Genomic DNA, 56,963 nt, shown 5'->3' on the forward strand with positions numbered 1-56,963 from the left:
GACGCCCAGCTTCCGCTGCCCGTCCTGATCGCCGCGTGGTTGCGGGAGCAGGCCGCGCCCGACGTCTCCGTACGGGCGCGAGTGGTCGCCGCCGACACGGCGCCGGGGGAGTGCGCCCGTTTCGGTGCCGAGCTGCGCGCCGAACTCGACGCCGATCCGGCGCCGTGCGCGGTACTCATCGTCGCCGACGGAGCCGCGACCCTGACCCTCAGATCCCCGGGCTACCTCGACGAGCGCGCCGCCCCCTTCCAAGCGGATCTGGACGCGGCCCTGCGTGCTGGTTCCCGTGCGGGGCTCGCGGCAATCGACCCCGACATGTGCGGGCAGCTACGGGTCGAGGGCCGCGCCGCCTACCAGGTGCTCGGCGGCCTATTCGCCACCGATCCGGCCGACCCACCGGTTCGCACCCTCTACCAGGGCGCACCGTACGGCGTGGGCTACGACGTGAGCGTGTGGGAGGTCGGCCGATGACGAAGCGTCCCATCGCGGTCGTCGGACCCACCGCGACCGGGAAGTCCGATCTGGCCCTCGACCTGGCCGAACGGCTCGACGGCGAGATCGTCAACATCGACGCTATGCAGCTGTACCGCGGCATGGACGTCGGTACCGCGAAACTGCCGCCCGCGCAGCGGCGCGGCATCCCACACCACCTTCTCGACGTTCTCGACGTCACCGAGACCGCCACGGTCGCCGCCTACCAGAGCGCGGCCACCGAAATCGTCGAGGACATCATGGCGCGCGGGCGTATCCCGGTGGTCGTCGGCGGCTCGATGATGTACGTGCAGGCGCTGCTCGACCAGTGGGACTTTCCGGCCACCGACCCCGAGGTGCGGGCCCGGTGGGAAGCGGTGCTGGCCGACGGCGGTGTCGCGGCCGTGCACGCGGCGCTGCGGGCGGCCGACCCGGTCGCGGCCGACACCATCCTGCCCACCGACGGGCGACGGATGGTCCGCGCACTGGAAGTCGTCGAACTCACCGGCAAACCGTTCGCCGCCTCGGCTCCGACCGTCGGCACACCGCGCTGGGACACCGTCATCGTCGGCGTCGACCGGGAGACCGCCGCCCTCGACGCCCGCATCGAGGCCCGCACCGCGCACATGTTCGACGCGGGCCTGGTCGAGGAAGTCCGCACCCTGCTCGAAGCCGGACTGCGCGAAGGCCGGACCGCGCGCCGCGCGATCGGGTACGCCCAGGTACTGGCCTACCTCGACGGCGAATGCGATCTCGCGCACGCCCGCGAACGCACCCTCATCGGCACCCGCCGCTATGTGCGACGGCAGCGCTCGTGGTTCCGCCGCGACCCGAGGGTGACTTGGGTCGACGGCGCGGACCCCGACCTCGCCGCCACCACGCTCACCCTGCTCGACGAACAGACAGGACGGACCGCGCAGTGACCCGACGAGTGAGTACCCGCAACGCCTCGGTGCAGGTGTGGCAGGCCTACCTCAACAACCGGACCAAGCGTCATCGCGACGGCCGCTTCCTCGTGCAGGGCGTGCGCCCGATCACCCAGGCCCTGGCCAACGACTGGCCGCTGGAAACCCTGCTGTACCGGCTCGGCACACCCGACCTGTCCAGTTGGGCGCGCGAACTGCTCGACACCACCGACATACCGCAGGTGGGTCTGGTTCCCGAGCTGATGGCCGAGCTGGGGGAGAAGTCGGGCACGATTCCCGAGATCGTCGCGGTGGCCCATTCGCGGCAACCCGACCTGGACACGTACGCGCCCGGCGAACCGGGCGAGGACTTTCCGGTCGTCGTGGTCTTCGACCGGCCGAACTCGCCCGGCAACCTCGGCACCCTCATCCGCTCGGCCGACGCCTTCGGGGCATCGGGCGTGATCGTCACCGGTCACGGCGCCGACCAGTTCGACCCGCAGGCCGTGCGCGCCTCCACCGGTTCGCTGTTCGCCGTGCCCGTCCTGCGCGCGTCGGGCCCCGCCCAGGTCGTGGAGTTCCGCGACCGGCAGGTGGCGCGCGGTATCCCCACCCGCATCGTCGGCACCGACGAACACGCGCCGTCGACCATCTACGACTACGACTTCACCGAGGCCACGATCCTGGTGGTCGGCAACGAAACCACCGGCATGAGTTCGGCCTGGTCGCAGGCCTGCGACGACCTCGTGACCATCCCGATGGGCGGCACCGCCAGCTCGCTCGGCGCCCCGTCGGCAGGCGCGATCGGCCTGTACGAGATCGCCCGGCAGCGCCGCACCTTCGCCCGATGACGGGCTCGGCGCCCGCGCAGGGGACAATGGCGGATGTGTCCGACATCGAATTCAGCAAGGGCCACGGCACTCAGAACGACTTCGTGGTGCTGCCCGACCTCGAGGTGCGTCTCGACCTGAACGCCGACCGCGTCGCCGCCCTGTGCGACCGCCGTCGCGGCCTCGGCGCCGACGGTGTGCTGCGCGTGGCCAAGGCGGGCGCCCTGCGCGAAGCGGGCGTGCTCGACACCCTGCCCGACGGTGTCGCCGACGACGACTGGTTCATGGACTACCGCAACGCCGACGGGTCGATCGCCGAGATGTGCGGCAACGGCACCCGTGTGTTCGCCCACTACCTCAACGCCACCGGCCTGGAAACCCGCACCGAGTACGTGGTCGGCAGCCGCGCGGGCGGACGACCCGTCGAGGTGCACAGCGCGGGCCCGGTCGACGGCGAGATCACCGTCGACATGGGCGCCGTGCGTGAACTCGGCAGCTCCACCGCGACCCTGGCCGGCTGGGCACTGTCCGGAATCGGCATCGATGTGGGCAATCCGCACCTGGCCTGCGTCGACGAGAGCCTGACCGCCGACGCGCTGGCCAAGCTCGACCTCAGCGTGTCGCCCGGCTTCGATCCCGACCTGTTCCCGCACGGCGTCAATGTCGAGATCCTCACTGCGCTGGGTCCCGACAACGCCGTCGACATGCGCGTCTACGAGCGTGGTGTCGGCGAGACCCGTTCCTGCGGAACCGGAACCGTCGCCGCCGCGGCCGCCGCGCTGACCGCCGCCGGTGTGCCGGTCGGGTCGGGTCGGGGCGAGGTCACCGTGCGCGTACCGGGCGGGGAGGTGCGCGTCACCATCGACAACGGGCGCGCCTGGATGCGCGGTCCCTCGGTCCTGCTCGCCGCGGGCACGCTGTCGCGCGACTGGTGGAACGCGCAAGCCCAGGGATAACCGGATGCGCCGTGTCACTGTGACGTGGCAGCATGGAAGACGTATGACGAAACCAGAAGTACCCTCAGACACCACATCGGACCGCGACACCACCGCGGCCGATGCCGACGTGGCCGCCGACCGCGGCGACGTCGACGACGCGCTGGCCCGCCACGCGGCGCGGATGCAGCGCCCGGGCTGGTCACCCGAACCGACCGTCGGTGAGATGCAGCTCGACGAACGCACCTCGTTGCGTCGCGTCGCGGGGCTGTCCACCGAGCTCACCGACATCACCGAGGTCGAATACCGCCAGCTGCGCCTGGAACGGGTCGTGCTCGTCGGTGTGTGGACCACCGGCAGCGCCGCGCAGGCCGAGGCGAGCATGGTCGAGCTGGCCGCACTGGCCGAGACCGCGGGCTCGGAGGTCCTCGAGGGCCTCATCCAGCGCCGCGACAAGCCCGACCCGGCCACCTACATCGGCTCCGGCAAGGCCGAGGAACTGCGCACCGTCGTCCTCGACACCGGCGCCGACACCGTGATCTGCGACGGTGAACTCACCCCCGCCCAGCTCACCGCGCTGGAGAAGGTCGTGAAGGTGAAGGTCATCGACCGCACCGCGCTGATCCTCGACATCTTCGCCCAGCACGCCACCTCCCGCGAGGGCAAGGCCCAGGTCGCACTCGCCCAGATGGAATACATGCTGCCGCGGCTGCGTGGTTGGGGTGAGTCGATGTCGCGGCAGGCCGGTGGTCGGGCCGGCTCCAACGGCGGTGTCGGTCTGCGTGGCCCCGGTGAGACCAAGATCGAAACCGACCGCCGCCGCATCCGCGAGCGAATGGCCAAGTTGCGCCGCGAGATTCGCGAGATGAAGACCGCACGCGACACCATGCGTGCGCGCCGCAGCGCCAGCGGAGTGCCGTCGGTGGCCATCGTCGGCTACACCAACGCGGGCAAGTCCAGCCTGATGAACTCGCTGACCGGCGCGGGCCTGCTGGTGCAGGACGCGCTGTTCGCCACCCTCGATCCGACCACCCGCCGGGCCGCGCTCGACGACGGTCGCGAGATGGTGTTCACCGACACCGTCGGCTTCGTGCGCCACCTGCCCACCCAGTTGGTCGAGGCGTTCCGGTCCACCCTGGAAGAGGTCACCGGCGCCGATCTGCTGCTGCACGTGGTCGACGGGTCCGACCCGTTGCCGCTCGAGCAGATCCGCGCGGTGCGCGAGGTCATCACCGACGTGATCAAGGAGCAGGGTACGGCGGCTCCGCCGGAACTGCTGGTGGTCAACAAGATCGACGCCGCCGACCCCGACGAGCTCACCCGCCTGCGCGGGCTGCTGCCGGGCGCCGCGTTCGTGTCGGCCCGCACCGGCGCGGGCATCGAGGAGCTGCGCGAACGCCTCTCCGAGGTACTCGGCGGGCTCGATGTCGACATCAGTGTGCTGCTGCCCTACAGCCGGGGCGACCTGCTCGCCCGCATCCACGCCGACGGCCGGATCATCTCCTCCGATCACGAGGAGGGCGGCACCCGCGTGCGCGCTCGGGTGCCACACGCGCTGGCGGCGGCCCTGTCGGAATTCGCCCATTCCGGGCCTGCGGAGTCGGCTGGTCGATAGCCGGGTTGCCGCGCGTTTGCGGCCGACACCGATGCGATACAGCCATATTCGCCGCGCTATGGTCGATTGTCGACAGCAGGAGGGTGTTATGTCGAACGACCAGAAGAACGAAGTCGAGCAGGGCGACCACGTTCTCAGTGATGGTGCGCCGTTGAATCCGGCGCCGAGCGAGTGGGAGATCCGGGCCTTCGAGGCGGTGTTCGCACCGGTGCGAGCCTGGGCCAGCCCGCGGTTCTACGGTTTGGAGAACATTCCGGCCGAGGGCCCGGTGCTGATCGTGGCCAACCACAACTTGCTCGGCGGCATCGATGCGCCGCTGCTGATGCCCGCGATCCTGCGGGAACGGGGGCGGCTGGTGCGTGGTCTGGCCGAGCATGTGCTGATGGTGCCGGGTGTGCGGGAGATCCTGCACCGTTTCGGTGCCGTGCGCGGTACCCGGTCGAACTGCCTCGCGCTGCTCGAGCGCGGCGAGGCGGTGGTGGTGTTCCCCGGTGGCGGTCGTGAGGCGATCCGCCGCAAGGGGGAGAAGTATGTGCTCAAGTGGGAGGGCCGCACCGGGTTCGCGCGGATGGCGATCCAGGCCGGCGTTCCCATCGTGCCGTTGGCGATGATCGGTATCGACGATGCCTTCGACATCGTCTTCGACGGCCAGCATCCGGTGATGTCGCCGCTGCGGTGGACGTGCCAACTGCTCGGCATCAACCCCGAGCTGAACCCGCCGCTGGTGAAGGGCATCGGGCCGACCCCGATTCCGCGCCCGGAACGGTTCTACTACTCGGCGGGCGCACCGATCGATCCCACCCCGTGGATCGGCACCGACGACATCGACAGCGCCGCCGCCGACCTGCGTGACGTGGTGCAGAAAAGCCTGGAGGAGGAACTGCAGTTCCTGTTCTCCGAACGCGAGCGCGATACCGGCCGCGGCCTGATCGGCCGATTGCGGAGCGCGCTGCCCTTCTGACCCGGCCGAGGGGTGGGTGTTCGTGGAATACCCACCGCTCACCTCGCGTTACGCGCTATACGGACCAGGGTCCGGATAGTGAGAGGCGAGGTCGATGGCGGCACAGGTGCAGGTGATTCCGGGCGCGGACCGCAGGTACTGGCGCACCGAGTGGCTCGACTCGCGTCAGTCGTTCCCCGTGACCGGCAATTTCGTGCTCGAGGACTACGCGCACGGGCTGCTGCTGGTGCACAACGAGGACATCGTCGATCCCGGCGAGGGCTTCGACACGCATCAGCACCGTGACACCGAGATCTTGACCTGGGTGCTGGAAGGCACAGTGGTGCACCAGGATTCGGCGGGCAACTCGGGGCTGATCCGGCCCGGTCTCGCGCAACGGATGAGTGCGGGTACCGGCATCCTGCATTCCGAACGCAACGGCGCCGGCTGGACGGAACGCGAACGGCTGCACGTGGTGCAGATGTGGATCCCACCCGACACCCTCGGCGCGACGCCGAGCTATCAGGAACTCGACGTCGACGGTGCGTTGCGCCGCAACTCGCTGGTGCCGGTGGCCTCCGGCATGCCGAGGTACCGAGGCGACGCCGCGATCGGAATCGGCAACCGCCACGCCACTTTTCATGTGGCGCGGCTGGACCCGGGCCACAGCATCACCGTTCCCGACGCGCCGTACGGGCATGTGTTCATCGCCCGGGGCAGCGTCGACTACGAGAACCACGGCGCACTCGAGCAGGGCGACGCCGTGCGGCTCACCGCGACGGGCGGCCACCGCGTGACTGCGACGACCCCCGCCGAGGTGCTGGTCTGGGAGATGGACGCGGCGGCAAGCCGCTGACCTCACACCTTGCGGATGACGGTGACGACTTTCCCCAGAATTTGCGCGTCGTTTCCTGGGATCGGTTCGAAATGTGGGTTGTGTGGCATCAGCCACACGTCTTTGCCGGTGCGCTTGAAGGTCTTCACGGTCGCCTCGCCGTCGATCATGGCCGCGACGATGTCGCCCCCCTCGGCGACGTTCTGCTGACGCACGACCACCCAGTCGCCGTCGCAGATCGCGGCATCGACCATCGATTGGCCGACCACCTTGAGCAGGAACAGCGACCCGTCGCCGACGAGTTCGCGCGGCAGCGGGAACACTTCCTCCACCGCCTGCTCGGCCAGGATCGGCCCACCGGCGGCGATCCGGCCGAGGACCGGAACGAAGGTGGGGGTGGGGCGGCTCGGGTCGGCCACGTCGTCCACGGGTTCGGCGGGCAGGGTGGTGACCGCGCGCACCGCTTCGTCGAGTCCGCGCACGTTCACCGCGCGCGGCCGGTTCGGGTCGCGGCGCAGGTAGCCCTTGCGTTCCAGAGCGCGCAGCTGATGGGCCACCGAGGAGGTGGAGGTGAGCCCGACCGCGTCGCCGATCTCGCGGATGCTCGGCGGGTAGCCGCGTTCGGTCACCGAGGAGCGGATGACCTCGAGGACCGTGCGCTGACGCACGGTGAGATCCGCGCCGGATCCCGATGTGACGGTGCCGGTAGCGCTTTCGTCACCCGTGTCGTCTGTGTGGGTCACCTGTCCCGCCCTTCCGCTTGTCGAATTCGCCTCTCTCACGCTAGTCGGGCCACGCCGAAGTATCAAACATCTGTTCGAGCATGTCGGGCGTTTCGTGCTGACATGCGCGTCGCCGCGTGGTAGAAATCGAACATCAGTTCGTCGCACAGGTGTTCGAACAGGTTCGGTCATCGTCGCCTCACCTGCCCTTTCATCCAGCGGAGCACACCACCCCGGAGGTTCTTCCGATGAGCACAGCGATCAGCGCCCTGCGTTCCTACGATCCCGCCGAAGTCCCCGAACCGGTGCTGCGTCGCCGCCGAACCGCCCGCGCTCCACGTCCTTTCGCGCTCGTGCGCGGACAGGGCCGCAACAGCGCGGCGCGGCGGGAAGTCGCCGCCCGCTTCATCCCCCATCCGCCGCAACTCTCCGCCCCGGCCACGCCGGTCCGGCGCTCGCGCGAGGCCGAGGTGGTTCGTGGTGCCGAGCTCCGGGCCAGGGGTGTGCGGACCTTCGACATCACCGAAGCCGAGGTGGATCTCGCGTTCGCGACCGTGCCCCGCTGGGAGTCGACGCGATCGCGATCCGTCACCCGGGCGCTCGTCGGAGACCCGTCCCCGATCGAAGCGCCGACCCGGCGGGTGCGTGCGGGTGTTCGGGCGTCCGATCGTGGGCCGGAATTACGTGGGCCGCGCTCGGAGCAGGCGCTCTACGCGCGTGTGGTCGGTTCCGGTGCGCGCGGTGCCCATCCGATGGTGCGGGTGCGTCAGGCTCAGGCGGGATTGGCGGCGCTGGCCCTCACGGCGCTGGTGACCGCGTTGATCGTGGTGACGTTCTTGGGATTGGCGCATCTGCGGGCGGGCAGCTTCGGCGAGTGGGCCGAGTCCACGCCCGGAATCTCCCAGCCGGGTGACCACCCGCAGGTCGGCTTGTTCGAAACGCGACCCCAAAAATAGAACACGTTGCTACCGTGACGATTGTTCTTGCCGGGCGGGCCGGTCGGGGCACGGATGCGAGGTCACGTGCGCAGCTTTTGGATCGTTCTGCTCCTCGGTGTGCTGCCGGCCGTGGCGCCCGCGCCCCTCGTCCGAGCCGAACCCACCTACACCGCCTATCTGGACCTACCTGCCATCAATGACGACGGTGAATTCGCCGGCGGCATCCATCCGGCACTGCCCCTGAGCGCCGAACCATTGCGTATGGCGCTCGACCGCGCCAGAGCCGACGGGATCGCGCCGAGCCGGTATTCCACACTGCTGCATCAGTATTGGCTCGTCGTCGCCACCGACAACGCGGGCATCGACCTCGCCGGCTGGGCACCGGAGCGTGGCGTGGCAGCCAACACGGACACCTTCTCCCGCGTGTACGTGAACTACTTCCGCATCGCCGCGGCCCGCCCGGACTTCTACTGGGCCGGGTTGGCGGGCATCGCGGGCGGCTCGTTCGCATCGGGATTCTTCGACGTGGGCGATATCGGCGCTCTGCTGTCGGTGCCCGGAATCCACGAACTCGGTACGGCCGTCGCCGGCCTGCTGCGCGCCACCCCACCGGAGCTTGTCGCCGCCGTACCGCCCGATATCGCCGCGCTCGCCCTGCTCGGCCCGCGCCTGACCGCCGACGACCTGGCGTGGTACCAGACCAGGCTGATCATCATGCAGCGCCACATCTTCACGGATCTGGTGCCCATGCACGAGGCCTACCTGGCTGACGGGATGGCGGCGATCGACGAGATGCACGCGGCGGGCCTGCTCGACAATGCCATGCGCGCGGCCTGGGCCGGAATCGACGACGGCACCGGCCTCGCCGCGGCGCTGGTGACCATGGCCGACCGCGAACAGAACCACATCGTCCCCGAGCAGTGGGACGCCACCGCCGCCGGACGGGGCGGCCTGGGCCGGGTGCTCACCTACGTCACCACGGTCGCGGGCAAACCCGCCCTGGCGGGCGCCCGGGCACCCGGTGTGTACGCGCCCGCCACCGTGCGCTCGCCGATTCCCGGCAGCAAGCTCGGCCTGCGGATGCCGCTGCCCGCGTTCAACTGGGCCGACCGTGCCGACCGCTGGGCCTACCTCGCCGCCGACCTGGTGCCCCGCCACCTCGACCTGGCCACCGACCCCGCGCGGGCCGTGGTCGTGTACCGCGAGCCGTTTCCGGGCAAGCTCGACCGGGGCCGGTTGGTCGCCCGGCTGCCGGACGTGATCGCGGACCTGACCACGCAGTGGCAGGTGACCCATACCTGAGCGGTATCCTGTCAAGAGTCATGGAGTAGCGAAGTGAACTGCGCACCGACGAAGGAACCCCTCGGATGCATTGCCCGTATTGCCGTCACCCCGACTCGCGTGTCGTCGACTCGCGGGAAGTCGAGGAGGGCACGGCGATTCGCCGCCGACGTTCCTGCCCGTCGTGCGGGCGCCGGTTCACCACTGTCGAGACCGCGGTGCTGTCGGTGGTCAAGCGCAGCGGCGTCACCGAACCGTTCAGCCGTGAGAAGGTGATCGTCGGCGTGCGACGCGCCTGCCAGGGCCGCGAGGTCGACGACGACGCCCTGAATCTGCTGGCCCAGCAGGTCGAGGACGCGGTGCGCGCCAAGGGATCTCCGGAAGTCCCCAGCCACGAGGTGGGCCTCGCCATCCTCGGGCCCCTGCGCGATCTCGACGAAGTGGCCTACCTGCGCTTCGCCTCGGTGTACCGATCCTTCACCAGCGCAGACGATTTCGAACGCGAGATCACCGAGATGCGCGCCGCCCGCGCCGCTACCGCAGCTACCGACTGAACCCGCGTCGCCGCGCCCGTGCTCGCTGCCGCCGTCTCCCGGGGTCGGCTCGCCCACTTGTTCGCAACGAGCCACACCCGTCAACGGCGGATGGAGGCGATCGCCTTTTCGATGCGTTTGGTCGACACCGGGTACGGGGTCCCCAACTTCTGGGCGAACAAGCTGACGCGCAATTCCTCGATCATCCACCAGATCTCGGTGACATCGCGGGCGTTGCGGCGGTTGTCGGGAAGGCTGCGGACGAGTTTGTCGTACGCCGCGAGCATCCGATCCACCTCGAGCATCCCCTGACGGTCGCGCACCGCCGAACCGGGCAGCGATTCGAGGCGCTGGGCGGCGGCGAGCAGGTAGCGGGGCAGTTCACGCAGCCGCGAGCGTCCCCATTCGGCGACGAAACCGGGGAACAGCAGGTCGTCGAGCTGGTGGCGGACATCGTCGGCGATGTCGGTCTCGACAGTGTCGGCCAGAGCGGCGCGGGCCTGATGCGCGGCCGACAGCACCGGCGCGACGAGGCGGATCAGTTCGCTGACCGTGCCCGCCAGTTTCGGGCGAACGGCGGCGACGAGCTTGTCGAATTCCTCCGGTGTGCGCACCGGACCACCGGCGCGGGCGATGAGTTCGTCGGCGGCGGCGACCCGGCAATCGTCCACGAGCTTGTCGAGGGACCCGTCGGGGTTCTGGCTCAAAGCCAGCCGGTCGGCCGCCGACAGCCCGGCGGTGACGGCACGGGTGGATGTCGGGACGGCGGCGAGCAGCAGGGTACGCACCCCCGCGCGCATGGCGGCGGCCTGTTCGGCGGGCGAACTCAGCACGCGCACGGCGACGCCTTCACCCTCGGGGACCAGGGCGGGGTAGCCGGTGACGGTCTGCCCGGCCACCTCGCGTCGCACCGTCGGCGCGACGGCACCGAGCGACTCGGAGGTCCACACGGTGGCGGGCGCGCGTTCGGCACCGGCGGTGGCACGCGCGACGGACGCCGAAACCTGTTCGGCCAGTTGGGTTTTCAGCTGTGCGAGGTTCTTGCTCTTGGCGAGCACCTTCCCGCTCTGATCGACGGCGGCGAAGGTCATCCGCAGGTGGTCCGGCAGGGCGGCGGGGGAGAGGTCGTCTGCGCTGATGGTCACCGAACCGAGCCGTGACAGTTCGCGCGCCAACCCGATCCGCAACGGTTCCGCGCGAGGGGTGAGCCCACGCAGGGCCGCCGACGCGAAGTCGGGCGCGGGAACCACCGCGCGGCGCAACGCCTTCGGCAGCGTCTTGATGTAGGCGGACGCGAGTTCCTCCCGCATGCCGGGAACCAGCCAATCGAAGCCCACCGCGCGCACGTGCGCGAGCTGCTCGACGGGGATGCGGACGGTGACACCGTCGTCGTCCTTGCCCGGCTCGAACTGATAGGTCAGCGGGAAGGAGAGCTCCCCCTGACGCCAGGCATCGGGGAAATCGGTGGGGTCGAGGGCGGCGGCACCCGCGTTGACCACGGTGTCGGTCGAGAAGTCCAGCAGCCCTGGGTCTTTGCGTTCGGCCTTGCGCCACCAGGAGTCGAAGTGACGCACCGACACGACGTCGGCGGGGATGCGCTGGTCGTAGAACTCGAACAGCACCTCGTCGTCGACGAGGATGTCGCGTCGGCGCGCTCGGTGCTCGAGGTCGGCCACGTCGTCGACGAGCGCTCGGTTGCGGGCGAAGAACCCGTGCCGCGTCTGCCATTCACCCTGTACGAGGGCATGGCGGATGAACAGTTCACGCGACAGTTCCGGATCGATGCGCCCGTAGTCGACGGGGCGGCCGGTCACCAGCGGCACACCGTAGAGCGTGGCCCGCTCGTAGGCGCGAGCCGCACCACGCTTGGCCGACCAATGCGGTTCCGAATAGGTGCGTTTCACCAGGTCACCGGCGAGCCGCTCGGCCCACTCCGGTTCGATCCGCGCCGCGATGCGCCCCCACAGCCGCGAGGTCTCCACCAGTTCGGCCGCCATCACCCAGCGCGGCGGCTTCTTGGCCAGCGACGAGCCGGGGAAGATCATGAACTTGGCATTGCGTGCCCCGAGGAACTCCCGCGACTCCGCTTCCCGCACACCGAGATGCGAGAGCATGCCCGCCAGCAAGGACTGATGGATCTGCGCGCTCGGCCACGGCATCGCCGCCTCGGCCTCGGCCACCGCCGAATCAGCGGACCCCGCAGCATCTTTCGCGCCGGAGCGAGGGCCATCGGCTGGTGGCTGCCCGGCCCCACGGCCACGCGACTTGCGGCCACCCCGCCCCGGCTCGTCGCTACCGGAACGGTTGCCCCCGGTCGCCCCACCGGCACTCGTGGAATGTGTCTGAGCGCGTTGCGGTCTGCCACGGCCACGGCGACCGTCCGATGCTTGCTCGCCGTCTCCCGACGGCAGGTGGCCCGTGCTGTCCCACCCGAGCCCACGGGTGATGGTGCGCAGCTGGCCGTGCAGGTCCTGCCACTCGCGGATCCGCAGGTAGTGCAGGAACTCGTCGCGGCACATGCGGCGGAACTGGTTGGACGACAACGACCTGCGCTGCTCGGTCAGGTAGTCCCACAGGCGCAGGTAGGCCAGGAAGTCCGAACCGTCGACGGTGAAGCGGGCATGCTGGGTGTCGGCGGCCTGCTGATGCTCCACGGGCCGTTCCCGCACGTCTTGGATCGACAGTGCCGCGACGATCACCAGCACCTCGTCGAGACAGCCGTTGCGGTTGGCCTCCACCAGCATGCGGGCCATGCGCGGATCGACCGGCAACTGTGCCATCTCCCGGCCGACCGGGGTCAGCGTGAGATGCCCACCCGGTTGTTCCTCGCTGCCGACAGCCTTGGAGCTGCCGTGGGCGAGTGCGCCGAGTTCCTCGAGCAGCGCGATGCCGTCACGGATCGCACGCCGGTCGGGGGCCTCCACGAACGGGAAGCTCTCGATATCGCCGAGGCCGAGCGCGGTCATCTGCAGGATGACCGCCGCCAGATTGGTACGCAGGATCTCCGGTTCGGTGAACGCGGGCCGCGACTCGAAATCGTCTTCGGAGTACAGGCGGATGCAGATGCCGTCGGCGACACGACCACATCGACCCGAACGCTGCCGCGCCGAAGCCTGCGACACCGGTTCGATCGGCAGCCGCTGCACCTTGGTCCGCATCGAATAGCGCGAGATGCGTGCCGTACCCGGGTCGATGACGTACCGGATGCCCGGCACGGTCAGCGAAGTCTCGGCCACGTTGGTGGCGAGCACCACCCTTCGACCGGTATGCGGGGCGAACACCTTGTGCTGTTCGGCCGCCGACAGACGCGCGTAGAGGGGGACGATCTCGGTCCGCGGCAGTCTGAGGTCGCGCAGCGAATCGGCGGTGTCGCGGATCTCGCGTTCACCGGACAGGAACACCAGCACGTCACCGTCGCCCTCGGCGAACAGTTCGGTGACCGCGTCGCCGATGGCATCGGTCGGGTCGCGGTCGACTACGCGGGTGTCGTCCTCGTCGTCGGTGCCCGGCAGCTCCAAAGACAGAGGGCGATAACGGAGTTCGACCGGATAGGACCGGCCCGACACCTCGACGATCGGGGCCGGGGTGCCGTCGGCGGCGGCGAAGTGGCGGGCGAAGAGTTCGGGATCGATGGTCGCCGAGGTGATGATCACCTTGAGATCGGGCCGCTTCGGCAGCAACTGCCTCAGGTAGCCGAGCAGGAAGTCGATATTGAGGCTGCGCTCGTGTGCCTCGTCGATGATGATCGTGTCGTAGCGGCGCAGCATCCGGTCGCGCTGGATCTCGGCGAGCAGGATGCCGTCGGTCATGAGCTTGACCAGCGTGCGATCCGAGGCCTGATCGGTGAAGCGGACCGTGTACCCGACCACGTCGCCGAGTTCGGTGCCCAGCTCCTCGGCGATGCGTTCGGCGACCGTGCGCGCGGCCAGCCTGCGCGGCTGGGTGTGCCCGATGGTGCCGCGGATGCCGCGACCGAGTTCCAGGCAGATCTTGGGGATCTGGGTGGTCTTGCCCGAGCCGGTCTCACCGGCGACGATGACGACCTGGTTGGCGGCTATGGCGGCGGCGATGTCGTCGCGGCGCGCCGAGACCGGCAGCTGTTCGGGATAGGTGATCGACGGAACCGCCGCGCGGCGATTCGCCACGCGAGTCTCGGCGGTGGCGATCTCGGCGTCCAGCGCGGGCAGGTCGTCGGGGCGCGCCCGGTCCAGTTTGCGCCGGAGCCGATGTTCGTCGCGCAGCGAGACCTCCGCCAGGCGGGTGCGCAGCGCGCGGGTTCCGGTGCTAGCTGTCCTGGTCATTGCGTCTACCAGCCTAGCGAAGCACGCCACCGGTTTTCCCGGCGCGCCCGTCGACGGCGGCGTGCTGCACCCGGATCACCGACATCGCGTGCGAAGATACGACCAGGCCGGCGCCGGTCTCGGCGCGTCCCCGCCTCTGGACTGACCGAAGGGGTGCGACGAAGGAGTGCCCGTAGGAGGGACGAGGCGGGGGTTCAGCGCCGAGAACCGCGGCGCCAGCCGCCATAGACACAGGAGGCCGGATGAGGGGCTCGGTGCGCACGGCGTGGTGGATCAGGGCATACCGGATCGGCTTCGGAGTGCTCGGTCTCGTCGCCCTGCTGTGGATTCCCCTGCGCAACCTGGACTCGCCGACATTCTCGATCGCGAACTACTTCAGTTACTTCACCATCGAGTCCAACATCCTGGCCGTGCTCGTGCTGCTCGTCGGCGGCCTGCTCGCGCCGCAGGGACGCGGCTGGCAGGTGGTGCGCGGCGCGGTGACGCTGTACATGCTCATCACGATGGTGGTGTACGCGGTCCTGCTGGCCAATATCGACGTGATGCTCACCGACAAGTGGATCAACGACATCATGCACCGGTACCTGCCGCTCGTCCTCGTCGCGGACTGGGTGCTGGTCGCCATGGGGCGCCGACTGGCGACGACGCCCGAGCTGGTGGGGAAGTGGCTCATCTTCCCGCTGCTCTACGGTGCCTACACGCTGATCCGCGGCCCGATCGTCGACTGGTACCCGTACCCGTTCATCGATCCGCGCCACCAGGGCTACCTGTCGATGACGCTCGGCCTGATCGTGTTGAGCATCGTGTTCGCGGTGCTCGCGGTTGCCATGGCGTCGCTGGGTGACATGCCCGCGTGGTGGAGGGCCCGACGAGCGCGCGAGGGCGAGCCGGTGTAAGTGTGGAGCCATGAATGCGCTCTGGCATGGATTCGCCGATATGGGTGCCGTCACTCGTGACGGTGCGTTCGTTGTGGCTCGAGGTGACGGTGCCTACGTCTACGACACCGAGGGCAACCGGTACCTCGACGCCACCGCGGGTCTGTGGTTCGCCAATGTGGGACACGGTCGCGGGGAGATCGCCGACGCGGTCGCCGAGCAGTTGCGCACCATCGCCCACTACTCGAACTTCGGTGACCTCACCGAGCCCGCCACCCAGGAGCTCGCCGAGAAGCTGTCGGCCATCGCGCCCGTGCCCGGTAGCAAGATCTTCTTCACCTCCGGTGGTTCGGACTCGGTGGAGACCGCCGCGAAACTGGCGCGGCGCTACTGGCACGAACAGGGCCGCGCCGACAAGAAGATCCTGGTCGGGCGACGCCTGGCCTACCACGGCATGCACTACGCGAGCACCTCGCTCGGCGGTCTGACCCCGAACAAGGAGGGCTACGGCGTCCTGGTCGAGGACACCCGCACCGTCGAATGGAACGACGCCAAGGCGTTGCTCGCGCTGATCGAGGACATCGGCGCGGAACGGATCGCGGCGTTCTTCTGCGAACCGATCATCGGTGCCGGTGGGGTGTACCTGCCGCCCGAGGGATACCTGGCCGAGGTGCGCCAGATCTGCCGCGACCACGACATCCTGTTCGTCGCCGACGAGGTGGTCACCGGCTTCGGGCGGATCGGTGGCTCCTGGTTCGCCTCCACCCGCTTCGACCTGCGACCCGATCTGATGACCACCGCCAAGGGCCTCACCTCCGGCTATCTGCCGATGGGTGCGGTGTTCATCGCCCCGCACCTGGCCGAGCCGTTCTACGCCGGTGGTGTGTGGTTCCGGCACGGGTACACCTACGGCGGGCACGCCGGTGCGGCCGCGGCGGCGCTGGCCAATCTCGCCATCGTCGAACGTGAGGGTCTGCTCGAGGAAGCGGCCCGGCTCGAGACCACCCTGCACACCGCCCTGGCCCCGTTGGCCGATCACCCGCGCGTGGCGGAGGTCCGCAGCGGTCTCGGTGCGGTGGCGGCCGTCCAGCTGGCCGACCCCTCCGAAGGCCCCGGCTTGGTGAAAGCCCTTCGTGCCCAGGGGATCTCGGGTCGTGCTGCCGGAGCGGGCGCCATGCAGATCTCCCCGTCCTTCGTGATGACCGACGCCCAGGTGGCCGAACTCGCCGAAGGGTTGTCGCGCGCCCTGGACTGATGCGCCGCACCGGCCCGTCGGCGAAACTCGCTGGCGGGCCGGGCGATCCGCCCGATACTCTCCTGCTCCGACGAAGGCAGGGGAGGGAACCACGTTGCAGGCATCCGTCACGGTGACACCGGACCAGCTACCGGAGCTACTGCTGCATGTCGCCGTGGTACGGCCCGTATTCCTCTGGGGCGCACCGGGAATCGGGAAGAGCTCGCTGGTGCGCACCTTCGCCGACTCACTCGGCCTCGACTGTGTGACCCTGCTCGGCACCCAGCTCGCACCCGAGGATCTCATCGGGGTGCCCCAGATCGTGGACGGCCGCAGCCGGTTCGCGCCGCCGGAACTGATCGCCCGCGCCCAGCCCTACTGCCTGTTCCTCGACGAACTCAACGCCGCCTCACCCGAGGTGCAGAAGTCGTTCTACTCCCTGATCCTGGATCGGCGCATCGGCACCTACGAACTGCCCGAGGGATCTGTGGTGATCGGGGCGGGCAACCGGGCCACCGACAACGCGCTGGCCCGCCCGATGGCCTCGGCGCTGGTCAACCGCATGGTGCACCTGCATCTGCGCGCCGACGTGGACGACTGGCTGAAATGGGCTGCCGTCAACGACATCCATCCGTGGGTGATCCGCTACCTCACCCAGCGCCCCGACCACCTGTGGTCGGCACCGCCCAAAACCGAGGCGCCCTTCTCCACCCCGCGTGGGTGGCACATGCTCTCCGACGCGCTGTACTCCTGCGGCGACGACATCGACGACACCACGCTGAATGTGCTGGCCACCGGCACTCTCACCCTCGGCCACGCCTCCGGCTTCCGCGCCTTCGTCAAGACCGTGCGCCACGCCTTCGACCTCGACGCCGTCTTCAAGGGCGATGCCGCCTGGCCGCGCGATCCGGCCGACCGCGACCTGCTGTACTTCCTGGCCGAGACGATGCGGGCCCGCCTCGTGAAGGAACTGCCCGGCGACCGCGAGCACACCTCCGCCGCGGTGCGCCGGTTCGTGTTGCGCGCCAAGTCGCTGCTCGTGGAGCTGGCCGAGATCTCGGTGGAATGCGCGCAGTTGGTGATCGCCGCCGATGCCGAGGGCGTGCCGGTGCTGCCGTCGTGGTTCCTCATCGAGGTGTCGCGTGACCTGCCGCGACTGGCCGCGCGGCGCTGAGCATGGGTGCACGCAAGACGCGCCGGATCGACCCGTGGTACCAGGCTGTTCAGGACGGGTGGGCGATCGTGCGCGCCCACCCGGCGTTGCGCCCGCTAGCCGGTCAGCTCTACCAGTCGGACAAGCGCGCACCGCGTGAGATGTGGGCACGGCTGGCGGGCGGCCGTCTCGAGTACCACCCGAATCGGCGTGCCACGGCGCAGGAATGGGCGTGGACCTTCGCGCATTGCCTGCTGCACGCCGGATTCGGGCACCTCGATCCGCGTAATACCGTGCCGACCAACATCATCGGGCTGGCCAGCGACGACGCGTGGTTCTCCTCCCGGGTACGCGCACCGCATCCGGTGTACCGCGCCGCGTGCTGCGCCGCCGTCGACACCTACCTGGCGACGATGAAAATCGGCACCCCGCCCGATCCCGTGCCGCCCGCCTTGGCCGACGAGCACGCCGCCGCGGCGCGCTGGCACGACACCGCGGTGCCGGACGCGTTCGCGCGCACCGGACCTCCCGACTTCCTGCTCACCGACGCCGAGACGGCGGCCCGCGTCGACGCGCCTGCCCGGTTCGCGGCGGGGGTGTCCGACGCCGCCCGTGCCGCCCTGGCCACGGCCGGTGGCGACCACACACCCGAGGGGAAGCGGCCGCGTACACAGTGGGACGCGGCCCTCGGCTGGTTCGTCTCGTCGTTCCCGTTGCTCGGTGCCCTCGCCGCCGGGATGACCGTGGTCGCCGATGTGGAAGTGGTTCGGGCCGCGGATATCTCGATCGCCGCGGTGAACGCCGACGCCGCCGAGATCTATGTGAATCCCTATGCCGGGCTGAGTGAGGAGGAATGGCGGTTCGTGCTCGCGCACGAGATGCTGCACGCGGCCCTGCGCCACGGCGAACGGGCGGACTGGCGCGACCACTACCTGTTCAATGTCGCCTGCGATTACGTCGTCAACGGCTGGCTGGTGGAGATGAACGTAGGGCAGATGCCCGAAGGACTGCTCTACGACCCGGAACTGAAAGGGTGTTCGGCCGAGGAGATCTACGACCGCATCGCCGGCGATCTGCGCCGGATACGCAAGCTCGCCACGCTGCGCGGTCGCGGACGCGGCGATGTACTCGGCGAACCCCTGCCGCATCCCGGCAGCGCGGGCCGCTACGTCGACCTCGACGAGTACTACCGCAACGCGCTGGTCACCGGACTGGCTTATCACACGAACAGCGGTCGCGGACATGTTCCCGCCGCGTTGGAGCAGGCGATTCGCGCCCTCGATCAGCCACCGCTGCCATGGGACGCGCGGCTGGCCCAATGGTTCGACGAGCACATACCCACCGTCGACAAACGCCGCAGCTACGCCCGCGCCTCCCGCAGACAGGCGGCCACCCCCGACATCCCGCGCCCGGCGTGGGTGCGGCCGGAGGAGAACGTGCGCCTGCCGACCTTCGGTGTGGTGCTCGATACCTCGCTGTCGATGAACGTCACCCTGCTCGGCAAGGGTCTCGGCGCCATCGCCTCGTACGCGCTGGCCAGGGATGTGCCACGCGCCCGTGTCGTCTACTGCGACGCCGCACCCTACGACGCGGGATACGTCGCGGTGGAAGAGATCGCCGCCGGAATGCGCGTGCGCGGACGGGGCGGCACGGTGCTGCAACCCGCCGTCCGGCTCCTCGAACGCGCCGAGGACTTTCCGGCCGACGGCCCGATTCTCGTCATCACCGACGGCGACTGCGACCCGTTACGCATCCGCGGCGAACACGCCTTCCTGATCCCCGCGGGCGCGTCCCTGCCCTTCACCCCGAAAGGCCCGGTGTTCAGGATCCGGTGACGGCCAGTTCGAGGGTGAAGAACTGGCTGTACGGATCGAGGGTGTAGTCGGCGAACGGCTCGCATTCGACGAAGCCGTGCCGCAGATACAGGCGCCGGGCCGGGGCGAAGAACTCGCTCGTCCCGGTCTCCAAGCTCAAGCGCCGGTATCCGCGCCGCTCGGCCTCCGCGATCAGGTGGGCGAGCACCGCGGCGGCGACACCGCGACCGGTGAATCCGGCGGCGGTCCGCATGGACTTGATCTCGCCGTGCTCGGGATCCAGCTCCTTCAGGGCACCGCAGCCGACAAGCACCGGCCCCGACCACGCGCTCCACACGGTGACCGCCCGATCGCGCAACCCGGTCAGGTCGAGGGCGTGCATGCTGCACGCGGGAGAGTTGCCCGCCATTTCGGTGTGGTGCTCGGTGAGCAGGGTGGTGATCTGCTCGCCGGTGAGGTCGTCGACGGCGAGGGTGAGCTGCTCCGCCCGGGTGGTGTCGTGCATCGGTCCATTGTGCCCGGGGCGGATACGACGCGGGAAAACGGCACACGGCCGGGGTGGGCGATGCGACTATGAGGACGAGGGGCGAGCCGAAGGTGGTGGGGCGTGGCCGAATTCGTGGAGGACTATGCGGTTTTGCGGTGGGCCGTGGTATCGGCGTTCGTACTGGCGGCCGGGATCGTGGTCGTGCGGTTGAGCAGGCGCGCGGTCCCGGCGGACGCGGCGGCCGACGGTGCGCACCTGCTGATGTGCCTGGTGATGCTGGCCATGCTGGTGTTCCCGGCCGCCACCGACCCGCACGCGATGCGCGGTTTGCTGACCGCGCTCACGGTGGCCTTCGTGCTGCTGCTCGCCGAGCGGGTCGTGCAGTGGCGCAACGGGGCGATGCCGACGGCCGACGGGGTGCTCGCGCTGGGATATCACACGGTGGCGGCGGCGGTGATGCTCTACGCCATGGCCGGGCACGGATCCGGTCACACCGGGATCCCGCCGGGGCCCGCGCTGGTGCTGGCGGCGCTGTTCGTGCTCGACGCGCTCGTCGCGCTCGGTACCGTCGGTCACCGGCCGCGCTGGCACCGCTTCGCCCATCCGGCAGGCGCACACCCCCTGACCTCGGCCTTGGTACCTCATGTGGTGATGGATATCGGGACGGCATTCATGGTGATCGCCGCTGTCGGCGGGTGAATACCGATCCACAACCGTCCGGGCTGCGAATCGCCTTTGTGCGGACAGGAATTCGACTATGAGTGGACAACGCGTTTCAGGCATGTCGCCCGGGCGTCGGGGATTCGGTACGCCCCCACCGGAAATCCGGCCGGCCGCCGCCGACCGCGAGGTGGTGCGTGCGCTCTACCACGAGGCGGGCCCCGCCGCCTACGGACTCGCCCTGCGGATCCTGCGCAGGCGAGGATCGGCGGAAGAGGTTGTCCGCGAAGGATTCCAGCGCATCGCCGCGAGTCCGTGGATTGCCGAGGGCAACGGTCATGCCCCGGCCGGTGCTGCGCGCCATGACCTCGCCACACCGTGGGGCCGTTCGGCATTCGTCGCGAACAGACCACGCACCGACCTCGGGGGCCACCCCGACCGCGCCGGCGGCTTCGACCACGAGGACCGTCCGGGTAACGCTGACCGCCGCGACGATTCCAGCCGATGGGATCACTCGACCGGACGAGATCATGCGGGAGGCCTTGACCGTTCGGGCGGATTCGGCAATTCGAACGGGTTCGACCGTTCGGATCTTCTCGGGCACTCGGACGGGACGCCTCGTTCGGGCCGACGCGGCCACGCAGGCGACCACTCGGAGGGATACGACCACAGGGGTCGCCTCGACGACTCCGGTCGCCTCGACTACGCGGCGCTGCACGACCCACGGCTCGGTTTCGCACGCCGAGACAGTGAGATGGACCCCCACAGCCGAACAGGCCGAACGGCACACACGGGTCGCGGGGACCACGCGGGCGGACTGGATGACTCAGGTCAGTCGGGTGACGCGATCATGTTCGACGGCGTGGGTTCGATGCACGGTGCGGGTCCACTCGCCGGGCGTCTCGATTTCGCCGGTCACCCGGACGGTGCGCCCTTCGATGTCACCGACCCACCCCACTTCGACACACCCGACGCGACCGGCACCCGGTACACGCCGACTCTGCACACCAGACTCCTGGCCCAGGTCCACCGCCTCGCCATCCAGCGCCTGCGCCTGGACCGCAACGACCGCATCGACATCCCTTGGCTGGCCGCCTCGGCCCGCCTCGGTTTCGATCCGCTCGACAGCCGCTGCGAAGTCTTCGTCCTCGCCTACTACGGTGGCCGCACCTACCGTTCGATCGCCCGGGAGCTGGGCATGCGCGTCCCGGCCGTCACCCGTCTGCTGGCCGAGGGCATCGAACGCCTCGCCCACCAGCGTCTCGTCCGCGTCGCCGCGCGCCGCCCCTGGACCCCGCCCGGTTCGGTCCTCGCCCTCGCCGACGCCTACGCCCTCGACGCCGTCGCCGAACTCGAGCATCACCACATCCAGAACAAGCTGGCCACCACGACCACGACCGGCCTCGCCCAGTTCGACGCCAGAGTCGGGGGAGTGCACGAGCTGCTGGCCCAACTGGCCGCCGACGATCGGCAGCCCCCGCCCCGCAATCTGGAACAGCGCATCCTGGCCGCGATCGACAGCCCGGGCAGACGCGGTGCCCGGACCGGCAGGCCGCCGTGGTTGCCCCGCTTCGGGAGTTAGCGGCGAACCGGAATCAGAGCACCACCACGTGGTCTTCGACGACCCGTCCGCCCAGGCGCACCCAGCCGTCGGAATCCCACTCGGTGTAGAGCTGGGACCCCTGCCCCTGGGTGATCACCAGCCCGCGCCGTAGCTTGGCGGTGAGGGCGACGGCGGCCGCGCCGGTCGCCTCGTCCTCGGCGATGCCCATGGCGGGTGCGAACATCCGGGAGCGCACGGCACCGCGTGATTCGTCGGTCCACGTCCACACGTAGTGCTGGCCCTCGGTGTAGTCCGAGGCGCGGAGCATGGCCAGTTCGTCGACTGAACGGGCCTGGTGGAAGGTGAAGTCCGGTGCCCATTCGGCGCGGGCGGTGATCCAGGTGAGCCCGTCGGTCTCGGTCACCCGAACCGGGCCGGCCGGCACGTTCAGTGTGTGCACGGGGGTGCCGCGCGCGGCCATCCACCATCCGGTGCCCACGGTGGGGTGCCCGGCGAAGGGCAGTTCGACGGCCGGGGTGTAGATCCGGACGTCGGCGACACCGTCGACAGGTTCCCCGACCACCGTGGTCTCGCTGAACCCCAGCCGCGCGGCGAGTTCCTGTTTGTCGAGCGCGACGACATCACCCGCGCGAGCGATGCCGAGCGCATTGCCGAGCCTGCCCGTCGGATCGGTGAACACGCGGACGACCTCGACCTGGATGTCAGGGGCTTCCGGCACATCGTGTGCGTTCATGCTCGCGAGCCTACCGCGCAAGATCAACACCGCCGTCCGGGCGGTTCTCGCGCCGCGTCAGGCGCGCGAACGCGAACGACCCCGACCCGGCACGCGGATCGGGGTCGTTCGACGAGCGGATCAGACGGCGGCCGCGGCCAGCGCCTCGGTGGCGGCGACGGCCTGGCCGACACCGGCAACGATCGCCGCCGCACGCAGCGACTCGAAGATCACCTCACGCGAGACACCGGCCTCACGCAGGGTCTTCTCGTGCGAATCGAGGCAGTGCGCGCAGCCGTTGATGGAGGAGACCGCGAACGACCACAGTTCGAAATCGGCCTTCTCCACGCCTGGGTTGCCGATGATGTTCATCCGCAGACCCGCGCGCAGATCGTCGTACTTGCCGTCCAGGAACGCCTTGCCCCGGTAGAACACATTGTTCATGCCCATGATCGACGCGGCACCCAACGCGGCCTCGTAGGCTTCGGCGGACAGCACGTCGGCGGCTTCCTCGGCGATCTCGCGCAGCGTGGTGGCCGAACGGGTGGCGGCCGCGGAGGCGAGCAGAGTGCCCCACAGCTGCTGTTCGTTCAGCACGGTGGTGCGCGAGAGCGAGGACAAGTTGAGCTTGAGGTCCTTGGCGTACTCGGGAAGAGAGTTCTTCAGGTTCTCGATGCTCATGGAAAAGGCGCTCCTGTCAGGGGGATCGGGTGGAGAAGGGTGAATCAGACGCTGGCGGAGAGCAACTCGCCCGCGTTGATGGTCGGGTCGCCCTTCTTCCAGTTGCAGGCGCACAGCTCGTCGGACTGCAGGGCGTCGAGCACGCGCAGCACCTCGTCGACGTTGCGGCCGACGGAACCGGCGGTCACCGAGACGAACTGGATCTCGTTGTTCGGGTCGACGATGAAGGTGGCGCGGTCGGCGACACCGTCGGCGTTGAGCACGCCGGTGGCGGTGGCCAGTTCACGCTTGAGGTCCGACAGCATCGGGAAGGGGAGGGTCTTGAGATCCTCGTGCTGCGCACGCCACTGGAAGTGCACGAACTCGTTGTCCACCGAGGCGCCGAGGACCTGGGTGTCGCGGTCGGCGAACTCGTCGTTCAGCTTGCCGAACGCCGCGATCTCGGTGGGGCAGACGAAGGTGAAGTCCTTGGGCCAGAAGAACACGACCCGCCACTTGCCCGCGTGGTCGTCGCTGGTGATCTGGGTGAAGTAGTCGTCGGGCTGCTGCGCGTCGACCTTCGACAGGTCACCTCCGATGACGGCCTTGAGGTTGTATGCCGGGAACTGGTCGCCAATGGTCAGCAGAGCCATGCTCATCTCCTCGTTGATGGTGTGGTCGTGCTCGTCGTGTGAGCCCGCAAAGATCTTGCCCAAAGCCTACTGAAAGGTAAAGCCGATCGCTCGTTCTACACTGATAGGCGTGACTGATCAGACTTATCAGCCAACCCTCTCGCAGCTGCGTGCGTTCGTCGCCGTCGCCGAATACCGGCATTTCGGCACTGCCGCAGCGCGTTTGGCTGTGAGCCAACCCACGTTATCGCAGGCACTGGCATCACTGGAAAACGGCCTCGGCCTGCAGCTGATCGAGCGCAGCACGCGCCGGGTGCTGGTCACCGCCGCCGGGATGCGGCTGCTGCCGCAGGCGATGGCCACGCTCGAGGCGGCCGACCGTTTCGTCGCCTCGGCGACCGGCGACAGCCTCGGTGGCGTGCTGCGGTTGGGCATCATCCCTACCGTCGCCCCGTATGTGTTGCCGGGTCTGCTGCCCGAGCTGCGCCGCAAACTGCCCAACCTGGTGCCCCAGGTCGTGGAGGACCAGACCGCCCGCCTGCTCGACGGCCTGCGCACCGGTGTGCTCGACGTGGCCGTGCTCGCGCTGCCGAGCGAGGCGCCCGGTCTGGTCGAAATCCCGCTCTACTCCGAGGAATTCGTGCTCGTGACGCCGCGCGGGCACGAGCTGGCCGGGCGCACCGATCTGGCCGCGCCGGTCCTCGCCGACCTGCCCCTGTTGTTGCTCGACGAGGGGCACTGCCTGCGCGATCAGACCCTCGAACTGTGCCGAACCGCCGAGGTGCATCCGGGTTCGGTCGGTGACACCCGGGCCGCCTCGCTGACCACCGTGGTGCAGTGCGTGGCGGGCGGGCTCGGGGTGACGCTCATCCCCGAGATGGCGGTACCGGCCGAAACCGCGCGCGGCACCCTCGAGACCGCACGGTTCGCCGATCCCGCGCCGGGCCGCACGATCGGCCTCGCCTACCGCGCGTCCTCGGCCCGGGTCGACGACTACGAGTACCTGGCGGCGGTGATCCGCTCGAAGCGGCCCTTCTGAGCCGCCCAGCTCGACTGCTATTTTGAACGTCGTTCAATTGCTTGTGCAAAGGAAGTCCGAACAGTGCCCGACCCTCAGAACGCCCTTACGCGCACCGGCCGCTTCGCCGCCCGCGACCTGGCGCAGATCGCGGTGTTCGCCGCGCTGATCGCCGCCCTCGGATTGCCCGGCGCGATCACGGTCGGCTTCAGCGGCGTTCCGATCACCCTGCAGACGCTCGGGGTGATCCTGACCGGCGCCGTCCTCGGCGCGCGCAAGGGAGTCACGGCGGTGGCGGTGTTCATCGCGCTCACCTTGATCGGTCTGCCGCTGCTCTCGGGCGGACGCACCGGCCTGACCGCGCTGGCCTCGCCGACCGCTGGCTACCTGATCGGGTGGATCCCGGCGACCCTGCTGATCGGCTGGCTTACCGCGCGAATCCTGCCGAAATACCCGCTCGCGCTCGGTCTGCTGATCAACGCACTCGGCGGCATCGTGGTCATCTACCTCTTCGGCACCGCGGGCCTGCTGGTCCGCACCGAACTGGGTCTGTGGGCCGCGATCTCGAGCAACTTCGCGTTCCTGCCCGGTGACCTGGCCAAGGTCGTCATCGCGACGGTGGTCGCCAAGGGTGTGCACCGGGCGTATCCGGGGCTGATCCGCGCGTGAGCCGATGAGTGAGATCGTCGTCGATTCGGTCGGCCACCGGTTCGGTGACCGGGTGGTGCTGCGCGATATCGACCTGACCATCACCGAACGCCGGGTCGGTTTCATCGGCGCCAACGGTTCCGGGAAGTCGACGCTGGCCCGCATGCTCAACGGCCTGTTGAAGCCGGCCACCGGCACCGTCACCGTCGACGGGATCGACGCCGCCCGCAACGGCGCCCAGGTGCGGCGCAAGGTCGGGTTCGTTTTCACCGATCCCGACACCCAGATCGTGATGCCGACGGTCGGTGAGGACCTGGCCTTCTCGTTGCGGCGCAGCGGGCTGAGCAGAGCCGAGATCTCCGAACGGGTGCGGCGCATGCTCGACCGGTTCGGGCTCGCCGGGCACGCCGATCATCCCGCGCACCTGCTCTCCGGTGGGCAGAAGCAGTTGCTGGCGCTGGGCTCCGCGCTGATCCGCGAGCCCGAGGTGATCGTCGCCGACGAACCGACCACCCTGCTCGACCTGCGCAACGCGCGCCTCGTGTCCCAAGCCCTGAATTCCCTCGACCAGCAGGTGATCGTGGTGACCCACCAGCTCGCCCTGCTCGACGGTTTCGATCGAGTCGTGGTGCTGGACAACGGTGCTGTCGCCTTCGACGGTGCCCCGGCCGACGCCGTCGGCGCATATCGGCGCCTGGTCGAATGATCGGCCTGTACTGCCCCGGTGACTCGCTGGTGCACCGCCTGCCCGCGGGTCTCAAACTTCTCCTGCTGGTTATCGCCATCGTCGCGATGACGATCTTCGCCCGCACGCCACTCGCCGTGGCGGTCGCCGCGGTGACGGTCGCTCTGTTGTTCGCCGTGGCGCGCATCTCCTGGCGAGTGGCCGTGGCCCAGATCCGCCCGGTGCTCTGGATGACGGTGATCATCGGCGTGTTCCAACTGTTCACCACCACCCCAGCCCGCGCGATCGCCGTCTGCGGCGTCCTGCTCGTCTCGGTGGCCCTCGCCGCCCTGGTCACTGTCACCACGCGCGTCACCGCCATGCTCGATGCCCTCACCCGCGCCCTCGCCCCGCTGCGTCGTCTCGGTGTCGATCCCGAACGAGTGGGTTTGCTGCTGGCCCTGGCGATCCGCTGCGTCCCACTCCTGGCGAGCATCGTCCACGACGTCGCCGAAGCCCGCCGCGCCCGCGGCGTCTCCTGGTCCGCCACCGCCCTCGTCACCCCGGTCGTGGTCCGTGCCTTGCGCACTGCCGACGCGATGGGTGATGCCCTCGCCGCCCGTGGGGTCGACGACTGAGATCGGTTGTGCCGATGCGGAAGGCGAGCGTCCGCGGGCGCGGCGGACGCCCGGGTTGCGTTAGTAGACGACCGGTCGTATATTCGTCGCATGGCACGACCACGGCGTAGCGACGACACGCGAGCCCTCCTCATCGAAGAGGGCGCCGCCGATCTGCTGTCCCACGGCTACCACGGCACCGGCATCAAGCAGGTGCTCGACAAGGTCGGGGTGCCCAAGGGGTCGTTCTACAACTACTTCGACAGCAAGGAAACGTTCGCTCGGGCGGTGATCGAACATCACTCGCTGTGCGTACAGCGCAACCTGGCGACCGCGTTCGCGGGCGCGCCCGATGCCCTCTCCGGTCTACGCCGGTTCTTCGCCACCCTGATCGACGATTTCGTCGCCGCCGAGTACACCGGTGGCTGCCTCATCGGCAATCTCGGCGGCGAGCTGGAAGGCAGTGAGGTGCTGCGCACAGCACTGTCGGCCGCGTGGGGGTCCTGGCGGGACGGGGTGGCCGACGCATTGCGGACGGCGCAGGCCGAGGGCACGGTCCGGACCGATATCGACGCCGTCGACCTCGCCGACCTCCTGCTCGAATCCTGGGAGGGTGCGGTGATCCGGATGAAGATCGACCGCACGATCGAACCGCTCGAGAAGTGCCTGCGGCGGCTGCTCGACGACTATTTCCGGCCGTGACCTCCTGAGTCGACCCCATCTCCGCAGGGTTTCTTCCGGTCGCCCATTTCAAGACGACCGGTCGTATATCGAAAGGATCAGTAGATGACAGCCAAGACGGTCATCGTCACCGGCGCATCCAGTGGAATCGGGCGCGATGTCGCCCGCGCCTTTGTCGACCGCGGGGACGCGGTCGTGCTCGGCGGACGCGACGCGGCCAAGCTCGCCGACGTCGCCGCCACCCTGGCCGCCCCGGACCGGGTGGCCACCGTGGTCGGCGATATCGGTTCGCCCGCAACGGGTGCGGCGTATGTGCGGACCGCGCTGGACCGCTTCGGCCGCGTCGACACGCTGATCAACAGCGCGGGCGTCTTCGGGGCGACACCGTTCGTCGACGTCACCGAGGACGAGCTCGACCGCTATCTCGACGGCAACCTCAAAGGCACCTACCTCACCACGCAAGCCGTTGTGCGCCAACTGCTCGCCCGAGGCGGAGGCGGCAGCATCGTCAATATCGGCACGGTGCTCATCGACCACGCGATGACCGGACTACCGGCCTCGGCCGCACTGGTCAGCAAGGGTGGCGTGCACGCGCTGACCACCAGCCTGGCCGCCGAACTCGCGCCCGCGGGCATCCGGGTGAACGCGGTGGCTCCCGGCATCATCCGCACGCCGCTCTTCGGTGACGGCGACGAGCGGGCCGCGGCCTCGCTGGCGCTGCTCGACCGCATCGGTGAGGTCGCCGACACCACCGCGGCGGTGCTCTATCTGGCCGACGCCGAGTTCGTCACCGGTCATATCCTGCCGGTCGACGGCGGTTTCGTGGCCGGTCGGTCGGCCTGAATCTCACGGGATCGGCTCTCCGGCAACGGGTTCGCGCACGCAGCAGCGCGCTCCCGGCTTTTTCCGCTGCACCCGTCAGGAAAGGAACACGCACATGCCGTATGTGAATATCAAGGTCACCGACGAAAACGTCACCCCGGAGCAGAAGTCACAGCTCATCAAGGGCGTCACCGATCTGCTCTTCGACGTGCTCGGCAAGGAACCCGACAGTACCTATGTCGTGATCGACGAAGTGGCGCTGACGGATTGGGGTGTGGGCGGGGTGAACGTCGCCGAGTATCGTGCGCAACGAGCGGCGCGGGGCTGAGTGACACCGGGCGAGCCGAACGCGATCCCGCGCCTAGGCTCCCCGGTCAGGCCGGACCGGCGAACGGCACCGAGGCGTCGAGTGCGAACCACCCCATCGGGATTCGCCGCGACCGAGTCGAGAAGTAACTGGGGCCGAGCCACAGATCCGGTTCGATCTCGCGCAGTTCGTCGTAGATCCGCCGGGCGGGCCTGCGCGAACCCACGCGCGGGTCGTCGTAGTCGAACAGCACCGCCGACCGGCCGTCGAGCACGGAATCGCCGACCGTCGCCACGAAATTCAGGGCCCGCAACCCACCGAGCAGGCGAAAGACATTGTGTCCCACGGCGACCCCGTCACCGACGTGCCGCAACGACTTGCCCACCCAGAAGTACGACGGCCGGGCCATCAGCGGAGCGAGCACCCGCTCGCCGGACCCGGGAAACGACCGCATCGACACATCACCGTCGAGCCGTGCGAAATCCGCGGCCGTCGGCTCCGGCGCCTCGGCGAACCGCGCGCCGAACGTCGCGAGCCCCGCCGCCGACAACCGGTCCAGCCGGGGCCGGTGGTCGGCTGGCCTGCCCACCGGCATCAGACCGTGGGCGGACAGTGGTGTCGGTGTCATGGGCGGACTCGCTTCTCCCTCGGCGCTTCGCTCTTCGCATAGTGCCGACAACGGGCGTCCACCCGCACCGGAATCGCGGTATTCGCCGCGGTGGACAACGACGAAGGCGGTGACCCGGACGAACCGGATCACCGCCTTCGGTGTCTTGCACCCAGCTCAGCGACGCAAGGCGTACGGCTCGATCGCACCGCGCTCGAGGGCGCGGGCATCGATGGTCTCGGCCTTGTAGGGGAGCAGGGCCAGGCGATCGGTCATGCCGCGCACCGGGTCCTCGATCTTCTCGTTCAGGCCGAACAGGAAGGTCCACTCGTGCTCGTCGCTGCCGTAGGGCACCACGGTGGCGAACTGCTCGTGGAACCGTCCCCACGACCGCTTGAGGGTCTCGTTGCGCCACATCGTCGCGCAGCCGGCCTGGGCCGACAGCACACCGCCGGGCGCGAGCAGTGCCTTACATCGCGACAGGAACTCCGACTCGTAGAGGCGGTTGTGCTGGGCGTCCTCGACGCGCTCGTCGGGCAGGTCGATGACGATCACGTCGTAACGGGTGCCCGCCTCCTGCGCCTTGGCCAGGAAATCCCAGCCGTCGGCGTAGTGCACATGCACCGGACCCTCGCCGCGCACGGCGGCGGCCAGTTCCTCCGGGGTGTACCCGTAAGGCAGGTGACGGGCGCACAGCTCGACCTCGCGCTGGTCGATGTCGACGTGGTCGACGTGGGTCGCCCCGGCCGCCACCGACATCTGCGAGGCCACACCCTCACCGGAACCGATGATGAGCACCCGGTCCAGCTTCTCCGCCAGCACGAACGCCGGGACCATCATGGCCTCGTGGTAGGTGACCTGGGAGAACTCGGTGGACTGGCGGTCGTCGTCGGAGAACAGGGAGATGCCCTGGTCGGTCCGCGCGATCACCATGTGCTGGTACGGGGTGTTGGTGTCGACGATCACCTCGTGCAGATCCCAGATCCGGGTCAGGCCGTCGCCCACCGGTTCGTAGATCTTCTCGGCACCGTGGCCGCGCTGGACGACCTTCATGCGAACTTCCTTGGGAGACAACTTGTCTCGCAGAAGTTCCACGGCCTTCGTCGCGCCCGCACCGATGCTGCCGCAGGTGAAGACGTCGACGAAGATCTCGCCGGACTCCGGATAGGTGTGAATCGAGGCGTGGGACTCCGACAACAGCGCGAGGACGGTCACCCCCTGCGGTTCGAACTTTTTGTGAACGACATCGCAGATGGTGACGCCCGCCGCGATCAGAGACTCACGCAACGCCGATTCGAGTCGTTCGAGATCGTCACACAGGTCTGTGTCGACACCACCGAACTCGGCCAGCACATGCCAGCCGGTGAATTCCGCCGTCATGGGCAAACTCACTCTCGCTCAGCGCCCGAGACATGAACGGTCAAGGGCGGAAAACCATTGAAGGACACCGACGAATAACTCGCGGTATAGGCGCCGGTGTCGAGAATCTGGATCTGATCACCGGCTCGCAACGTGGTCGGCAGAAGGACCTTCGTGCGTTGATACAGTACATCGTCGCCGTCGCAGGTCGGACCCGCGACCACCGCCTCGCCCACCGGATCGCCGTCGCGATCGGTGACGAAACGGTAGGCGATGTACTCGTTCTCCGTCTCGGCCATACCGTTGTATCGGCCGATGTCGAGATACACCCAGCGCCGCCCGTCCGGCGCGAAACGCACGCCGACGACCTCGGCGTGGATGGTGCCCGCGTTACCGACCAGGGCACGCCCCGGTTCCACGATCAGCTCGACCGACGCGGGCAGGAATTCGGCCGCGGCCTGCGCCGCGGCGGCCGCGATCGCACCCGGTTCGGGCGCCGATTCGGCATAGGAGATGGGCAGGCCGCCGCCGATGTTCACCGCGGCGACGTGAATGTCCTTGTCCGCCAAGGCCTTCACGATCTCACCGGCCTGCTCGATACCGATCCGCCAGGCGGCCGGATCGAGCTGCTGGGAGCCCACATGGAAGTACGGGCCACCGACACGCAGACCCAGATCGCGCGCCCGTACGAGCAACCGCAGGGCCTCGCCGGGCGCGCACCCGAACTTGGTGCCGAACGGGGTGCGCGACTCCGGTGCCGAGGACAGGAACCGGCACTCCACCTCCGCGCCGGGCGCGTGCTCGGCGATGCGCTCGAGATCGTCCTCGGTGTCGAAGGCGAACCGGCGCACACCGGCGGCGTGGGCGTAGGCGATGTGGGCGGCCTTCTTGATCGGATTGCCGTAGCAGAGCTTGTCGGCCGCGATGCCGAGGCGCACGCACTGATCGATCTCACCGACACTGGCGACGTCGAACTCGGCGCCCTCGGCGTCGAGCAGGCTCAGCAACTCGTCGACGGGAGCCGCTTTCACCGCGTACCTGATCCGGGTGCCCTGCTCGCGCTGCGCCGAGACGGCGGCGGCGAGGGTTCGGTAGTTGGCACGTACCCGCTCGGGGTAGATGACAAGGTACGGGGATTCGGGCATAGTTGAACTTTCGGTCGGCGGCCGGGAGAGACTATCAGCGGCGCCTACCCAACAACGAATCCGTCAAACATTCGTCATATTGGTCATATCGATCGGGTATGACTCAGCCCGGCGCTACCGTGACCTCGTCGAACACCACCTCGCCCGCGGCGTCGGACTCCTCGAGATCCACGATCGCCGTCAGCGCCCACCCGTGATCGCCCGCCGGGTCGTCGATCACCTGGCGCACGTGCCAGAAACCGGGCCGCTGCTCCACCCGGAACAGCTGCGGGCCGCGCGCGTCGGGGCCCGTGCCGATGGACTCGTACTCCTCGAAATAGGGCGCGAACTCCTCGGCCCAGTCGGGGCCCGTCCCGAGCTGATCCAGCTCGTACCAACGCTGCCGCGAGGCCAGCTCCACCCGGCGGAACATGGCGTTGCGCACCATGATCCGGAAGGCGCGTTCGTTGGCCGAGATCGGGCGCACCTGTTCGGCGCCGAAGGCGACCTGGTCGGTGTCGATCTCGGCGCCGGGGTTGGTGAGCTGTTCCCATTCGTCGAGCAGGCTCGAATCGACCTGGCGGATCAGTTCGCCGAGCCATTCGGTGAGGTCGTCGAGTTCCTCCGTGCGCGCCGCGTCGGGCACGGTGCGGCGCAGCGCGCGATAGGCGTCGGCCAGGTAGCGCAGCACCACACCTTCGGAGCGGGTCAGCTCGTAGAAAGAGATGAGTTCGGCGAAGGTCATCGCGCGCTCGATCATGTCGCGCACCACCGACTTCGGTGACGGCGCGAACTCCGACACCCACGGGTGCCCGGCCCGGTAGGTCTCGAACGCGGGCTCGATCAGGTCGGCGAGCGGCTTGGGCCAGGTCACTTCCTCTAGCAGCTCCATGCGCTCCTCGTATTCGATGCCGTCGGCCTTCATCTCGGCCACGGCGGCGCCGCGCGCCTTGTGCTGCTGGGCCATCAGCAGCTGCCGCGGATCCTCGAGCGTCGCCTCGATCAGGGACACGACATCGAGTGTGTAGGTGGGGCTTTCGCGGTCGAGCAGCTCGAACGCGGCGAGCGCGAACGGCGACAGTGGCTGATCGAGCGCGAAGTCGCGTTGCAGGTCGACGGTGAGCCGGGCCATCCGGCCCTTGGCGTCCGGCTCGGAGAGTTGTTGCACCACACCGGCATCGCGCAGCGAACGGTAGAGGCGAATGGCGCGCAGGATGTGTTTGCGCTGGGCCGGGCGCGGTTCGTGATTGTCCTCGAGCAGGTGCCGCATGGCGTAGAAGCAGTTGCCCGGCCGGGCGATGACATTGAGCAGCATCGAGTTGGTCACCGCGAAACGCGACACCATCGGTTCGGGCTGCGCGGCGACCAACCGGTCGAACGTCTCCTCGCTCCAGGACACGAACCCCTCGGGGGGCTTGCGGCGCTGCACCTTTCGCTGCTTCTTCGGGTCGTCGCCCGCCTTGGCGATCAGGCGCGCGTTCTCCACCTCGTGCTCGGGGGCTTGGACGACAACGGTGCCCATGGTGTCGAATCCGGCGCGTCCGGCACGTCCGGCGATCTGATGGAACTCGCGGGCCTTGAGCCTGCGGGTGCGCACACCGTCGTATTTGGTCAGTCCGGTCAGCAGCACGGTGCGGATCGGCACGTTGATCCCGACGCCGAGGGTGTCGGTGCCGCACACCACCTTCAGCAAGCCCTCCTGGGCGAGCTTCTCCACCAGCCTGCGGTATTTGGGCAGCATGCCCGCGTGGTGCACGCCGATACCGTGGCGGATCAGCCGCGAGAGGGTCTTGCCGAAACCGGAGGCGAACCGGAAGTCGCCGATCGCGGCGGCGATGGCGTCCTTCTCGGCGCGGGAGGCGAAGTTCACACTGGTCAGCGCCTGCGCGCGTTCCAGGGCGGCGGCCTGGGTGAAGTGGACGACGTACACCGGGGCCTGGTGGGTGGTGACCAGTTCCTCGAGGGTTTCAGTGATGGGGGTGCGCACGTACGAGAACGTCAGCGGCACCGGGCGTTCGGTGCCCGCCACCACGGCGGTCGGCCTGCCGGTGCGCTGCTCGAGGTCGGTGGCGAAGAAATCCACCTCGCCCAACGTGGCCGACATCAAGAGGAATTGGGCGCGGGGCAGTTCGATGATCGGCACCTGCCAGGCCCAGCCACGGTCCGGATCGGCGTAGAAATGGAACTCGTCCATCACCACCTGACCCACCTCGGCGGCGGCGCCCTCGCGCAGCGCCAGATTCGCCAGGATCTCGGCGGTGGCGCAGATGATCGGCGCGTCGGCGTTCACGGCCGCGTCACCGGTGACCATGCCGACGTTCTCGGCGCCGAACACCTCGCACAGCGCGAAGAACTTCTCGCTCACCAGCGCCTTGATGGGTGCGGTGTAGTAGCTGCGCTGCCCGTTGGCCATGGCGAACAGGTGCGCGCCGACCGCGACCAGGGACTTACCGGAACCGGTCGGGGTCGCCAGAATGACATTGGACCCCGACGCCAGCTCCATCAGCGCCTCGTCCTGCGCCGGATACAGGGTGGTGCCCTGCTCGGCGGCCCACAGCGCGAACGACTCGTAGAGCGCGTCGGCGTCGGTACCGGGAATTTCGAGCAGGTCGGTCAGATCCACTCCGACCACCCTAGTGGTCGGGTGCGGTGCGACCGTGCGTCAGTCCCGTCCGGTGTCGTCGTAGCCGCCCTGCTCGGCCAGGAAACGCTCGAACTCGGCGCCGAGCTCCTCGCCGCTCGGCAGTTCGCCGTCGCCGGCCAGCAGGCTGGACTGGCGTTCCTGGGCGGTGACGAAGCTGTCGTACTGGCGTTCCAGCGCCGCGACGACCGTCTCCACCTCCTCGTTGCCCGCGATGTGCTCGGCGACCTGTTCGCGCACCCGCGCGGCCGCCTCGCCGAGTGCGGCGAGCGGCAGCTCGAGACCGGTGTTGTCGGCGACGCTCTCGAGCAGGGTCTGGGCGGCCTCGGGGTAGTCGGTCTGGGCGAGGTAGTGCGGCACGTGCACGGAGAACCCGAGCGATTCGTGGCCGTGCTGGGCCATCCGGAACTCGAGCAGCGACGACGCGCTGCCGGGCACCTGCAGCTCACCCGGCCAGCGCTGATGCTCTCCGAGCAGCGACCGGTCCGAGGAATGCGCGGTGACACCGAGCGGGCGGGTGTGCGGGATCGCCATCGGGATCGCCGACAGGCCGATCGTGCGGCGCACACCGAGCTGTTCGGCCAGCAGCCGCACGGCGGTGGTGAACTTCTCCCAGCGCAGATCCGGTTCGAGACCGGCCAGCAGCAGGAACGGGGTGCCCGCCGTGTCGCGCAACGCCCACAGGTTCAGTTCGGGCTCGGCGTAATCGGCGAAATGATCGGTCTTGAACGTCATCAGGGGACGGCGCGACCGGTAGTCGAGCAGCTCGTCCACGTCGAACGACGCGACCAGTTCCGACTCCAGGCTCTCGCGCAGGTGCGTCGTTGCCAGGCGCACCGCGTGGCCGGCGTCGGTGAAACCTTCCAGCCCGTGCACCAGCACGGGACCGGCGCCGTCGTCCGCGGACAACTGCGGTGCCGGGAACTCCAGTTCGTACATATGCGACTGGTCATCCATCGCGTTTCTCCTTCCTGCGCGGTCCACCAACGCTCGCGGCGGGGGAGGCTCGTCCATTGTCCCCCATGCGAGCACGACCGACGCACACGGCCGGAGGACGGCTCATCCTGCTTCCAACAGCCGCACGCGCCCCGGCATTCCCTTCGGCGTGGCGCGCGGCGACCGCTCGGTCCGGTGGGGCACAGTGAAAGGTGTGAACGTGGCGCGCACCTCGCTCAGCAGGGCCGTTCCGACGACGGCTGGTCGTCGGCGAGTCGCGGCCTGTGCCGTGCTGATGGCGGGGACGCTGACCGGGTGTGCCGAGGCGGTGAGCGGCATCCCGGTCGCCGAGAGCGCCACCTCGATGCACCATGTCGAGGCCGCTCCCGCCGATCTGCTGCCCGACCCACACGAGTTCCCGTCCGCCTATCCGGCGGTCGTGCTCACGCCGCAGGCCGCCTCGGCAGCGGCGGGGGATCTGGACGGCGTCGGGATGGGTGCGACCGTGAGCCCGGTCGAATGCACGCCGCCGGAGTCCGAGCCCGGTGCCGAGCCGCCCGCGGTGGCGGTGGGGACCGACGAGGCGAGCCGGGCCAGTCTCACCGTCGAACTGTCGCGGACCACCGAACTGCTCGCGCGGATGCGTGACCGATTACGGGCCTGCGAACAGATCCGGGTGAGCCGGGCGGGAGCGGGGTCGACCGTCACCACCGAGGTCTCCGCGCACGTACCGGCCGGTGCCGACGAGGCGATGACCTTGCGGCGCAGCGTGATTCCGGATGTCGGTGGGGCCGGACTGACACAGACCATGTACACCTCGGTCGGGCGCGTCGGCGACATCCGGATCACCGTGACCTCGATGACCTTCGGCGCGGGCGAACCGGACAAAGCCGCCGTCGACGAGCTGTTCGCCACGGCCGTGCACTCCGTACGCACGCGCTGATCGGCCGTTACCACGCGGCACCGACATCTCCGGTACGCCCGGACCCGCGCCCGCGGTGGTTGTGCACAGGTTCGCCGCTGTGCACAGGGCGGCGATAAGCCCAGGTCGCGCCGGCGGTGCCGGGACGGCGGGCGAGGACGCTCGAGCCATGACATCTTCGACCAACCCGACCCGGCGGGCCAACCGCACCGGCCCCTTTCCCCGGGCGCTCACCTGTGCCGAGACAAGCCCCGGTTACCGGGATCTGCCCACCCCCGCCGTCCGCGTCGACGAGCCCGGCGATCTCATCGCCGCGCTCCCGGCGATGCTCGGTTTCGTACCCGAACGCTCCCTCGTCGTCGCCGTCCTGCACCCGCACCCCACCGCCGCCGCCGCGATCGACGCCGTGGTGCGCTTCGACCTCGACGCCGTCACCGATCCCGACCACTACGAGCATTTCCTCGGGTGTCTCGGGTCGATCTGCCTGCGTGAACGAGCGAGTGGGGTGTTCGCCGTCTTCATCGACGACCGGCAGCGATCCTTCTCGTCCACCGCCGTGCGCGGCCACGCGCTGCTCGCCGCGATCGGTGCGCAGGGGATCGAGGTGCGTGGGGCCTGGGCGGTGCGTGCCGTCGCCGCGGGCGCGCGATACCGCAGTCTGCTCGGGGCCGGCGGCGGGTTGGTCGCCGACCCGGACTCCTCGATGGTCTCGCTGTCACATGTGCTCGACGGCAGGCAGATACGGCGCTCCCGGGGCGAACTCACGGCGCTGGTCGAACCCGACGAACAGTTGTGCGCGCGGGTTCGGCGCAAGCTCGGACCGGCCGTCGCCCGCTACCGTGGCGGGCTCGCGACGGCCGAACGGGTGGGGGAGGGCGCGGTGTTTCAGCGTCGCGCGCTGGAGTGGGTGCTCTGGCAGATTGCCGACGCCACCTCGGGACTGCCACGCGCCGATCGCGAATTCGCCAGGCTGGCCGCCACTTTGCGTGATCGGGCGGTTCGGGACGCGCTCTACGGGCTGGCCGTCACCGACCATGCCGAAGCGGCGGAAGGGTTGTGGGCACAGCTGGCCAGGGCCACCCCGGCGGGCGACCGCGCCGAGGCGGCCGCACTGCTCGGCTTCAGTGCCTACGTGCGCGGCGACGGGCCGTTCGCGGGCATCGCGCTGGCCGCCGCCGTGGATGCCGACGGTGACCATCCGATGGCGGTACTGCTGGAAACGTCGCTGCAGTCGGGTCTTCGGCCCGAACGGTTGCGTACGCTGGCCGACTGCGGGCGCCGGATCGCCGCCGATCTCGGGGTCGACCTGGGGCCGGTGCGGCCGTGAGCGGGCCGCACCGGTCGGCCGGGTCAGCGGGCGCTGTGCGCCTTGTCGCCGAGCGAACGCAGGAATTCCCAGGCGTCGGTGACGATCTCGTCGATGTCGTTGTGCTCGGGCGTCCAGCCCAGCTCGGCGATCGCCTTCTCGCTCGAGGCGATCAGGACGGCCGGGTCGCCCGCGCGGCGAGGCGCGTCGATGGCCTCGATGGGCAGACCGGTCACCCGCTCGCACGCCGAGATCACCTCGCGCACCGAGAAACCGGTGCCGGAACCGAGGTTGAGAACGCGGTGACTGCCCGGCTGCGAGGACGACAGGGCGAGCAGATGCGCCTGGGCCAGATCACGGATGTGGATGTAGTCGCGCACACAGGTGCCGTCGGGGGTGGGCCAATCGGTGCCGTACACCGAGATCGCCTTGCGGTGACCGAGCGCCACCTGCAGCACGAGGGGAATCAGATGGGTTTCCACCACACGGTTTTCGCCGAGCCCGGCGTAAGCGCCCGCCACATTGAAGTAACGCAGGCTCGTCGCGGCCAGCCCGTAGGCCACCGCGTAGGAGGTGATGGCGTGGTCGATCGCCAGTTTGCTCGCGCCGTAGGGGTTGGTCGGGCGGGTGGGCGAGTCCTCGGTGATCGGCACCTGTTCGGGCTCGCCGTAGACCGCCGCCGTCGAGGAGAACACCAGGCGCCCGGTACCGGTCTCGCGCATCGCGTCGAGCAGGGTCAGCGTCTTGGCCACGTTGCCGTGCCAGTACTTGGCCGGCTGCTCCACCGACTCGCCCACCAGCGACTGAGCGGCGAAATGCAGGACACCGTCGAAGGATTCGGCGCGCAGCAGGGCCGGGGCGGCCTCGGCGATATCGCCTTCGACGAATCGCGCGCCCGCCGGGACACCGTCGGCGTTACCGGTCGACAGGTCGTCGACGACGACCACCTCGTTGCCCTGCTCGAGCAACACAGCGGCGCACACGCCGCCCACATAGCCGGCGCCGCCGGTGACCAGAAGTTTCACGAATCAGACCAGCCTCACCTGGACGGCGTGCGCCATCTCCTCGGACAATTCGAAACCGTGGTGCCCCGGCACCGTGATCAGCACCGCACCCGGCTTGGTCTCCACGGTGACGCGCGCGTCGGGAACGACACCGGCCTCCCGCAACCGGCCGATGACCTCGGGGTCGGTCTGGATGTGCTCGGCCAGCCTGCGCACGACCACCGCGTGCAGCGCGCCGTTGGGCAGGTCCGAGAGGCGGATGAGCTTCTCCTCCATCGGCGGCGGGTCGGCGAGGCCGAGTTCGTCGAGGCCGGGGATGGGGTTGCCGTAGGGCGAAGTGGTCGGGTGGTTGAGCACCTCGATCAGGCGCCGCTCCACCTCCTCGCTCATGACGTGCTCCCAGCGACACGCCTCGGCGTGCACGTTCTGCCAGTCCAGCCCGATGATGTCGACCAGCAACCGCTCGGCGAGCCGGTGCTTGCGCATCACCGCGACCGCCATCGAGCGACCCTTGTCGGTCAGCTCGAGATGGCGGTCACCCGCGACGAGCAGCAGGCCGTCGCGTTCCATCCGCGCGACAGTCTGGCTCACCGTCGGACCACTCTGCTCGAGCCGCTCGGCGATTCGTGCCCGCAAGGGCACCACGCCCTCTTCCTCGAGGTCGTAGATGGTACGGAGGTACATCTCCGTGGTGTCGACCAGATCTTTCACCTGATAACCCCTTCGTCGGCACGATTCTACCCACGGGCGAACGCCGGTCCGTGCGCTGGACCGGCGGCCCTATTTCTACTGCATGTCAACGTCTCACGGGGCCCGCTGCTTCCGGCTAGCGTGGCGAGCATGGTCACTGTGCCACCGAGCCGAGCGCCGGGAACCCTCGTATGGACCGAGCGATTCCTCGGCTACACCTGGAGCCCCGAACATCCGATGAAACCGGCGCGCCTGCGGTTCACCATGTCGCTGGCCGAAAGTCTCGGCCTGCTCGACGGTATCGAACCACTCGCGCCTGCCGAGGCTACTCAGGGCGAGTTGATGCGGGTGCACAGCAATGCCTATATCCAGGCGGTTCGCCGAGCCGGTGCGGGACCTGCCACCCCGGAGGACACCCTCTACGGCCTGGGCACCGCCGACAATCCGGTCTTCCCGCACATGCACGAGGCGGCTTCGGTGATCGTCGGCGGCACGCTGGCCGCGGCGCGGGAGATCGCGGCCGGGCGTACCCGGCGCGCGGTGAGCATCGGCGGGGGCATGCATCACGCCATGCCGGATTCGGCGGCGGGGTTCTGCATCTACAACGACGCCGCGATCGCGATCTCCTGGTTGCTGGACAACGGATTCGACCGGATCGCGTATGTGGATGTCGATGTTCATCACGGTGACGGTGTGCAGCGCGCGTTCTACGCCGATCCACGGGTGCTCACGGTGTCGCTGCACCAGCATCCGGCCACGCTGTGGCCCAATACCGGGTGGCCGGAGGAGACCGGGCTCGGTAGCGCCGAGGGGACCTCGATCAACCTGCCGTTGCTGCCCGGCACCCGGGACGCGCAGTGGCTGCGCGGTTTTCACGCGGTGGTGCCCGGTGCGATCGCCGCGTTCCGGCCGCAGATCATCGTGAGCCAGTGCGGGGTGGACACCCACCGCGAGGACCCGCTCGCCGATCTGGAACTGACCGTCGACGGTCAGCGCGCGGCCTTCCTCGCCATGCGCGAGCTGGCCGACCGCCACGCCGAGGGCAGATGGCTCGCGCTCGGTGGTGGCGGCTACGGCGTGGTGCGGGTGGTGCCACGGGCGTGGACGCACCTGCTCGCGGCCGCGCTGGATCGCCCCTTGGCGCCGGACACCCCGATTCCCGAGAGCTGGCGCGAGCAGGTACGCGCGTCGGCGCCGCGGATCACCCCGCCGACGACGATGAGCGACGGTGGCGACCCGACCTACCGCCCGTGGGACGGGCCGGGCGGCACCCCCGAGATCGGTGACGCCGACGAGGTCCGAGCCCAGCGCGCGGTCGACACCGCCATCTCGGCCACCCGACGGGCCAGTTTCTCGCTGCTCGGTCTCGACCCGGAGGATCCCCGTGACTGAACCACTGCTGCCCGACACGCCCGATACGCCCGCGAACCCGCCCGAGCCGCCGCCGCAGCTGTTCGGCGATGTACTGGCGGCCGACGGCGGGGTGGTGCGGATCCGCCCGATCGTGCCCGCCGATGCCGACGCGCTCGCGGATTTCCACGCCCGGCTCTCGGATCGCACCCGCTACCTGCGCTATTTCGGTCCCTATCCGAGAATCTCGCCTAAGGACATGTACCGCACCACCCATCTCGACTATCACGATCGAGTGGGGTTGGTCGCGGTGCTCGGTACCGCGATCATCGCGGTGGCCCGCTACGAACTGCTCGACCGGCCGGGGCCGCGCGCGGCCGAGGTGGCGTTCGTCGTCGCCGACGAACACCAGGGGCGCGGACTCGGGTCGATCCTGCTCGAGCACCTCGCGGGTGCCGCCGCCGAGAACGAGGTGGAGACCTTCACCGCCGAGGTGCTGGCCGAGAACGAGGCCATGATCACGGTGTTCCGTGACGCCGGCTACCAGTTGCAGCGCAGCCGCGACGGCTCCGAGGTGCACCTGGAGTTCGCGATCGACCCCACCGAGGCCCTGCGCACCGTCCGGGACGCCCGGGAGGCGGCGTCGGAGGCGCGCAGCGTGGGCAATCTGCTCGCACCCGGTTCGGTGGCGGTGATCGGCGCGTCGCCGGAGAGCACACGGGTCGGCGGTGCCGTACTGGCCAACCTGCTCGCCGGGGGATTCGCCGGCCCGGTGTTCCCGGTGAATCCGCACCGCCGCTCGGTGCGCGGGGTGCGCGCTTACGCCACCGTCCGCGAGATTCCCGACGAGGTCGACCTCGCCGTCGTCGCGGTGCCGCCCGCCGCGATCGGATCGGTGCTCGACGACTGCATGGCCAAGGGCGTCAAAGGCTTGATCGTGCTCACCGCCGGTTTCGGGGAGACCGGGCCCGCGGGGTTGGCCGCCGAACAGGACCTGGTCGCCGCCGCCCGGGGGCACGGGATGCGGGTGGTCGGACCGAGCGCGCTCGGCATCGCCAATACCGACCCGGCCGTAGGGCTCAATGCCACCCTCGCCCCGGTCCTGCCGCAGCGTGGGCGGATCGGGTTCTTCTGCCAGTCCGGCCCGCTCGGCGCCGCCATTCTCGCCGAGGCCGCCACCCGTAATCTCGGGGTGTCGACGTTCGTGTCGGCGGGCAACCGCGCCGATGTGTCGGGCAACGACCTGCTGCAGTACTGGGACACCGCCGCCGATACCGAGGTGATCCTGCTCTACCTGGAGAGTTTCGGTAATCCGCGCAAGTTCTCCCGGCTCGCGCGGCGGGTGGCGCGCGGCAAACCGATCGTGGCCGTGAGCAGCGGCAGGCTGGCCGCCGGTGCCGACATGGATCGCACAGTGGTGCGTGACTTGTTCGCCCAGGCCGGGATCATCCAGGTGGACTCCATCTCCGAACTGTTCGACTGCGCCGCCTTACTCGCTTGTCAGCCGTTGCCGCGCGGACCACGGGTAGCGGTGGTCGGCAACAGCGCTGCCCTGAACTGGCTGGCCATCGACGCGGCCACCAGCGAGGGCCTACGTATCCACCGCCCGCCCACAGCCGTCGACCGCGGCCCCGGAGCCCGGCCGACCGAACGCGGACCGGGCGGTCCAGAAGTCGACCTCGGAGGTGTGGCGGCTGACGGGCCGGTGGATCTCGGGCCCGAGGCGACCCCTGCCGACTACCGGGAGGCCGTGCTGGCGGCTTTGCGCAGTGAGGAGGTCGATGCGGTGATCGTGGTTGTCGCGCCGCCGGTGCCGGTGCATATGGGTGGGTTCGCGGATGCGTTGCGTGCGGCTGCGGCCGCCGCACCCGACCGGGACAAACCGGTGCTCACCACCTTCGTGGCGGAATCCGGAATTCCCGATCTGCTCGCGGTGCGATCGACCGGTGGTGCGCCGGGACGCGGGTCCATCCCGTCGTATCCCGATCCGGAACGGGCCGCCCGTGCGCTGGCCAGGGTCGATCGCTACGCGCGCTGGCGGGATCGGCCCGTCTCACCGGTGGTTCGTCCTCCCGGCATCGATACCGCCGCGGCGACGGCGCTGGTGGAGCAGTGGTCGGCCGGGTCGTCGGGACGGTGGCTCACCGATGACGAGGCGGTGCGATTGCTCGAGTGCTACGGCATCGACATCGTCGACTTCCGGGCGGTGCGTGACGCGGAGCAGGCGGTGGCCGCAGCCGAGGAACTGGGCTACCCGGTCGCCGCGAAGGCCACCGGTGAGCTGTGGCGGCGCAGACCAGATCTGATCGGGGTCCGGCTGGATCTGTGGGGGCCCGACGCGGTCCGTCAGGCGTACACCGATCTCGTCGCGATCTGCGGCGACCCCCTGTTGCACGTGCAGAAGATGGCGACCAAGGGCGTCGGGTGCGTGCTGAGCGTCACCGACGACCCGTCGTTCGGCTCGGTCATCGAGTTCGGCCTGTCCGGGATGATCATGGACCTGCTCGGCGACCGTGCCCACCGCGCACTACCGCTGACCGCCGACGAGGCCGCCGCCCTGATCGACGCACCTCGCGCCGCACCACTGCTCTCGCCCGGCCCGGCCGGCCCGGGCGTGGACAAGGCGGCGCTCATCGAACTGGCCCAACGCATTTCGGCCCTCTTCGACGACATCCCCCAGATGCGCGAACTGTCCTGCGACCCCGTCCTGGCTTCCCCCGGCTCGGCCGAGATCATCTACGCCCGGGCCCGCATCGGTCCCCAACCCACCCGCTTCGACATCGGCCCCCGACGCCTGGCATGAACGATCACACGCCCGCGTCGGCGCACCTGGCGCCCGCTCAGTGGCGGTACATGCCACAGGCGGGGCGGTGGTGAACGGACAACGCCGACCGGTTCGCGACCCCGGAGGGGGATGGAGTCACGGACACCGGTCGGCGTTTCGGAAGACGACCCCTGGGGGCCGTCAGGTCTGGGTCAGCGCACGCAGATCACCGTCGGCACGAAGGCGGCGGATCAGTACGGCGCTGACGGGGGGGTCAGCTCGCGTAGGCACGCAGGCGGTCGGCGCGCTCACCCTTGCGCAGCTTCGACATGACCTCGCGCTCGATCTGACGCACCCGCTCGCGGGACAGGCCGAACAGCTTGCCGATCTGGTCGAGGGTGCGGGGTTGCCCGTCGTCGAGGCCGAAGCGCAGGCGGATGACCTGCTGTTCGCGTTCGTCGAGGGTGGCCAGGACGCTGCGGACGTCGTGGTGGAGCAGGCCCGCGATCACGGCGCTCTCGGCCGAGGTGGCCTCGGAGTCCTCGATGAAGTCGCCGAGGGGCGCTTCCTCGTCGTTACCGACGGGCATGTCGAGGCTCACCGGGTCGCGGCTGTGGTCGAGCAGGTCGGCGATCTTCTCCACCGGGATGCCCGACTCGTTGGCCAGTTCGGCATCGGTGGCCTCGCGACCGAGCTGCTGATGCAGTTCGCGCTTGATCCTGGCGAGCTTGTTCACCTGTTCGACCAGGTGCACGGGCAGCCGGATGGTGCGGCTCTGATCGGCCATACCCCTGGTGATGGCCTGGCGGATCCACCAGGTGGCGTAGGTGGAGAACTTGAAGCCCTTGGCGTAGTCGAACTTCTCCATCGCGCGGATGAGGCCGAGGTTGCCCTCCTGGATGAGATCGAGCAACGGCATGCCGCGGCCGGTGTAGCGCTTGGCCAGCGAAACCACCAAACGCAGGTTGGCCTCGAGCAGGTGCGAGCGGGCGGCTTGCCCCTCGCGGACCAGAACGGCCAGGTCACGCTTGCGGGCCGCCGATAACCGCTTGCCGGTCTCGAGCAGGTGCTGGGCATACAGGCCCGCCTCGATACGCTTGGCCAGCTCGACCTCGTCGGCCGCCGTGAGCAGTGCCGTGCGACCGATCCCGTTCAGGTACACGCGTACCAGGTCGGCGGCGGGGCTCTGGGCGTCGATATCGGACTCGCTGGGGCGCACTCGAGTAGTGGCGGGGCTTGTCATGACTTGCCTCCTGTCGGTGGTGTCTCACTCCGATCAACGGACCCGACTTAGAGAAAGTTCCCGATCCCGTGCGTGATAAACCGCTCTGAGCTGCGGATTTATCCGCGCACGGCTGAGAAGTTCCTGAGAAGGACGCCGTCGTGGAACGCGTGCCCCGTCCGGCCCGGTCTACACCGGCCGTATCAATCCGTGGCGGACGAGACCGGCGACCACGCCGAGGGCCTGGGCCGCGAACTCGGGGGTCACCTGCTCGGCTCCGTCGGCGAGCGCGAGCAGTTCGATCAGCTCGTACAACGGCAGACCGTCGGCCCGCATTCCCGCGACGAGCGCGACGGTCGTCTCGTCGACCTCGTGCTGCCAGCGCGGACCGTCGCCGCGGTGCAACCGCGCCACCTGCTCGGCCCAGCCGTCCTCACCCGGCAGGTACACCCGTTCCAGGGCAGTGGCCGGGCTCGGCGCGAAACGTGAACGCCACGCGAGGTTTTCGTCGGCGCCCACCGCTCGCAACCAGGCCGAACGGGCGAAATAGTCGCCCACTTCGGCCCCGAGCGGGTCGTCGAAGCCGTGGGTGAGGTCCTCGGCAAGCAGTTCGGTCGGCCCGTCGATGGCCCGCAGGTAGACGAAGCCGAAGCCGATACCCGCCACGTCGGCGGCCTCGAAGGCATCGAGCCAGCGTGCCGCGCGTTCCTGCGCCTCCGGGTCGCGCGGGTCCAGGCCCGCGTCGCGCAACCAGGTGCCCACATACAGTCCGGGATCGGCGACATCGCGCTGCACCACCCACGCGTCGACGCCGTGTTCCGGCAACCACGACGACACCCGCTGCCGCCAGTCCTGCCCCTCGACATGCACCCAGGCGGCGAGCATGGCCGCGGTACCGCCGGGTGCGAGCAGCCCGGCGGCCTGCCCGATCACCAGCTCGCTCGCCCCGTCGAGCGCGAGCCCGGAGTCCCGGTAGGTGTGTTCGATGCGTGCGGGCCCCACGACGAAGGGCGGATTGGCGACGATCTGATCGAACCGCCTGCCCGCCACCGGCTCGAACCACGACCCTTCGAGCAGCTCGATCTCGAGTTCGTTGAGCGCGGCGGTGGCCTGTGCGAGCCAGAGCGCGCGCGGATTCACATCGGTTGCGGTGATCCTGTCCGAGTAGGCGGCCGCGTGCACGGCTTGCACACCGCAGCCGGTGCCCAGGTCGAGCACGGTGCCCACCGGTTCGGTCGGGGTGGCCCGCAGCAGCGAGAGCGAGGCGTGGCCGACGCCGAGAACGTGCTCCTCGGTGAGGGTTCGCCTGCGCATCGAGTCGTCGAGATCCGACAGGATCCAGCGGTTCCCGTGGCCGGCGTCGAGCGGGCGCAGGTCGAGTGCGGCGCTCACCTCGTCGCCGTCTCTGGTGAGCAGCCCGGCGGCTACGGCGTCGTCGAGGCGGACCGGCGCCAGCGCCGCGGCCACGTCGGTTTCGGGCAGTGCGTCGCCGAGCAGCAACAACCGGATCAGTGTGCCGAGCTCACCGGCGTCGCGCGCGGCACGACGCACCGGCACCGGCTCCGAACGGCCGAGTGCCGCATGCACATCCGGGCCGAGCGCGTCGACCAGCCCGTCGGCGGTGTAGTCCACCCTGGTCAGCGCCGCGCGCAGATCCGGGCACAGTGCGGTGAGCAGGGAACCGGTGGTGGTGGGTTTCGTAGGCACCCGACCACTCTGTCAGCCTCGGCGCACCGCGCCGCGGCCAGCTCAGGAAGGCTTGCGGGAGGTCACGCAGTAGGGGGTGCCGCTGGGATCGGCGAGGACGATCCAGAACTCCTCGTCCACGAGACGGGTGGCGCCGAGGGATTCGTGCCAGGTGGCGACGGCTGACATATCCGTGGCCGCGAAATCGATGTGGGCGCCGGGGTGTCGAGGCTCGTCGAGGCGTTGCAGCAGGAACTGCAGTGGTTGTGCGGGATCGCGCAGGCGTTCGAACTCGGGGCGCCGGGTCGATTCGGGGGACCACCCGGTGAGCGCCTGCCAGAACGAGGTGTCGGAGTCGAGGTCGGTCGGTGCGAGGTCGAGGCAGATCTGGTCCAGTGCCGCGACATTTCCATCGGGCGCCGTGACCCGTGCCGTCGCACCGGTAGCGGGGGGCGGGCCCGCAGGAGTGAAGCAGAAGGTCTGTCCCGCAGGTGATTCCAATACTGTGTAGTCGGGATCGACCAGGACGACCTGGGCCCCGAGCGCCGTCGCCTCCGCTACCGCGGCGGGGATGTCGTCGACATCCAGATCGAGGTGTGTCCCGCCCGCGCCGCCCACCCGCTGCATCTTCAGCCACGCGGGCCCGGTCGGCGGCAGCAGCGTGACGAACTCACCGTGCGCTCCACGCGGCGGCGACACCGTCGACCCGGTCGCCTCTGCCCAGAACCGTACGCACTCGTCGAAAGTGGCTGCGGGCCGGTCGATGAACGCCCAGGTCCAACGAATCATAGTGTCTCCCTGGTAGATCGGAGGTTCGAGACACCGCCACGAAAGCAAGGCCCGACCGTCGCGAACCCGGCAGAGGCCGTGCGGCACGGGCATCGGCGGCTCCTTTCGCACGGTATGCCGCGCAGGCCGCGCTGTCGACCGAAATGCTGGGCCCGGTGCGGGCTCCGGTCGCCGCGACCCGGCCGGTCGATCGAATTGGCCGGATATCGACGAAACGTGTCACTCCGGCCACTCGTTCGAAACGGCAACATCCTTCATGATCACCAGGGTGACCGACCTGCGCCCACTCACGCCGCCCGCCGGTGAAGTCCCGATCGAACCCGAACCAGCGGTAGTCGTTCGGCTCGTCGACGAACCCCGTCGCACCCTGCACCCCGCCTGGATCGTCGCGGGCGTCGGCTTCGTCGCGCTCCTCGGCGCGGCGGCGTTCCGGTCGGTCCCCAGCGTCCTGATCGAACCGTTGCACGACGAGTTCGGGTGGTCGCACGCGACGATCTCGGCCGCCGTCTCCCTGAACATGCTGCTCTACGGCCTGATCTCGCCGTTCGCCGCGGCGCTGATGGACCGGTTCGGTATCCGCCGGGTGGTGTGCGCGGCGCTGGTGCTGATCGCCGCGGGCGCCGGACTGACGGTGTTCATGACCCAGTCCTGGCAGCTCCTGATGACGTGGGGTCTGCTGGTCGGTATCGGCGTCGGTTCGATGTCCATGCCGTTCGTCGCCACCATCACCGGCCGCTGGTTCGTCCGCAGCCGAGGCCTGGTGACGGGCATCCTGACGGCGGCGGGTGCGACGGGGCAACTGGTGTTCCTGCCGCTGGTCTCGATGCTCGCCCACGATCACGGGTGGCGCCTGCCGTCGGTGATCGTCGCGGGCGTTGCCCTGGCGGTGGTGCCGCTGGTGTGGTTGTTCGTGCGCGACTATCCGAGCGATGCGGGCGTGCGCGCCTACGGTGCCGAACCCGGTTCGGACGTCGGGGTGCGGCAGCCGGTCGCCGGGGGAGCGGGCCGGGCGCTTCGGGTGCTCGCCACAGCCGCCCGCAGGCCCGGATTCTGGTTGCTCGCAGGCGGTTTCGCGGTGTGTGGCGCATCGACGAACGGCCTGGTCGGCACCCATTTCGTCACCGCTGCGCACGACCACGGCATGCCACCGACCACGGCGGCCGGGTTGCTGGCATTGGTCGGGGTCTTCGATGTGGTGGGCACCATCGCCTCGGGGTGGCTGTCGGACCGGGTGGACCCGCGTTATCTGCTGCTCGGCTACTACTCGCTGCGCGGACTGTCGCTGCTGATCCTGCCGTCGCTGCTCGGCCCGCACACCCAGCCGAGCATGTGGGTGTTCATCATCTTCTACGGCCTGGACTGGATCGCGACGGTCCCGCCGACGGTGCTGCTGTGCCGGGAACTGTTCGGCGCCGACGGTCCGATCGCGTTCGGCTGGGTGTTCGCCGCCCACCAGGTCGGTGCGGCGATCGCGGCCACCGGCGCGGGCTTCATCCGCGACCTCAACGGTTCCTACGACCTGGCCTGGTATCTGGCGGGCGGGTTGTGCGGCGCGGCGGCGCTGATGTCGATCCTGATCAGGCGGCCGCGGCGCTCACTCGAGGGCTTTGCGTGAGCGCACCTCGAGAGCGATCTCCTCGCGGCGCCCGTCCCAGCGGCTCGGTTCGTCCTTGGTGCGCGGCGGCCGGTCGTTGGCGACCAGCACCGCGATCCACGGCAGCGGCACCGACGCGGCGATGATGAGGATGGAGATGAGCGGGTTCTCGAACACGCTGTAGGCGATTGCCGCGAGGATCAGGCACGGGATCCGGAAACCCATGATGATCATGTAGCGGCGTACCCGGGCGCGGTGCTGCTCGTCGAGCGAGGTCGCGGCCTCGGTGATGAGCACCGGATGCTCACCGGAGTCGCGAAAGAACCCCCGCGAGGCACCTTTGCCCGGCAGGTGCACTTCGGGTTCCGGGGTCGGATCGCCGGCGCCGGGGGACTCGCCGTTGGACTGCATGCTCCCGAGTCTTCCACTTACCGTCGGCGGGCGCACACGCGGCTGGTCAGCGAGCCACCGCCCGGATGCGGCATCATGGAAGGCATGAGTACGGACACTCTGGTACGCCCGGAAACCACGACCGACGAGACGACCGGTGACGACGTCCCCAAGTTCTTCCACTACGTGAAGAAGGACCGGATCGCCGAAAGTGCCGTGATGGGCACCATGGTCGTCGCGCTGTGCGGTGAGGTGTTCCCGGTGACCCGGTCGCCCAAGCCCGGCTCACCGGTCTGCCCGGACTGCAAGAAGGTCTACGAGCGCTTGCGCAAGGGCGGCGACTGAGCCGGTTCCGCCGTCGGTGACGACGCCGGCGCCTCCGTCGAGGCGTCGGCGGTTTCGTCGTGTTCGCTGTCGGTTTCGTCGTCACCGAGCACCTGACTGGTGATCCATTCCTTCACCTGCTCGATGCGGGTGGCGCGTGCGGGCCAGAACTCCTGCACCGCCGCGTTGAACTCGGCGCCGAGGATCACCGCGAAGCCGAGGAAATAGGTGAACAGCAGGAACGCGATCGGGGTGGCCAGCGCGCCGTAACTCACCCCGGTCTCGGTGATCCAGGACAGGTAGCGGCGCAGCAGGTCGCTGGCGGCCATGAAGAACACCCCCGCGACCAGTGCCCCGGCGAACAACCGGTGCCACGGCAGCGATTTGTGCAGCGCGAGCTTGTAGAGCGTGGCGAGTCCGACGATGAGCAGCAACCCGACGATCGGGTAGTAGAACGTGTCGATCACCCGCAGCCCCGGTTCGCGCCAGGCATCGGGTAGCACCCGCCCGATGCGGGTGGGCCCGAGCGCGATCATCGGCAGCAACAACACCGCCGCCACCAGGAACTGCACATACAGCAGCAACGCGAAGATGCGTTGCCACACCGGGTGGCGGGCATCCTGCTGACCGTGCGCCTCGACGATCGCGTCGACGAAGGTCGCCATGGCCGAGGACCCGGCCCACAGCGACAGCACGAAACCGAACGACACCACCGCGCCACGGCCACGGCCGAGCACATCGTCGACGGTGGGTTCGATCAGGTCCGACACCACCGACGGGCTGAAGAAGTCCCGGCTGAACGCGATGATCTTGGCTTCCACGATCTGCACGGTGTCGGGCCCGAACAGTCCACCCACGTAGCCGAGGCTGCCGAGCAGGCCGAGCAGCAGCGGTGCCAGCGACAGCGTCTGCCAGAACGCCGCCGCCGCCGACTTGGCGAAAATCGAATTGTCCCAGCACTTGTGCGAGACCCGCACGATCAGCCGCCACGCCGTCCGCGACCAGGACAGCCACCGCGCGTGTTCGCGCGGATGTTGCCCGGCGGGCACGGGTACGGCCACCGCACCGCCGGGCCCAGGGGTGGGCGGCGGATACACGGCGTCGGTCGCGTGGGCCTCGTTGTTGCTCATGTCGTTGTCCAGCATCCCGCACCGACGTCGACCATGGGGTGCGGGACGAGCATCGTGTCGGTGGGTAACAGGTAAATGGCCGGTGACCTCGGCCGGGATGTGACGCCCGTCGCGCGCGTCGCGCCGGTGTTGGCGACACGCCGTATCGGGCGGCTAGGGTCGTCTGCGTGACTGGGTCGGGTGGCGTCGCTGCGGCGAGAGAAGCGGGTACACCGGGCGATTCGACGGCAGGTGGTGCGTCGGGCGGTTCCCTGCGCGCCTGGCAGCGCCGCGCCCTGACGAAATACCTGGCCACCAAGCCACGCGACTTCCTCGCGGTCGCCACGCCCGGCGCCGGTAAGACCACCTTCGCGCTGCGGGTTGCCGCCGAGTTGCTGGCGGATCGGACGGTGGATCAGATCACCGTCGTCGCGCCGACCGAGCACCTCAAGCACCAGTGGGCCGCCTCCGCGGCGCGCTCGGGTATCCAGCTCGACTCCCGCTTCTCCAACTCCACCGGCGGCACCTCCGGCGACTACCACGGTGTGGTCGTCACCTACGCCCAGGTCGCCGCACACCCCACCCGGCACCGGGTGCGCACCGAGAACCGCCGCACCCTGGTGATCCTCGACGAGATCCACCACGCGGGCGACGCGAAATCCTGGGGCGAGGCCACCGAGGAGGCGTTCGGTGACGCCACCCGCCGCCTGGCCCTGACCGGTACGCCGTTCCGCAGCGACGATTCCAAGATCCCGTTCGTCACCTACGAACCCGACGAGTCCGGTTTCCCGCGTTCGCGCGCCGACCACTCCTACGGGTACGCCGACGCCCTCGCCGACGGCGTCGTCCGACCCGTGGTGTTCCTCGCCTACTCCGGTGACGCGCACTGGCGCGACAGCGCGGGCGAGGAACACACCGCCCGCCTCGGCGAACCCCTCAGCGCCGAACAGACCGCCCGCGCCTGGCGCACCGCGCTCGACCCCGCGGGCGACTGGATCTCGGCGGTGCTGCGCGCGGCCGACACCCGGCTGCGGCAGTTGCGGTCCTCCGGCATCCCGGACGCCGGTGGGCTGGTCATCGCCACCGATCAGGAACGCGCCCGCGACTACGCCGAACTGCTGGAACACATCTCGGGGGAGCGGCCCGCGCTGGTGCTCTCCGACGACCCGCAGTCCTCGCAGCGCATCGGCGAGTTCGCGAGCAGCACCCAGCCGTGGATGGTCGCGGTGCGCATGGTGTCCGAAGGCGTCGACGTGCCACGCCTCGCGGTCGGCGTGTACGCCACCAGCGCGTCGACACCGCTGTACTTCGCCCAGGCCATCGGGCGTTTCGTGCGTGCCCGCAAGCCTGGGGAGACCGCGAGCGTGTTCCTGCCGTCGGTGCCGGTGCTGCTGGATCTGGCCGCGCAGCTCGAGTTGCAACGCGACCACGTGATCGGCAAACCGCACCGCGAGAAGAACGCCCTCGACGACGAACTGCTCACCGAGGCGAACAAGACCAAGGACGAGCCGGGCGAGGAGGAGAAGTCCTTCGTCGCCCTGGCCGCCGACGCCGAACTCGACCAGGTGATCTACGACGGATCCTCCTTCGGCACCGCCACCTTCGCGGGCAGCGACGAGGAAGCCGACTACCTCGGCATCCCCGGTCTGCTCGACGCCGATCAGATGCGGGCGCTGCTGCGCGACCGGCAGTCGCGTCAGCTGTCGGAACGCAGCGCCGCCGTCGCCGCCCCCCAGCCCGCCGCCGTGGCCGAACGGGTCGCGACATCGGACAAGCTGGGCGAACTGCGCCGCGAACTCAACAGCCTCGTCGCCATGCACCACCACCGCACCGGGAAACCACACGGCGTCATCCACGGCGAACTCCGCCGCGAATGCGGTGGTCCGCCAACAGCTTTGGCGACCGCCGATCAACTCACCGAACGAATTGCGGCGCTGCGCCGGCGATAGTCGTGCGGATGTGAGCGGGTAGTTGTCGCGGCTGGGTTCGCGCTCGGTTGAGCTAAGCGGTTCGAGCGGCGGCGAGAATCTCCAGCGCGGAGTCGGCGGCGGCGGTGAGTTCGGTGTGGCCCACGCCGTCTCGTGCCTGGACGGACAGCCCGTAGAGGACAGTGCTGAAGAAGGCGGCGAGCGCGGCGGTGTCGGTGCCCGGTTTCAGATCGCCCTCGATGACGCCGCGCTCCAGCCGTGCCTGGATGTCGGCCGTGGTGCGGCGGCGTGCCTCGATGAGGAACTCGCGCACCGAGGCGTTGCGGGTGGTGTACGTGGCGCCCGCGAGGACCACCATGCAGCCCTGGGGCAGGCCCGGGTCGGTGTACATGACGATGTTGTCGTGCAGCATGGCCGCGATCGCGGCATAGGCGGTGGGTTGTTCGCTCAGCGCCCGCGCCGTGCGTGATCCTTCGGCGCGGCCGTAGAGCGCCACGGCTTCCCGGAACAGGGATTCCTTGTCGCCGAAGGCCGCGTACAGGCTGGGTGAGTTGATGCCCATAGCGGTGGTGAGGTCGCTCATCGACGCGCCCTCGTAGCCGCGTTCCCAGAACACCTCCATCGCCCGCCGCAGGGCGACATCCCGGTCGAAGGCGCGGGGGCGACCACGTTCTGCCATGGGAGACCTTTCTGTGCCGATCGGTAAATATACCGCGATCGCCGTAGCCCAGAATTTCTGTATCGATTGTTAAGAAAAAGCTTGACGTGAGCCGGTCGGATACGCTTCTCTCTTTGTGTATCGACCACTACAGAATTGGAGCAGCCTTCATGTCGCACAGCACCACCGTCGCCCTGGTGACCGGCGCCAGCCGGGGGATCGGCGCCGCCATCGCCCGGAAACTGGCATCCACCGGCGCCGATGTGGCGTTCACCTACCAGCGCGACGAGGTCGCCGCGAAGTCCGTCGCCGCCGACATCGAGGCGCTCGGCAGGCGCGCGCTGCCGATCCAGGCCGACAGCGCCGATGCCGCCGCCGTGGTCGCGGCCGTCGACCGGACCGCGCACGAACTCGGCGGCCTCCACGTGCTGGTGAACAACGCGGGCATCTTCCCGGCCAAGCCCTACGAGGAATTCACCCTCGCCGAGATCGATCGGGCGCTCGACATCCACGCCAGGGCACCGTTCGTCGCGGGCCAGGCCGCGCTGGCCCACCTCGGCGAAGGTGGGCGCATCATCTCCATCGGATCGAACCTCACCGACCGCGCCCTGTTCGGCGGCCTGGCCCTCTACAACCTGAGCAAGTCGGCCCTCAACGGCTACACCAAGGCGCTGGCCAGGGAACTCGGCCCGCGCGGCATCACCGTCAACCTCGTCCAGCCCGGCCCCACCGACACGGACATGAACCCGGCGGCGGGCGAGCACGCACCCACTCAACGAGAGTTCAACGCGCTCGGCCGTTTCGGCACCCCCGACGACATCGCGGACCTGGTCGCCTTCCTCGCAGGTCCCTCAGCCCGCACCATCACCGGCGCAGTCATCACCGTCGACGGCGGCACCAACGCCTGACCCAGCCGGTTCGAAACGCCGCCGACTATCAGGCGCCCATTCGGCACACACCACGCGCAACTGCCTGACACGCGGCTGACGCCACGCGGCACGGCCGACGTGGAGTCGACTCGGGCGGGTTCAGCCGGTGACGGAGAAGAAGCGGGCAGGGTCGAGGGTGTGGATGGGGGTCCAGGGTGACTCGGCGACGGGTGCTTCCGGGTCGTGGGCGGTGTCGAAGTAGCCCTGCAATTCCAGTGCGAGACGGGGGTTTTCGTCCACCTGGCGGGCGATCGTGTAGAGCACCGCGAGCACGTGGAGGCAGCGGGGTGTGCGGGCGGAGCAGGAGCAGTCCGTGCTCACCAGGGTCGGGGCGGGGGAGTGGCCCGCGTCGAGGAGGGCTCGGTGCATGTCGTCGGTGACGACGGTGGCGTCGGGAATCACCTGCTCGATCGCGGTCACCGCCGCGCGCGAGAGCGGCGCCACCTCCACGTGCGCGATCGAGGCCTGCCCGCCCCGGTGCAGGTGCGCGCGCACCGTGCGGCCCTCGATCTCGGCGCGCACCCCGTTGTTGCGGGCGACGCTGCGGGCGCGCGGCAGCAGCGGTTCGGGGCGGGTCTGACGCAGCGGTTCGGCCAGTCGCACCCAGTCCTTACCCCACGGCGTGTACCCGAACTCGTTGTCTGCCATCAGCTCTCTCGCTTCCGTCGCAGGATGTCGACCAGGGCGTCGTCGTCGAGGCGGGCCAGTTCGGCGATGCCCGCGGCATCGGACAGGTCGGTGAGGGCCGACTTGCGGGTGTGCATGCCCGCGATGTGTTCCTCCACCGTGGTGGCGCTGGTGAGCGTGGTGACGGTGACCGTGCGCGTCTGCCCGATGCGGTGCGCCCGATCCGAAGCCTGGGCCTCCACCGCCGGATTCCACCATCGGTCGAAGTGGATCACGTCGGCGGCGCGGGTGAGGGTGAGACCGGTGCCCGCGGCACGCAGGCTCAGGATGAGAACCGGTGGGCCGTCGGGTGACTGGAACTCGCGAACGATCGCGGCACGCTGATCGGCGTCGAGTCCACCGTGGAAGAACGGCGCCCGCACCCCGAACTGTTCGGCCAGGTGGCGCACGAGCAACTCGCCGGTCTGCCGGTACTGGGTGAAGATCAGCGTGGGATCACCGGTGTCGAGATTGGTCGCCACGATGTCGGTGCACAGCTCGAGTTTGCCCGAGCGCCCGGACAATTCGCCGAGGTCGCCGGTGACCAAGCCGGGGTGGTTGCACACCTGTTTGAGGTGCGTGAGCGCCGCGAGCACCCGGCCTTGTCGTTGTAGACCCGATCCGAAACCCTCGTCCAAGGCCGCGGCGAGCACCGTGTCGTAGGCCTTCTCCTGCTCCGGGGTGAGGTCGCACAGCAGATCGCTGTGGATCTTGGCCGGCAGCGACGCCGCCACCTGAATCTTCTTGCGGCCCAGCAAGACCGGTTCCACCGCGTCACGCAACCGGGCGGCCGCATCGGCCGAACCCTCCTCGATCGGCCGCACGAATCGGCGCCGGAACTGGGTGCGGTGCGCGAACAACCGGGGCACGGTGAGGTTCAGCAGGGCGAACAGTTCGTCGAGATGGTTCTCCACCGGGGTGCCGGTGAGCGCGACCTTGGCGTCGGCGGGCACCGCACGCGCGGCCCGCGACACCTGGGTGCGCGGATTCTTCAACGCCTGCGCTTCATCGAAGACGACGGTGGCCCACTGCTTCTCGGTCAGCGCCGACCCGTGCAGACGCAGCGTCGGATACCCGGTGACCACGACGGTCCCCGGGGCTGCGGACACCGCACCGCCACGCCACGACACCACCGTCAGCCCGGGTGCGAACCGTGCGATCTCGTGCACCCAGTTCCCGACCAGCGAGGTCGGACACACCACCAGCTGCGGCCCCGCGGCCCGCCCCTGGAGGAACCCGATCGTCTGCACGGTCTTGCCGAGGCCCATCTCGTCGGCGAGCACCGCCCCGCCGTACGCGGCGACGGTCTCCCGCAACCATCCGACCCCACGCACCTGATACGGGCGAAGGGTCGCCTCGAGCGCCCCGGCGAGCTCCGCCGCCGCGGCTTCGGTCTCCCGCACCACCCGCACCGCCCGCTCGGCCGACACGACCGCCGTCCCCACAGCGTTGGGCACCGCATGCGCCGCGATCGGCAGCTCGAGCGCATCGGCGGCCGCCCCTGCATTCTCGGCCGCCCGTGCATTCGCGGTGGGCCGTGCATTCGCGGCGGGCCGCTCGCCCGTGCCGAGGCCGATCGAGGGCCGCCCATCGCCCGCGTCCGCACGAGCTTCATCGGCGGTGGGCGCCTCCCGATGCCGACGGTCGACGTCCGTGCGGGCGTCGTCGAGGAGCATGCGCCAGGCCAAGGCCGACGGGCCCAGGTCGGCGACGGACAACTCGAGCAACTCCGAACCGGTCACGACGGCAGCGGGTACCTCGACCGGCTCGAGCGCCCCGCGCTCACCGACCGGCAGCGCCAGCGTCAACGTCTCGGGGTCTCCGACGTCGCGTGGTGGGTGCCCGGCACCGAGTCCGCTCCAGGTCCACAGGGCGAACAGGTGACGATCGGGAAGGTAGGTGGCCTGGATGGCGGGCAGAACATTCTCCTCTGATCGGGCAGCGCGAACAGGCTAATAACGTACACTGTACTGAATTTGTTCCCGACCGACCGGAAAAGGTTTCGCGCATGCCGACCGACGGCAGATCCACCGACCAGGCCGCCCAGCTCGTGCAGTTGCTGTGGCGTCATGCCCTGCCTGCCAAGCCCGGCGCGCGCGGCCCCAAACCCG

At 69.4% G+C, this 56,963-nt stretch carries 53 protein-coding genes (2 of these 53 running past the window's edge); 32 read left to right on the forward strand and 21 right to left on the reverse strand.

The genetic code is table 11. The features are described from left to right. From NI2_RS19865 to NI2_RS19895, 7 genes are all read left to right on the forward strand, one after another. Positions 1-471 carry the 3' portion of a class III extradiol ring-cleavage dioxygenase family protein gene (locus NI2_RS19865; protein WP_067492755.1) on the forward strand. Its footprint begins 285 nt before the window's first position, so only the last 471 of its 756 coding nucleotides appear in the window; the start codon falls outside the window, past its left edge; its stop codon occupies positions 469-471. Continuing rightward, positions 468-1,394, forward strand: a complete 927-nt coding sequence (gene miaA, locus NI2_RS19870) for a tRNA (adenosine(37)-N6)-dimethylallyltransferase MiaA (protein WP_067492757.1) — start codon at positions 468-470, stop codon at positions 1,392-1,394. The genes NI2_RS19865 and miaA overlap by 4 nt, the downstream gene beginning before the upstream one ends. Continuing rightward, positions 1,391-2,227 (forward strand): TrmH family RNA methyltransferase, encoded by an 837-nt coding sequence (locus NI2_RS19875; RefSeq protein WP_067492759.1) that lies wholly within the window; start codon positions 1,391-1,393, stop codon positions 2,225-2,227. The genes miaA and NI2_RS19875 overlap by 4 nt, the downstream gene beginning before the upstream one ends. 44 nt (positions 2,228-2,271) lie before the next feature. After that, positions 2,272-3,162: a diaminopimelate epimerase gene (dapF, locus tag NI2_RS19880; protein ID WP_067493001.1), complete on the forward strand. Its 891-nt coding sequence runs from the start codon at positions 2,272-2,274 to the stop codon at positions 3,160-3,162. A gap of 163 nt (positions 3,163-3,325) precedes the next feature. Further along, complete coding sequence (gene hflX, locus NI2_RS19885) at positions 3,326-4,756, forward strand: GTPase HflX (RefSeq protein ID WP_243749802.1); 1,431 nt, start codon at positions 3,326-3,328, stop codon at positions 4,754-4,756. An 88-nt stretch (positions 4,757-4,844) separates the two neighbouring features. Further along, entirely contained in the window at positions 4,845-5,717 is an 873-nt protein-coding gene (locus NI2_RS19890) for a lysophospholipid acyltransferase family protein (protein WP_067492761.1), read from the forward strand. Positions 5,718-5,811: 94 nt separating this feature from the next. Next, positions 5,812-6,552, forward strand: a complete 741-nt coding sequence (locus NI2_RS19895) for a pirin family protein (protein WP_084476551.1) — start codon at positions 5,812-5,814, stop codon at positions 6,550-6,552. Positions 6,553-6,554: 2 nt separating this feature from the next. On the opposite strand, the gene lexA is transcribed toward NI2_RS19895, so the two are convergent. Then, on the reverse strand, positions 6,555-7,274 hold the full coding sequence (gene lexA, locus NI2_RS19900) for a transcriptional repressor LexA (protein ID WP_181696961.1): 720 nt from the start codon (positions 7,272-7,274) through the stop codon (positions 6,555-6,557). Between the two features lie 227 nt (positions 7,275-7,501). Here lexA and NI2_RS19905 point away from each other — a divergent pair, with 227 nt between their 5' ends. The 3 genes from NI2_RS19905 (at position 7,502) to nrdR (ending at position 10,026) form a co-directional block, all read left to right on the forward strand. Then, positions 7,502-8,209, forward strand: coding sequence for a hypothetical protein (locus tag NI2_RS19905; RefSeq protein ID WP_133733785.1), 708 nt, complete (start codon positions 7,502-7,504; stop codon positions 8,207-8,209). A 66-nt stretch (positions 8,210-8,275) separates the two neighbouring features. After that, entirely contained in the window at positions 8,276-9,493 is a 1,218-nt protein-coding gene (locus tag NI2_RS19910) for a hypothetical protein (protein ID WP_084476564.1), read from the forward strand. Between the two features lie 65 nt (positions 9,494-9,558). Then, positions 9,559-10,026: a transcriptional regulator NrdR gene (gene nrdR / locus NI2_RS19915; protein WP_067492770.1), complete on the forward strand. Its 468-nt coding sequence runs from the start codon at positions 9,559-9,561 to the stop codon at positions 10,024-10,026. 80 nt (positions 10,027-10,106) lie between these two features. Here the strand turns inward: nrdR and hrpA are convergent, their stop codons facing one another. Continuing rightward, positions 10,107-14,306 (reverse strand): ATP-dependent RNA helicase HrpA, encoded by a 4,200-nt coding sequence (hrpA, locus tag NI2_RS19920; protein ID WP_067492772.1) that lies wholly within the window; start codon positions 14,304-14,306, stop codon positions 10,107-10,109. A 242-nt stretch (positions 14,307-14,548) separates the two neighbouring features. On the opposite strand from hrpA, the gene NI2_RS19925 reads away from it, so the two are divergent. The 4 genes from NI2_RS19925 (at position 14,549) to NI2_RS19940 (ending at position 19,403) form a co-directional block, all read left to right on the forward strand. Beyond that, positions 14,549-15,202 (forward strand): Pr6Pr family membrane protein, encoded by a 654-nt coding sequence (locus NI2_RS19925; RefSeq protein WP_067492774.1) that lies wholly within the window; start codon positions 14,549-14,551, stop codon positions 15,200-15,202. 10 nt (positions 15,203-15,212) lie between these two features. Beyond that, the gene (locus NI2_RS19930; protein WP_067492777.1) at positions 15,213-16,436 is read left to right on the forward strand and encodes an aminotransferase family protein; all 1,224 of its coding nucleotides are present in this window, start codon (positions 15,213-15,215) and stop codon (positions 16,434-16,436) included. A 94-nt stretch (positions 16,437-16,530) separates the two neighbouring features. Next, the gene (locus tag NI2_RS19935) at positions 16,531-17,589 is read left to right on the forward strand and encodes an AAA family ATPase (protein WP_067492779.1); all 1,059 of its coding nucleotides are present in this window, start codon (positions 16,531-16,533) and stop codon (positions 17,587-17,589) included. Positions 17,590-17,591: 2 nt separating this feature from the next. Further along, positions 17,592-19,403 carry a vWA domain-containing protein gene (locus NI2_RS19940; protein WP_067492781.1) on the forward strand — a complete coding sequence of 604 codons (1,812 nt, stop codon included), beginning with the start codon at positions 17,592-17,594 and terminating at the stop codon, positions 19,401-19,403. Here NI2_RS19940 and NI2_RS19945 read toward each other — a convergent pair. Then, positions 19,390-19,887 carry a GNAT family N-acetyltransferase gene (locus NI2_RS19945; RefSeq protein ID WP_067492783.1) on the reverse strand — a complete coding sequence of 166 codons (498 nt, stop codon included), beginning with the start codon at positions 19,885-19,887 and terminating at the stop codon, positions 19,390-19,392. The two genes, NI2_RS19940 and NI2_RS19945, sit on opposite strands and share 14 nt — an antisense overlap. 102 nt (positions 19,888-19,989) lie before the next feature. On the opposite strand from NI2_RS19945, the gene NI2_RS19950 reads away from it, so the two are divergent. Both NI2_RS19950 and NI2_RS19955 read left to right on the forward strand, forming a co-directional pair. Further along, positions 19,990-20,568: a DUF5134 domain-containing protein gene (locus NI2_RS19950; protein ID WP_067492785.1), complete on the forward strand. Its 579-nt coding sequence runs from the start codon at positions 19,990-19,992 to the stop codon at positions 20,566-20,568. 58 nt (positions 20,569-20,626) lie between these two features. Continuing rightward, positions 20,627-22,111 carry an RskA family anti-sigma factor gene (locus NI2_RS19955; protein ID WP_133733784.1) on the forward strand — a complete coding sequence of 495 codons (1,485 nt, stop codon included), beginning with the start codon at positions 20,627-20,629 and terminating at the stop codon, positions 22,109-22,111. Positions 22,112-22,124: 13 nt separating this feature from the next. On the opposite strand, the gene NI2_RS19960 is transcribed toward NI2_RS19955, so the two are convergent. From NI2_RS19960 to NI2_RS19970, 3 genes are all read right to left on the reverse strand, one after another. Further along, a complete protein-coding gene (locus NI2_RS19960) occupies positions 22,125-22,826 on the reverse strand; it encodes a PhzF family phenazine biosynthesis protein (protein ID WP_067492789.1) in 702 nt (233 codons plus the stop codon). 120 nt (positions 22,827-22,946) lie between these two features. After that, on the reverse strand, positions 22,947-23,486 hold the full coding sequence (gene ahpD, locus NI2_RS19965) for an alkylhydroperoxidase, AhpD family (RefSeq protein ID WP_067492791.1): 540 nt from the start codon (positions 23,484-23,486) through the stop codon (positions 22,947-22,949). 44 nt (positions 23,487-23,530) lie between these two features. Then, positions 23,531-24,118 carry a peroxiredoxin gene (locus NI2_RS19970; protein ID WP_067493007.1) on the reverse strand — a complete coding sequence of 196 codons (588 nt, stop codon included), beginning with the start codon at positions 24,116-24,118 and terminating at the stop codon, positions 23,531-23,533. 109 nt (positions 24,119-24,227) lie between these two features. On the opposite strand from NI2_RS19970, the gene NI2_RS19975 reads away from it, so the two are divergent. The 7 genes from NI2_RS19975 to NI2_RS20005 all read left to right on the forward strand — a co-directional run bounded on the left by NI2_RS19975 (position 24,228) and on the right by NI2_RS20005 (position 28,875). Next, positions 24,228-25,136: a hydrogen peroxide-inducible genes activator gene (locus tag NI2_RS19975; RefSeq protein ID WP_067492793.1), complete on the forward strand. Its 909-nt coding sequence runs from the start codon at positions 24,228-24,230 to the stop codon at positions 25,134-25,136. 63 nt (positions 25,137-25,199) lie between these two features. Beyond that, complete coding sequence (locus tag NI2_RS19980) at positions 25,200-25,784, forward strand: biotin transporter BioY (protein ID WP_174552222.1); 585 nt, start codon at positions 25,200-25,202, stop codon at positions 25,782-25,784. Between the two features lie 4 nt (positions 25,785-25,788). Continuing rightward, complete coding sequence (locus NI2_RS19985) at positions 25,789-26,469, forward strand: energy-coupling factor ABC transporter ATP-binding protein (RefSeq protein WP_067492795.1); 681 nt, start codon at positions 25,789-25,791, stop codon at positions 26,467-26,469. Continuing rightward, entirely contained in the window at positions 26,466-27,065 is a 600-nt protein-coding gene (locus NI2_RS19990) for an energy-coupling factor transporter transmembrane component T family protein (protein WP_067492797.1), read from the forward strand. The genes NI2_RS19985 and NI2_RS19990 overlap by 4 nt, the downstream gene beginning before the upstream one ends. A 90-nt stretch (positions 27,066-27,155) precedes the next feature. Continuing rightward, a complete protein-coding gene (locus NI2_RS19995; protein ID WP_067492799.1) occupies positions 27,156-27,746 on the forward strand; it encodes a TetR/AcrR family transcriptional regulator in 591 nt (196 codons plus the stop codon). 84 nt (positions 27,747-27,830) lie between these two features. After that, the gene (locus tag NI2_RS20000; protein ID WP_067492801.1) at positions 27,831-28,568 is read left to right on the forward strand and encodes an SDR family NAD(P)-dependent oxidoreductase; all 738 of its coding nucleotides are present in this window, start codon (positions 27,831-27,833) and stop codon (positions 28,566-28,568) included. Between the two features lie 94 nt (positions 28,569-28,662). Beyond that, the gene (locus tag NI2_RS20005) at positions 28,663-28,875 is read left to right on the forward strand and encodes a tautomerase family protein (RefSeq protein ID WP_067492803.1); all 213 of its coding nucleotides are present in this window, start codon (positions 28,663-28,665) and stop codon (positions 28,873-28,875) included. 46 nt (positions 28,876-28,921) lie between these two features. Here the strand turns inward: NI2_RS20005 and NI2_RS20010 are convergent, their stop codons facing one another. The 5 genes from NI2_RS20010 to NI2_RS20030 form a co-directional block, all read right to left on the reverse strand. Then, complete coding sequence (locus NI2_RS20010; protein ID WP_133733783.1) at positions 28,922-29,482, reverse strand: hypothetical protein; 561 nt, start codon at positions 29,480-29,482, stop codon at positions 28,922-28,924. A 156-nt stretch (positions 29,483-29,638) separates the two neighbouring features. After that, entirely contained in the window at positions 29,639-30,841 is a 1,203-nt protein-coding gene (gene speD / locus NI2_RS20015) for an adenosylmethionine decarboxylase (RefSeq protein WP_067493011.1), read from the reverse strand. Positions 30,842-30,849: 8 nt separating this feature from the next. Continuing rightward, complete coding sequence (locus tag NI2_RS20020) at positions 30,850-31,965, reverse strand: type III PLP-dependent enzyme (protein ID WP_067492807.1); 1,116 nt, start codon at positions 31,963-31,965, stop codon at positions 30,850-30,852. Positions 31,966-32,068: 103 nt separating this feature from the next. Continuing rightward, the gene (locus NI2_RS20025; protein ID WP_067492809.1) at positions 32,069-34,567 is read right to left on the reverse strand and encodes a DEAD/DEAH box helicase; all 2,499 of its coding nucleotides are present in this window, start codon (positions 34,565-34,567) and stop codon (positions 32,069-32,071) included. A 39-nt stretch (positions 34,568-34,606) separates the two neighbouring features. Continuing rightward, on the reverse strand, positions 34,607-35,542 hold the full coding sequence (locus NI2_RS20030; RefSeq protein ID WP_067492811.1) for a PAC2 family protein: 936 nt from the start codon (positions 35,540-35,542) through the stop codon (positions 34,607-34,609). Positions 35,543-35,741: 199 nt separating this feature from the next. On the opposite strand from NI2_RS20030, the gene NI2_RS20035 reads away from it, so the two are divergent. Then, positions 35,742-36,464 carry a sensor domain-containing protein gene (locus NI2_RS20035; protein WP_133733782.1) on the forward strand — a complete coding sequence of 241 codons (723 nt, stop codon included), beginning with the start codon at positions 35,742-35,744 and terminating at the stop codon, positions 36,462-36,464. A gap of 148 nt (positions 36,465-36,612) precedes the next feature. Then, positions 36,613-37,770 carry a DUF4192 domain-containing protein gene (locus tag NI2_RS20040; protein WP_084476552.1) on the forward strand — a complete coding sequence of 386 codons (1,158 nt, stop codon included), beginning with the start codon at positions 36,613-36,615 and terminating at the stop codon, positions 37,768-37,770. A 23-nt stretch (positions 37,771-37,793) separates the two neighbouring features. Here the strand turns inward: NI2_RS20040 and galE are convergent, their stop codons facing one another. Continuing rightward, positions 37,794-38,774: a UDP-glucose 4-epimerase GalE gene (galE, locus tag NI2_RS20045; RefSeq protein ID WP_067492813.1), complete on the reverse strand. Its 981-nt coding sequence runs from the start codon at positions 38,772-38,774 to the stop codon at positions 37,794-37,796. A gap of 3 nt (positions 38,775-38,777) precedes the next feature. Further along, the gene (locus NI2_RS20050) at positions 38,778-39,464 is read right to left on the reverse strand and encodes an iron-dependent transcriptional repressor DtxR (protein WP_067492815.1); all 687 of its coding nucleotides are present in this window, start codon (positions 39,462-39,464) and stop codon (positions 38,778-38,780) included. 129 nt (positions 39,465-39,593) lie between these two features. Here NI2_RS20050 and NI2_RS20055 point away from each other — a divergent pair, with 129 nt between their 5' ends. Beyond that, the gene (locus NI2_RS20055) at positions 39,594-40,835 is read left to right on the forward strand and encodes an acetoin utilization protein AcuC (RefSeq protein ID WP_067492817.1); all 1,242 of its coding nucleotides are present in this window, start codon (positions 39,594-39,596) and stop codon (positions 40,833-40,835) included. After that, positions 40,828-43,596: a bifunctional acetate--CoA ligase family protein/GNAT family N-acetyltransferase gene (locus NI2_RS20060; RefSeq protein WP_067492819.1), complete on the forward strand. Its 2,769-nt coding sequence runs from the start codon at positions 40,828-40,830 to the stop codon at positions 43,594-43,596. Before NI2_RS20055 ends, NI2_RS20060 begins: the two co-directional genes overlap by 8 nt. A 235-nt stretch (positions 43,597-43,831) precedes the next feature. Here NI2_RS20060 and NI2_RS20065 read toward each other — a convergent pair whose 3' ends face one another. From NI2_RS20065 to NI2_RS20075, 3 genes are all read right to left on the reverse strand, one after another. Next, a complete protein-coding gene (locus tag NI2_RS20065) occupies positions 43,832-44,800 on the reverse strand; it encodes a sigma-70 family RNA polymerase sigma factor (protein ID WP_067492821.1) in 969 nt (322 codons plus the stop codon). Between the two features lie 168 nt (positions 44,801-44,968). Beyond that, complete coding sequence (locus tag NI2_RS20070; protein WP_067492823.1) at positions 44,969-46,486, reverse strand: DUF7782 domain-containing protein; 1,518 nt, start codon at positions 46,484-46,486, stop codon at positions 44,969-44,971. Between the two features lie 42 nt (positions 46,487-46,528). Then, a complete protein-coding gene (locus NI2_RS20075; RefSeq protein ID WP_067492825.1) occupies positions 46,529-47,254 on the reverse strand; it encodes a VOC family protein in 726 nt (241 codons plus the stop codon). A gap of 256 nt (positions 47,255-47,510) precedes the next feature. Here NI2_RS20075 and NI2_RS20080 point away from each other — a divergent pair, with 256 nt between their 5' ends. After that, on the forward strand, positions 47,511-48,869 hold the full coding sequence (locus NI2_RS20080; RefSeq protein WP_255284030.1) for an MFS transporter: 1,359 nt from the start codon (positions 47,511-47,513) through the stop codon (positions 48,867-48,869). Here NI2_RS20080 and NI2_RS20085 read toward each other — a convergent pair. Beyond that, positions 48,849-49,259, reverse strand: coding sequence for a DUF3099 domain-containing protein (locus NI2_RS20085; RefSeq protein WP_084476553.1), 411 nt, complete (start codon positions 49,257-49,259; stop codon positions 48,849-48,851). The genes NI2_RS20080 and NI2_RS20085 overlap by 21 nt on opposite strands. An 84-nt stretch (positions 49,260-49,343) precedes the next feature. On the opposite strand from NI2_RS20085, the gene NI2_RS20090 reads away from it, so the two are divergent. Next, positions 49,344-49,583: a DUF3039 domain-containing protein gene (locus NI2_RS20090; protein WP_067493022.1), complete on the forward strand. Its 240-nt coding sequence runs from the start codon at positions 49,344-49,346 to the stop codon at positions 49,581-49,583. On the opposite strand, the gene NI2_RS20095 is transcribed toward NI2_RS20090, so the two are convergent. Continuing rightward, positions 49,553-50,692 carry a YihY/virulence factor BrkB family protein gene (locus NI2_RS20095; protein ID WP_084476566.1) on the reverse strand — a complete coding sequence of 380 codons (1,140 nt, stop codon included), beginning with the start codon at positions 50,690-50,692 and terminating at the stop codon, positions 49,553-49,555. The two genes, NI2_RS20090 and NI2_RS20095, sit on opposite strands and share 31 nt — an antisense overlap. Positions 50,693-50,943: 251 nt before the next feature. Between NI2_RS20095 and NI2_RS20100 the strand changes: the two genes are divergently transcribed. Then, complete coding sequence (locus NI2_RS20100) at positions 50,944-52,620, forward strand: DEAD/DEAH box helicase (protein ID WP_067493026.1); 1,677 nt, start codon at positions 50,944-50,946, stop codon at positions 52,618-52,620. Between the two features lie 52 nt (positions 52,621-52,672). Here the strand turns inward: NI2_RS20100 and NI2_RS20105 are convergent, their stop codons facing one another. Beyond that, complete coding sequence (locus NI2_RS20105; RefSeq protein ID WP_067492827.1) at positions 52,673-53,278, reverse strand: TetR/AcrR family transcriptional regulator; 606 nt, start codon at positions 53,276-53,278, stop codon at positions 52,673-52,675. Positions 53,279-53,427: 149 nt separating this feature from the next. Between NI2_RS20105 and NI2_RS20110 the strand changes: the two genes are divergently transcribed. After that, positions 53,428-54,165 (forward strand): SDR family NAD(P)-dependent oxidoreductase, encoded by a 738-nt coding sequence (locus NI2_RS20110; protein WP_067492829.1) that lies wholly within the window; start codon positions 53,428-53,430, stop codon positions 54,163-54,165. 120 nt (positions 54,166-54,285) lie between these two features. Here NI2_RS20110 and NI2_RS20115 read toward each other — a convergent pair whose 3' ends face one another. Both NI2_RS20115 and NI2_RS20120 read right to left on the reverse strand, forming a co-directional pair. Then, positions 54,286-54,834, reverse strand: a complete 549-nt coding sequence (locus tag NI2_RS20115; protein ID WP_067492831.1) for a hypothetical protein — start codon at positions 54,832-54,834, stop codon at positions 54,286-54,288. Continuing rightward, a complete protein-coding gene (locus NI2_RS20120) occupies positions 54,834-56,732 on the reverse strand; it encodes a DEAD/DEAH box helicase (protein ID WP_067492833.1) in 1,899 nt (632 codons plus the stop codon). Before NI2_RS20120 ends, NI2_RS20115 begins: the two co-directional genes overlap by 1 nt. 128 nt (positions 56,733-56,860) lie before the next feature. Between NI2_RS20120 and NI2_RS20125 the strand changes: the two genes are divergently transcribed. After that, positions 56,861-56,963: the beginning of a TetR/AcrR family transcriptional regulator gene (locus tag NI2_RS20125; protein ID WP_067492835.1), read on the forward strand. Its footprint extends 650 nt past the window's final position; only the first 103 of its 753 coding nucleotides appear in the window; its start codon is at positions 56,861-56,863; its stop codon lies beyond the right edge, outside the window.

Origin of the sequence: Nocardia ignorata NBRC 108230 (genome assembly GCF_001612905.1) — a bacterium.
Taxonomy (GTDB): Bacteria; Actinomycetota; Actinomycetes; order Mycobacteriales; family Mycobacteriaceae; genus Nocardia; species Nocardia ignorata.

What these genes read in the sequence shown, in the direction of transcription:
- NI2_RS20080 (WP_255284030.1), top strand. Translation starts at nt 47,511, where the DNA reads ATGATCACCAGGGTGACCGACCTGCGCCCACTCACGCCGCCCGCCGGT.
- NI2_RS19955 (WP_133733784.1), top strand. Translation starts at nt 20,627, where the DNA reads ATGAGTGGACAACGCGTTTCAGGCATGTCGCCCGGGCGTCGGGGATTC.
- NI2_RS19985 (WP_067492795.1), top strand. Translation starts at nt 25,789, where the DNA reads ATGAGTGAGATCGTCGTCGATTCGGTCGGCCACCGGTTCGGTGACCGG.
- NI2_RS20010 (WP_133733783.1), bottom strand. Translation starts at nt 29,482, where the DNA reads ATGACACCGACACCACTGTCCGCCCACGGTCTGATGCCGGTGGGCAGG.
- NI2_RS20075 (WP_067492825.1), bottom strand. Translation starts at nt 47,254, where the DNA reads ATGATTCGTTGGACCTGGGCGTTCATCGACCGGCCCGCAGCCACTTTC.
- nrdR (WP_067492770.1), top strand. Translation starts at nt 9,559, where the DNA reads ATGCATTGCCCGTATTGCCGTCACCCCGACTCGCGTGTCGTCGACTCG.
- NI2_RS20085 (WP_084476553.1), bottom strand. Translation starts at nt 49,259, where the DNA reads ATGCAGTCCAACGGCGAGTCCCCCGGCGCCGGCGATCCGACCCCGGAA.
- NI2_RS19930 (WP_067492777.1), top strand. Translation starts at nt 15,213, where the DNA reads ATGAATGCGCTCTGGCATGGATTCGCCGATATGGGTGCCGTCACTCGT.
- NI2_RS20020 (WP_067492807.1), bottom strand. Translation starts at nt 31,965, where the DNA reads ATGCCCGAATCCCCGTACCTTGTCATCTACCCCGAGCGGGTACGTGCC.
- NI2_RS20095 (WP_084476566.1), bottom strand. Translation starts at nt 50,692, where the DNA reads ATGAGCAACAACGAGGCCCACGCGACCGACGCCGTGTATCCGCCGCCC.
- NI2_RS20110 (WP_067492829.1), top strand. Translation starts at nt 53,428, where the DNA reads ATGTCGCACAGCACCACCGTCGCCCTGGTGACCGGCGCCAGCCGGGGG.
- NI2_RS20115 (WP_067492831.1), bottom strand. Translation starts at nt 54,834, where the DNA reads ATGGCAGACAACGAGTTCGGGTACACGCCGTGGGGTAAGGACTGGGTG.
- NI2_RS20055 (WP_067492817.1), top strand. Translation starts at nt 39,594, where the DNA reads ATGGTCACTGTGCCACCGAGCCGAGCGCCGGGAACCCTCGTATGGACC.
- NI2_RS20105 (WP_067492827.1), bottom strand. Translation starts at nt 53,278, where the DNA reads ATGGCAGAACGTGGTCGCCCCCGCGCCTTCGACCGGGATGTCGCCCTG.
- NI2_RS19940 (WP_067492781.1), top strand. Translation starts at nt 17,592, where the DNA reads ATGGGTGCACGCAAGACGCGCCGGATCGACCCGTGGTACCAGGCTGTT.
- NI2_RS20000 (WP_067492801.1), top strand. Translation starts at nt 27,831, where the DNA reads ATGACAGCCAAGACGGTCATCGTCACCGGCGCATCCAGTGGAATCGGG.
- NI2_RS19960 (WP_067492789.1), bottom strand. Translation starts at nt 22,826, where the DNA reads ATGAACGCACACGATGTGCCGGAAGCCCCTGACATCCAGGTCGAGGTC.
- NI2_RS19895 (WP_084476551.1), top strand. Translation starts at nt 5,812, where the DNA reads ATGGCGGCACAGGTGCAGGTGATTCCGGGCGCGGACCGCAGGTACTGG.
- NI2_RS19905 (WP_133733785.1), top strand. Translation starts at nt 7,502, where the DNA reads ATGAGCACAGCGATCAGCGCCCTGCGTTCCTACGATCCCGCCGAAGTC.
- hrpA (WP_067492772.1), bottom strand. Translation starts at nt 14,306, where the DNA reads ATGACCAGGACAGCTAGCACCGGAACCCGCGCGCTGCGCACCCGCCTG.
- NI2_RS19970 (WP_067493007.1), bottom strand. Translation starts at nt 24,118, where the DNA reads ATGGCTCTGCTGACCATTGGCGACCAGTTCCCGGCATACAACCTCAAG.
- NI2_RS19995 (WP_067492799.1), top strand. Translation starts at nt 27,156, where the DNA reads ATGGCACGACCACGGCGTAGCGACGACACGCGAGCCCTCCTCATCGAA.
- miaA (WP_067492757.1), top strand. Translation starts at nt 468, where the DNA reads ATGACGAAGCGTCCCATCGCGGTCGTCGGACCCACCGCGACCGGGAAG.
- NI2_RS19925 (WP_067492774.1), top strand. Translation starts at nt 14,549, where the DNA reads ATGAGGGGCTCGGTGCGCACGGCGTGGTGGATCAGGGCATACCGGATC.
- NI2_RS20030 (WP_067492811.1), bottom strand. Translation starts at nt 35,542, where the DNA reads ATGGATGACCAGTCGCATATGTACGAACTGGAGTTCCCGGCACCGCAG.
- NI2_RS19990 (WP_067492797.1), top strand. Translation starts at nt 26,466, where the DNA reads ATGATCGGCCTGTACTGCCCCGGTGACTCGCTGGTGCACCGCCTGCCC.
- NI2_RS20040 (WP_084476552.1), top strand. Translation starts at nt 36,613, where the DNA reads ATGACATCTTCGACCAACCCGACCCGGCGGGCCAACCGCACCGGCCCC.
- ahpD (WP_067492791.1), bottom strand. Translation starts at nt 23,486, where the DNA reads ATGAGCATCGAGAACCTGAAGAACTCTCTTCCCGAGTACGCCAAGGAC.
- speD (WP_067493011.1), bottom strand. Translation starts at nt 30,841, where the DNA reads ATGACGGCGGAATTCACCGGCTGGCATGTGCTGGCCGAGTTCGGTGGT.
- NI2_RS20065 (WP_067492821.1), bottom strand. Translation starts at nt 44,800, where the DNA reads ATGACAAGCCCCGCCACTACTCGAGTGCGCCCCAGCGAGTCCGATATC.
- NI2_RS19890 (WP_067492761.1), top strand. Translation starts at nt 4,845, where the DNA reads ATGTCGAACGACCAGAAGAACGAAGTCGAGCAGGGCGACCACGTTCTC.
- NI2_RS19945 (WP_067492783.1), bottom strand. Translation starts at nt 19,887, where the DNA reads ATGCACGACACCACCCGGGCGGAGCAGCTCACCCTCGCCGTCGACGAC.
- NI2_RS20090 (WP_067493022.1), top strand. Translation starts at nt 49,344, where the DNA reads ATGAGTACGGACACTCTGGTACGCCCGGAAACCACGACCGACGAGACG.
- NI2_RS20005 (WP_067492803.1), top strand. Translation starts at nt 28,663, where the DNA reads ATGCCGTATGTGAATATCAAGGTCACCGACGAAAACGTCACCCCGGAG.
- hflX (WP_243749802.1), top strand. Translation starts at nt 3,326, where the DNA reads ATGCAGCGCCCGGGCTGGTCACCCGAACCGACCGTCGGTGAGATGCAG.